The organism is Catellatospora sp. KI3, from assembly GCF_029948125.1.
Taxonomy (GTDB): Bacteria; Actinomycetota; Actinomycetes; order Mycobacteriales; family Micromonosporaceae; genus Catellatospora.
Genome location: NZ_JASAMB010000002.1, coordinates 56,430 through 112,482, shown reverse-complemented (window position 1 = coordinate 112,482; position 56,053 = coordinate 56,430). Strand labels below are relative to the sequence as shown.

55 protein-coding genes and 2 pseudogenes (2 of these 57 only partly in view) are annotated in these 56,053 nt (G+C 73.3%); 28 read left to right on the top strand and 29 right to left on the bottom strand.

Translation table 11 applies throughout. The annotated features are described in order from the left end of the window. A protein-coding gene (locus QEZ54_RS04310; RefSeq protein WP_281303153.1) for a hypothetical protein crosses the window boundary here: on the bottom strand, nt 1-1,354 show its 5' portion. It extends 911 nt beyond the left edge of the window; 1,354 of the gene's 2,265 nt are visible here — the first part of the coding sequence; the start codon lies at nt 1,352-1,354; the stop codon falls past the left edge of the window. Between the two features lie 118 nt (nt 1,355-1,472). Here QEZ54_RS04310 and QEZ54_RS04305 point away from each other — a divergent pair, with 118 nt between their 5' ends. From QEZ54_RS04305 to QEZ54_RS04280, 6 genes are all read left to right on the top strand, one after another. Beyond that, nucleotides 1,473-2,120, top strand: coding sequence for a TetR/AcrR family transcriptional regulator (locus tag QEZ54_RS04305; protein ID WP_281303152.1), 648 nt, complete (start codon nt 1,473-1,475; stop codon nt 2,118-2,120). A 98-nt stretch (nt 2,121-2,218) separates the two neighbouring features. Then, nucleotides 2,219-2,443: a DUF3107 domain-containing protein gene (locus QEZ54_RS04300; RefSeq protein ID WP_281303151.1), complete on the top strand. Its 225-nt coding sequence runs from the start codon at nt 2,219-2,221 to the stop codon at nt 2,441-2,443. Between the two features lie 94 nt (nt 2,444-2,537). Beyond that, nucleotides 2,538-3,194 (top strand): ferritin-like fold-containing protein, encoded by a 657-nt coding sequence (locus QEZ54_RS04295; RefSeq protein WP_281303150.1) that lies wholly within the window; start codon nt 2,538-2,540, stop codon nt 3,192-3,194. Nucleotides 3,195-3,495: 301 nt separating this feature from the next. After that, entirely contained in the window at nt 3,496-5,232 is a 1,737-nt protein-coding gene (locus tag QEZ54_RS04290; RefSeq protein ID WP_281303149.1) for a DEAD/DEAH box helicase, read from the top strand. Between the two features lie 142 nt (nt 5,233-5,374). Beyond that, nucleotides 5,375-6,310, top strand: a complete 936-nt coding sequence (locus tag QEZ54_RS04285; protein WP_281303148.1) for a biliverdin-producing heme oxygenase — start codon at nt 5,375-5,377, stop codon at nt 6,308-6,310. Nucleotides 6,311-6,363: 53 nt separating this feature from the next. After that, nucleotides 6,364-7,440, top strand: coding sequence for a hypothetical protein (locus tag QEZ54_RS04280; RefSeq protein ID WP_281303147.1), 1,077 nt, complete (start codon nt 6,364-6,366; stop codon nt 7,438-7,440). Between the two features lie 98 nt (nt 7,441-7,538). Here the strand turns inward: QEZ54_RS04280 and QEZ54_RS04275 are convergent, their stop codons facing one another. Continuing rightward, a complete protein-coding gene (locus tag QEZ54_RS04275) occupies nt 7,539-8,708 on the bottom strand; it encodes a methyltransferase (RefSeq protein ID WP_281303146.1) in 1,170 nt (389 codons plus the stop codon). Nucleotides 8,709-8,788: 80 nt separating this feature from the next. Continuing rightward, a complete protein-coding gene (locus QEZ54_RS04270) occupies nt 8,789-9,439 on the bottom strand; it encodes a DUF4190 domain-containing protein (RefSeq protein WP_281303145.1) in 651 nt (216 codons plus the stop codon). Between the two features lie 87 nt (nt 9,440-9,526). Here QEZ54_RS04270 and QEZ54_RS04265 point away from each other — a divergent pair, with 87 nt between their 5' ends. Further along, a complete protein-coding gene (locus tag QEZ54_RS04265) occupies nt 9,527-10,294 on the top strand; it encodes an SDR family NAD(P)-dependent oxidoreductase (protein ID WP_281303144.1) in 768 nt (255 codons plus the stop codon). On the opposite strand, the gene QEZ54_RS04260 is transcribed toward QEZ54_RS04265, so the two are convergent. Then, entirely contained in the window at nt 10,242-11,225 is a 984-nt protein-coding gene (locus QEZ54_RS04260; RefSeq protein ID WP_281303143.1) for a DMT family transporter, read from the bottom strand. The two genes, QEZ54_RS04265 and QEZ54_RS04260, sit on opposite strands and share 53 nt — an antisense overlap. A 97-nt stretch (nt 11,226-11,322) precedes the next feature. Between QEZ54_RS04260 and QEZ54_RS04255 the strand changes: the two genes are divergently transcribed. The 5 genes from QEZ54_RS04255 (at nt 11,323) to QEZ54_RS04235 (ending at nt 15,845) form a co-directional block, all read left to right on the top strand. Further along, entirely contained in the window at nt 11,323-12,048 is a 726-nt protein-coding gene (locus QEZ54_RS04255) for an HAD-IA family hydrolase (RefSeq protein ID WP_281303142.1), read from the top strand. 110 nt (nt 12,049-12,158) lie between these two features. Beyond that, on the top strand, nt 12,159-12,638 hold the full coding sequence (locus QEZ54_RS04250; protein ID WP_281303141.1) for a hypothetical protein: 480 nt from the start codon (nt 12,159-12,161) through the stop codon (nt 12,636-12,638). Between the two features lie 86 nt (nt 12,639-12,724). Further along, nucleotides 12,725-13,975 carry a CBS domain-containing protein gene (locus QEZ54_RS04245; protein ID WP_281303140.1) on the top strand — a complete coding sequence of 417 codons (1,251 nt, stop codon included), beginning with the start codon at nt 12,725-12,727 and terminating at the stop codon, nt 13,973-13,975. A gap of 10 nt (nt 13,976-13,985) precedes the next feature. Then, nucleotides 13,986-14,498 (top strand): DUF1003 domain-containing protein, encoded by a 513-nt coding sequence (locus QEZ54_RS04240; RefSeq protein ID WP_281303139.1) that lies wholly within the window; start codon nt 13,986-13,988, stop codon nt 14,496-14,498. Between the two features lie 201 nt (nt 14,499-14,699). After that, the gene (locus QEZ54_RS04235) at nt 14,700-15,845 is read left to right on the top strand and encodes an Mrp/NBP35 family ATP-binding protein (protein ID WP_281303138.1); all 1,146 of its coding nucleotides are present in this window, start codon (nt 14,700-14,702) and stop codon (nt 15,843-15,845) included. A gap of 52 nt (nt 15,846-15,897) precedes the next feature. On the opposite strand, the gene QEZ54_RS04230 is transcribed toward QEZ54_RS04235, so the two are convergent. After that, nucleotides 15,898-16,326 (bottom strand): preprotein translocase subunit TatB, encoded by a 429-nt coding sequence (locus QEZ54_RS04230; protein ID WP_281303137.1) that lies wholly within the window; start codon nt 16,324-16,326, stop codon nt 15,898-15,900. Nucleotides 16,327-16,390: 64 nt separating this feature from the next. Beyond that, entirely contained in the window at nt 16,391-17,665 is a 1,275-nt protein-coding gene (locus QEZ54_RS04225; RefSeq protein ID WP_281303136.1) for a trypsin-like peptidase domain-containing protein, read from the bottom strand. An 81-nt stretch (nt 17,666-17,746) separates the two neighbouring features. Between QEZ54_RS04225 and QEZ54_RS04220 the strand changes: the two genes are divergently transcribed. Continuing rightward, nucleotides 17,747-18,361, top strand: coding sequence for an O-methyltransferase (locus QEZ54_RS04220; protein WP_281303135.1), 615 nt, complete (start codon nt 17,747-17,749; stop codon nt 18,359-18,361). Nucleotides 18,362-18,374: 13 nt separating this feature from the next. On the opposite strand, the gene QEZ54_RS04215 is transcribed toward QEZ54_RS04220, so the two are convergent. Both QEZ54_RS04215 and QEZ54_RS04210 read right to left on the bottom strand, forming a co-directional pair. After that, nucleotides 18,375-19,835: a leucyl aminopeptidase family protein gene (locus QEZ54_RS04215; RefSeq protein ID WP_281303134.1), complete on the bottom strand. Its 1,461-nt coding sequence runs from the start codon at nt 19,833-19,835 to the stop codon at nt 18,375-18,377. A 298-nt stretch (nt 19,836-20,133) separates the two neighbouring features. Further along, nucleotides 20,134-20,301 (bottom strand): DUF3117 domain-containing protein, encoded by a 168-nt coding sequence (locus QEZ54_RS04210; RefSeq protein WP_120317235.1) that lies wholly within the window; start codon nt 20,299-20,301, stop codon nt 20,134-20,136. 289 nt (nt 20,302-20,590) lie between these two features. Here QEZ54_RS04210 and QEZ54_RS04205 point away from each other — a divergent pair, with 289 nt between their 5' ends. Next, on the top strand, nt 20,591-21,388 hold the full coding sequence (locus QEZ54_RS04205) for a PaaX family transcriptional regulator C-terminal domain-containing protein (RefSeq protein WP_281303133.1): 798 nt from the start codon (nt 20,591-20,593) through the stop codon (nt 21,386-21,388). After that, on the top strand, nt 21,388-22,173 hold the full coding sequence (locus tag QEZ54_RS04200; RefSeq protein WP_281303132.1) for an enoyl-CoA hydratase-related protein: 786 nt from the start codon (nt 21,388-21,390) through the stop codon (nt 22,171-22,173). Before QEZ54_RS04205 ends, QEZ54_RS04200 begins: the two co-directional genes overlap by 1 nt. A gap of 70 nt (nt 22,174-22,243) precedes the next feature. Here QEZ54_RS04200 and QEZ54_RS04195 read toward each other — a convergent pair. Next, nucleotides 22,244-22,438: pseudogene (locus tag QEZ54_RS04195) on the bottom strand (hypothetical protein); the annotation flags it as partial. Between the two features lie 18 nt (nt 22,439-22,456). After that, entirely contained in the window at nt 22,457-23,029 is a 573-nt protein-coding gene (locus QEZ54_RS04190) for a DNA-3-methyladenine glycosylase I (RefSeq protein WP_281303131.1), read from the bottom strand. Nucleotides 23,030-23,071: 42 nt separating this feature from the next. Here QEZ54_RS04190 and QEZ54_RS04185 point away from each other — a divergent pair, with 42 nt between their 5' ends. Beyond that, on the top strand, nt 23,072-23,908 hold the full coding sequence (locus QEZ54_RS04185; RefSeq protein ID WP_281303130.1) for a sterol desaturase family protein: 837 nt from the start codon (nt 23,072-23,074) through the stop codon (nt 23,906-23,908). On the opposite strand, the gene QEZ54_RS04180 is transcribed toward QEZ54_RS04185, so the two are convergent. The 3 genes from QEZ54_RS04180 to QEZ54_RS04170 all read right to left on the bottom strand — a co-directional run bounded on the left by QEZ54_RS04180 (nt 23,909) and on the right by QEZ54_RS04170 (nt 25,402). Beyond that, complete coding sequence (locus tag QEZ54_RS04180; protein ID WP_281303129.1) at nt 23,909-24,385, bottom strand: SRPBCC family protein; 477 nt, start codon at nt 24,383-24,385, stop codon at nt 23,909-23,911. It abuts the gene before it with no gap. Next, complete coding sequence (locus QEZ54_RS04175) at nt 24,382-24,918, bottom strand: DivIVA domain-containing protein (RefSeq protein ID WP_281303128.1); 537 nt, start codon at nt 24,916-24,918, stop codon at nt 24,382-24,384. Before QEZ54_RS04175 ends, QEZ54_RS04180 begins: the two co-directional genes overlap by 4 nt. A 112-nt stretch (nt 24,919-25,030) precedes the next feature. Next, entirely contained in the window at nt 25,031-25,402 is a 372-nt protein-coding gene (locus tag QEZ54_RS04170; protein ID WP_281303127.1) for an NADH-quinone oxidoreductase subunit A, read from the bottom strand. Between the two features lie 129 nt (nt 25,403-25,531). On the opposite strand from QEZ54_RS04170, the gene QEZ54_RS04165 reads away from it, so the two are divergent. The 3 genes from QEZ54_RS04165 (at nt 25,532) to QEZ54_RS04155 (ending at nt 30,441) form a co-directional block, all read left to right on the top strand. Beyond that, nucleotides 25,532-27,295, top strand: a complete 1,764-nt coding sequence (locus QEZ54_RS04165) for a SigE family RNA polymerase sigma factor (protein ID WP_281303126.1) — start codon at nt 25,532-25,534, stop codon at nt 27,293-27,295. Between the two features lie 307 nt (nt 27,296-27,602). Next, complete coding sequence (locus QEZ54_RS04160; protein WP_281303541.1) at nt 27,603-29,417, top strand: 2-oxoacid:acceptor oxidoreductase subunit alpha; 1,815 nt, start codon at nt 27,603-27,605, stop codon at nt 29,415-29,417. After that, nucleotides 29,410-30,441 (top strand): 2-oxoacid:ferredoxin oxidoreductase subunit beta, encoded by a 1,032-nt coding sequence (locus tag QEZ54_RS04155; protein ID WP_281303125.1) that lies wholly within the window; start codon nt 29,410-29,412, stop codon nt 30,439-30,441. Before QEZ54_RS04160 ends, QEZ54_RS04155 begins: the two co-directional genes overlap by 8 nt. 384 nt (nt 30,442-30,825) lie before the next feature. On the opposite strand, the gene QEZ54_RS04150 is transcribed toward QEZ54_RS04155, so the two are convergent. Further along, nucleotides 30,826-31,398: a hypothetical protein gene (locus tag QEZ54_RS04150; protein ID WP_281303124.1), complete on the bottom strand. Its 573-nt coding sequence runs from the start codon at nt 31,396-31,398 to the stop codon at nt 30,826-30,828. Between the two features lie 51 nt (nt 31,399-31,449). Here QEZ54_RS04150 and QEZ54_RS04145 point away from each other — a divergent pair, with 51 nt between their 5' ends. Further along, on the top strand, nt 31,450-31,911 hold the full coding sequence (locus QEZ54_RS04145; RefSeq protein ID WP_281303123.1) for a hypothetical protein: 462 nt from the start codon (nt 31,450-31,452) through the stop codon (nt 31,909-31,911). Between the two features lie 421 nt (nt 31,912-32,332). After that, nucleotides 32,333-32,857: a phospholipase gene (locus QEZ54_RS04140; protein WP_281303122.1), complete on the top strand. Its 525-nt coding sequence runs from the start codon at nt 32,333-32,335 to the stop codon at nt 32,855-32,857. A gap of 101 nt (nt 32,858-32,958) precedes the next feature. Here the strand turns inward: QEZ54_RS04140 and QEZ54_RS04135 are convergent, their stop codons facing one another. After that, a complete protein-coding gene (locus QEZ54_RS04135; protein WP_281303121.1) occupies nt 32,959-35,688 on the bottom strand; it encodes an adenylate/guanylate cyclase domain-containing protein in 2,730 nt (909 codons plus the stop codon). A 273-nt stretch (nt 35,689-35,961) separates the two neighbouring features. Between QEZ54_RS04135 and QEZ54_RS04130 the strand changes: the two genes are divergently transcribed. The 3 genes from QEZ54_RS04130 to QEZ54_RS04120 all read left to right on the top strand — a co-directional run bounded on the left by QEZ54_RS04130 (nt 35,962) and on the right by QEZ54_RS04120 (nt 38,451). Then, nucleotides 35,962-37,038 (top strand): lytic murein transglycosylase, encoded by a 1,077-nt coding sequence (locus QEZ54_RS04130; protein ID WP_281303120.1) that lies wholly within the window; start codon nt 35,962-35,964, stop codon nt 37,036-37,038. A 152-nt stretch (nt 37,039-37,190) separates the two neighbouring features. Further along, complete coding sequence (locus QEZ54_RS04125) at nt 37,191-38,228, top strand: GNAT family N-acetyltransferase (RefSeq protein ID WP_281303119.1); 1,038 nt, start codon at nt 37,191-37,193, stop codon at nt 38,226-38,228. A gap of 10 nt (nt 38,229-38,238) precedes the next feature. Beyond that, entirely contained in the window at nt 38,239-38,451 is a 213-nt protein-coding gene (locus QEZ54_RS04120; RefSeq protein WP_281303118.1) for a zinc ribbon domain-containing protein, read from the top strand. Nucleotides 38,452-38,542: 91 nt separating this feature from the next. On the opposite strand, the gene QEZ54_RS04115 is transcribed toward QEZ54_RS04120, so the two are convergent. The 9 genes from QEZ54_RS04115 to QEZ54_RS04075 all read right to left on the bottom strand — a co-directional run bounded on the left by QEZ54_RS04115 (nt 38,543) and on the right by QEZ54_RS04075 (nt 47,528). Further along, complete coding sequence (locus QEZ54_RS04115; RefSeq protein WP_281303117.1) at nt 38,543-38,917, bottom strand: VOC family protein; 375 nt, start codon at nt 38,915-38,917, stop codon at nt 38,543-38,545. 34 nt (nt 38,918-38,951) lie between these two features. Then, nucleotides 38,952-39,935: a porphobilinogen synthase gene (gene hemB / locus QEZ54_RS04110; RefSeq protein WP_281303116.1), complete on the bottom strand. Its 984-nt coding sequence runs from the start codon at nt 39,933-39,935 to the stop codon at nt 38,952-38,954. A 35-nt stretch (nt 39,936-39,970) separates the two neighbouring features. Next, nucleotides 39,971-41,551, bottom strand: coding sequence for a uroporphyrinogen-III synthase (locus tag QEZ54_RS04105; protein ID WP_281303115.1), 1,581 nt, complete (start codon nt 41,549-41,551; stop codon nt 39,971-39,973). Next, the gene (hemC, locus tag QEZ54_RS04100) at nt 41,548-42,468 is read right to left on the bottom strand and encodes a hydroxymethylbilane synthase (RefSeq protein WP_281303114.1); all 921 of its coding nucleotides are present in this window, start codon (nt 42,466-42,468) and stop codon (nt 41,548-41,550) included. Before hemC ends, QEZ54_RS04105 begins: the two co-directional genes overlap by 4 nt. Next, the gene (locus QEZ54_RS04095; RefSeq protein ID WP_281303113.1) at nt 42,465-43,790 is read right to left on the bottom strand and encodes a glutamyl-tRNA reductase; all 1,326 of its coding nucleotides are present in this window, start codon (nt 43,788-43,790) and stop codon (nt 42,465-42,467) included. The genes hemC and QEZ54_RS04095 overlap by 4 nt, the downstream gene beginning before the upstream one ends. Further along, nucleotides 43,787-44,662 carry a redox-sensing transcriptional repressor Rex gene (locus tag QEZ54_RS04090; protein ID WP_281303112.1) on the bottom strand — a complete coding sequence of 292 codons (876 nt, stop codon included), beginning with the start codon at nt 44,660-44,662 and terminating at the stop codon, nt 43,787-43,789. The genes QEZ54_RS04095 and QEZ54_RS04090 overlap by 4 nt, the downstream gene beginning before the upstream one ends. A gap of 433 nt (nt 44,663-45,095) precedes the next feature. Further along, on the bottom strand, nt 45,096-45,749 hold the full coding sequence (locus QEZ54_RS04085; protein WP_281303111.1) for an HAD hydrolase-like protein: 654 nt from the start codon (nt 45,747-45,749) through the stop codon (nt 45,096-45,098). Between the two features lie 20 nt (nt 45,750-45,769). Continuing rightward, a complete protein-coding gene (locus QEZ54_RS04080; RefSeq protein WP_281303110.1) occupies nt 45,770-45,997 on the bottom strand; it encodes a glutaredoxin family protein in 228 nt (75 codons plus the stop codon). A 4-nt stretch (nt 45,998-46,001) separates the two neighbouring features. Beyond that, entirely contained in the window at nt 46,002-47,528 is a 1,527-nt protein-coding gene (locus QEZ54_RS04075) for an AMP-binding protein (RefSeq protein ID WP_281303109.1), read from the bottom strand. A gap of 421 nt (nt 47,529-47,949) precedes the next feature. Between QEZ54_RS04075 and QEZ54_RS04070 the strand changes: the two genes are divergently transcribed. From QEZ54_RS04070 to QEZ54_RS04055, 4 genes and pseudogenes are all read left to right on the top strand, one after another. Beyond that, complete coding sequence (locus tag QEZ54_RS04070; protein WP_281303108.1) at nt 47,950-48,879, top strand: ECF subfamily RNA polymerase sigma factor, BldN family; 930 nt, start codon at nt 47,950-47,952, stop codon at nt 48,877-48,879. 145 nt (nt 48,880-49,024) lie between these two features. Beyond that, nucleotides 49,025-49,864 (top strand): annotated as a pseudogene (locus tag QEZ54_RS04065) (DUF5667 domain-containing protein); the annotation flags it as partial. Nucleotides 49,865-50,236: 372 nt separating this feature from the next. Next, nucleotides 50,237-51,076: an HAD-IB family hydrolase gene (locus QEZ54_RS04060; protein ID WP_281303540.1), complete on the top strand. Its 840-nt coding sequence runs from the start codon at nt 50,237-50,239 to the stop codon at nt 51,074-51,076. After that, entirely contained in the window at nt 51,073-52,233 is a 1,161-nt protein-coding gene (locus QEZ54_RS04055; protein WP_281303106.1) for a hypothetical protein, read from the top strand. Before QEZ54_RS04060 ends, QEZ54_RS04055 begins: the two co-directional genes overlap by 4 nt. 3 nt (nt 52,234-52,236) lie before the next feature. On the opposite strand, the gene QEZ54_RS04050 is transcribed toward QEZ54_RS04055, so the two are convergent. From QEZ54_RS04050 to QEZ54_RS04030, 5 genes are all read right to left on the bottom strand, one after another. Beyond that, a complete protein-coding gene (locus QEZ54_RS04050; RefSeq protein WP_281303105.1) occupies nt 52,237-53,097 on the bottom strand; it encodes a lysophospholipid acyltransferase family protein in 861 nt (286 codons plus the stop codon). Next, entirely contained in the window at nt 53,094-54,173 is a 1,080-nt protein-coding gene (locus tag QEZ54_RS04045; RefSeq protein ID WP_281303104.1) for an NAD-dependent epimerase/dehydratase family protein, read from the bottom strand. The genes QEZ54_RS04050 and QEZ54_RS04045 overlap by 4 nt, the downstream gene beginning before the upstream one ends. A gap of 66 nt (nt 54,174-54,239) precedes the next feature. Next, complete coding sequence (locus QEZ54_RS04040; protein ID WP_007465623.1) at nt 54,240-54,341, bottom strand: AURKAIP1/COX24 domain-containing protein; 102 nt, start codon at nt 54,339-54,341, stop codon at nt 54,240-54,242. 97 nt (nt 54,342-54,438) lie between these two features. Then, nucleotides 54,439-54,639, bottom strand: a complete 201-nt coding sequence (locus QEZ54_RS04035) for a helix-turn-helix domain-containing protein (protein ID WP_212829236.1) — start codon at nt 54,637-54,639, stop codon at nt 54,439-54,441. A gap of 119 nt (nt 54,640-54,758) precedes the next feature. Continuing rightward, nucleotides 54,759-56,053, bottom strand: the 3' portion of a protein-coding gene (locus QEZ54_RS04030) for a hypothetical protein (protein ID WP_281303103.1). It continues 424 nt past the right edge of the window; the window shows 1,295 of its 1,719 coding nt (coding positions 425-1,719); the start codon falls outside the window, past its right edge; the stop codon is at nt 54,759-54,761.

The following is a 56,053-nucleotide window of genomic DNA, read 5'->3' as shown; positions in this document are numbered from 1 at the left end:
CGGTCGGCAGGTCGTCGCGGCGCAGGTGGGAGGCGATCCGGTCCAGCTGCGGCGTGGCCGCGGCCGGGTCGCCCTCGGGCAGCGGGTGCGTGGTCGGCGGCACGTCGGGCACCCCGGGCACGCGCTGCGGCAGGTGCTCGTCGTCCTCGTCGTCGGCGACGGCGTCCGGGGCGGTGGCGGGCGCGCCGTGGCCGTTGGCGGTGCGGCCGAACGGGTCCTGCGCCGGGATGGCGAACCCCGGCCGGGCCTCGGCCCGGGGCGGTGCCGGCCGGAGCGGCTCGGCGGGCGGCTGCTGGGCGGCGGCGGGCAGCGGCGGCGCGGGCGCGGCCGGCTCGGGCACGAGCGGCGGCCGGGTGGGCAGCGGCGCGTCCGCGAACGCCCGGCCGAACCGGGCTCCGAGCGACAACCCGTCCTCGTGCTCGCCCCCGCGCGGGGCGCCCCCGCGCGGCTCAAGCCCGCGTGTCTCAAGCCCGCGTGGCTCCGGTCCGCGCGGATCCGGTCCCCGGAACTCGGCGGCGCGCGGCTGCTCCACCGGCCGCCCCGGCGCCTCGGCCGGGGGCGTGTGCTGCGAGGTCTGCTGCGGATCGGGCTGCATCATCGACGGCTCCGGCTGCGGCGGCTCTGCCGTGGGAACGGCGCGGGTGGCGGCCTCGGCCATGGCCGCCAGCGGCGGCTCCGCCGCGTGGGCCGCGGGCGGGGCGCTGGGCACCGGCCCGGACAGCTCGGCGGGCAGCGACGGGCGCAGGCCGGGCGGCGGGGCCGGGTAGGCGCCGGTGGGCATGGTCAGCGCCGACTGGGTGGCAGCGGCCAGCGGCGGCACCACCGGGATCGGCGTGACCTCGGCCGCGGGGCTGACGGGGGCGGGCTGGTACGGCGTGAAGACCGGCGGGGCGCTCAGGTGGGGCAGCCCGTGCGCCGGAGTGGGCTCGTCGAACGCGGCGAACCGGGCGAACTCCGCCGAGGCCTGGGCCATCTCGTCGGCGTACGGGTCCTCGCTGAGCGGGCTGTCGTCGAAGGCGTGGTGGCTGTGCGCCGGGGGCCGGTGGTGCCCGTTCGGGGCGGCGGGGATCGGCGGCACCGGGCGGGTGATCGTCGCGGCGAAGGGGTCGGCTCCGGTCAGCGCGTCGATGCCGCGCCGGTCGGCCACGGCCGTGTGCCACGGCGTCAGCGGCTCGAAGCCGGGCTCCAGCGCCGCACCCGCACTCGACCACGCCTCGGCCGAGTCGGCCCGGGTAGGCTGCCCCTGCCCGGCGGGCCAGGCTGGCGCGACACCGTCCGTCGCGGACTCGTCTGCTCCGCCGTCGGGGGGCAGACTTGCTCGCCCCGCGTTCTCGGTCTGCCCAGTTACATCCACCGTGCGCTCCTCCGTCGCCCACGCTGAGGCTACCGTGAACGGCGAATGACGATAAGTTGCAACGACGGGCCAGTTTGCAAGATCCGTCAAAGTCCCGTCCGCAGGGTGAGGAGACGCCATGACCGCGGCCACCAGTGGGGGCAACCCCAACGGCTCGACAGCCACGGGCAGGCCGACCCGGCTGCCTCGGTCGGCGCGCCGCAAGCAGCTCCTCGCCGCAGCTCAGGACGTGTTCGTCGCCCAGGGCTACCACTCGGCGGCGATGGACGACATCGCCGAGCGCGCGGGCGTGTCGAAGCCTGTCCTCTACCAGCACTTCCCGGGCAAGCTCGAGCTGTACCTGGCCCTGCTCGACACGCACTGCGACGCGTTCGCCGAGCGGATCCGGTCGGCGATGGCGGCGACCACGGACAACAAGGAGCGGGTCCGGGGCGCGATGCGGGCCTACTTCGACTTCGTCTCGCACGAGAGTGAGGCGTACCGGCTGGTGTTCGAGTCGGACCTGCGCAACGACCCGGCGGTGGCCGAGCGGGTGGACCGGATGGAGCGGGTCAGCGTCGAGGTGATGACCGCGACGATCATGTCCGACACCGGTGTCAGCCGGGCCCGCGCGGAGGTGCTCGCGGCCGGCCTGAGCGGTGCGGCCCAGGTCGCGGCCCGGTGGTGGCTGGCGGCGGGCCGGGTCATCGACCAGGACGAGGCCGAGGCGCTCGTCGCCGCGCTGTCCTGGCGCGGCATCAGCAGTTTCCCGCTCACCGACCACTGACCGGGATGCGGCACCGGCGCGGCGCGCCCCGCCACCCCGACATCGAACCGTCCAGCCGCGACAGCGCGGTAGTCTCGCTGACGAGCCGAGGAGGTTGTGTGGAGGTCAAGGTAGGTGTGCAGTTCGCCCCGCGGGAGCTGGTGGTGGACAGCGCGCAGACGCCCGCTGAGGTCGAGAAGCTGATCGCCGACGCGCTGGCGTCGGACAGCAAGGTGCTGACCCTGGTGGACGAGAAGGGCCGTCGGATCATCGTGCCGACGGACAAGCTGGCATACGTGGAGATCGCCGAGTCGTCAACCCGCAGCGTCGGCTTCACCCGCTGACCTGCTGGCACCGCGCCGCGCCCCGCCTCCCGCGGGGCGCGGCGATCGTTTTCCGCCTCGGGCCGAGGTGTGACGCGCGCCATATACTGCCGCTGTGGCCCCTGATGCTGGTGTGATCGATCTGCTGGGCATGCTCGCGTACGGCGAGCTGCTGGCCTTCGACCGGATGGCCGCCGACGCGCGGCTCGCCCCCGACCTGCGCCGCCAGGCGCTGCTCGCGCAGATGGCGGCCGCCGAGATCGGCAACTACCGGCGGCTGGCCGACCGGCTGAGCGCGCTGGGGGTCGACCCGCAGGACGCGATGGCCCCGTTCACGGCGGCGCTGCGGACGTACCACGACAACACCGAACCGGCCGACTGGCCCGAGGCGCTGACCAAGGCCTACGTCGGCGAGGGGATCAGCGACGACTTCTTCCGCGAGGTGGCCCGGCTGGTGCCGGCCGTCTCGCTCGGCGACGCCGACCGCGCCCTGGTGCTGGACGTGCTGCACCACGACGACTACGCCGTCTTCGCCGCGCGCGAGATCCGGGCGTGCGTCGCCGCCGAGCCCGGCCTGGCCGACCGGCTGTCCATGTGGGCGCGGCGGCTGGTCGGCGAGGCGCTGTCGCAGGCCCAGCAGGTGGCGCAGGAGCGCGCCACGCTGACCGCGCTGCTGCTCGACGGAGGCGCCGGCGAGGGCGCCGACGGCTTGTTCCGGCGGTTGACGAGCGCCCACACGGCCCGGATGACCGCGGTCGGCCTCAACAATTGACCGATTTGCGTGTGATATCCCACTAATCTGCGGTCAATCGGCCCGCACCAGGTGACCAGACGCGAACGTGGTCGTACGATAGGTGAGCTGACATGGGCAGGTGCCCATGTCATCGCGTGTGCGGCGCCGCGATCGACCCGATCGTGCCCCGTGGACCGGATTCATCTCCGTCTCCGCCAGCGCCCCGCGTTTCGAGACTGAATATGCGCCCTTCGATGACAACTGGGCGTACCGACATCCGCAGGCCGACCGGTCAACCGGTCACCGGCCGCGGATCACTGAGAGGGCACCCCAGCACCTGATGACCGACATCACGAACAACGCAACACCGACCCTCGCGCCCACCTTCGCCGAGCTCGGCGTCCGCCCGGAGACCGTGGCGAGCCTGGCCGCGATGGGCATCGAGCGCGCCTTCGCCATCCAGGAGTACGCGCTGCCGATCGCGCTGCGCGGCGGCGACATGATCGGCCAGGCGCCCACCGGCACCGGCAAGACCTTCGGCTTCGGCATCCCGCTGATCGACCGCGTGACCGCCCGCGGCGAGGGCGGCAACGACGGCATGCCGCAGGCGCTGGTCGTCGTACCCACCCGCGAGCTGGGCCTCCAGGTCGCCAAAGATCTCGCCGGAGCGGGCAGGTCCCGCGGCGTCCGCGTGCTCGCCCTCTACGGCGGCGTCGCGTACGAGCCGCAGGTCGAGTCGCTCAAGTCCGGCGTCGAGATCCTGGTCAGCACCCCCGGCCGCCTGCTCGACCTGTGCAAGCAGAAGCACCTGAAGCTCGACAAGGTCCGGGCGCTGGTGCTCGACGAGGCCGACCGCATGCTCGACCTGGGCTTCCTCGACGACGTCGAGAAGATCCTGTCCATGCTGCCGGTCGAGCGGCAGACGATGCTGTTCTCGGCGACCATGCCCGACCCGATCGTGGCGCTGTCGCGCCGCTTCCTGCGTACGCCGGTGACGGTGCACGCCGGGCACACCGCCGAGCCGGGCGTGAGCCCGCAGACCAAGCAGGTCGTCTACCGCACCCACCAGCTCAACCGGCTGGAGCTGCTGGCCCGCGTGCTGCAGGCCCAGGGCCGCGGCCTCACCATGATCTTCACCCGGACCAAGCGCAACGCCGACCGCGTCAGCGAGGATCTGGACTTCCGCGGCTTCGCGGCCGCGGCCGTGCACGGCGACCTCGGCCAGGGCGCGCGCGAGCGGGCGCTGCGGGCGTTCCGGGCCGGCAAGATCGACGTACTGGTCGCCACCGACGTCGCCGCGCGCGGCCTGGACGTCTCCGGCGTCACCCACGTCATCAACTACGACTGCCCGGACGACCCGGAGACGTACGTGCACCGCATCGGCCGCACCGGCCGCGCCGGGGCCTCCGGCGTCGCGGTGACCTTCGTCGACTGGGAGGACATGCCCCGCTGGCGGATCGTCGAGAAGACGCTCAGCCTGGAGCTGACCGGCCCGGACGGCCCGATCGAGACGTACCACACCTCGCCCTGGGTCTACACCGACCTGGACATCCCCACCGACGTCAGCGGCACCCTGCCCAGCGCGCAGCGCTCCCGGGCCGGGCTGTCCGCCGAGGTCGAGGAGGACCTGGGCGGCGGCAGCCGACGGGGTGCGCGCGGCAAGCGCGGCCCGGTCGAGCAGGCGCCGCCGCGCGAGCGCGCCCCGCGGCGCCGCCGCCGCCTCGAAGGCGACGAGGCCCCCGCCGCCGTGGTCGCTCCGGTGGCCGAGGCGGGCGACGGCCCGGCCGAGACCGAGGCCGGTGAGGGCGCCGGTCGCAGCCGACGGCGGCGCCGCCGTCGCGGCAGCGGCACGGCCGCGGCCGGTTCGGTGACGCACGAGGCCGCGAACGAGCCCGCGACGGCGCAGGAGACCCCGCTGGTGGAGGCCGCCCGCGAGCCCGTGAAGCCGCGCGAGGCGTCGCTGGTGATCTCGTTCTCCGACCCGTCCGACCCCTTCGGGCCGGACACCTCGACCCCGGCCGCGCCCGCGCGGACACGCCGCCGGCGCCGCCCGGCGACTCCGGCCGCCGAGGCCTGATCCGCCCCGCACGACTGACGCCTCTCCACCGGGACGACCGGTGGGGAGGCGTTCTCCGTTCCTCTGCGAGGCGGTGACGGCAGCCCGAAGGTCAAACTAAAGTTTGAGGTTAGGGTTACCTAATTCCCGTACGGTGCTCGGCATGAGTGAGCCCTTCTCCGCCCGGCTGCGCGCCGCCACCTGGACCGACCACAAGGCGGCCGAGCAGACGACCTTCCTCGACGACCTCACCCGGGGCCGCCTCACGGTGGCCGCCCACGCGGCCCTCACCGCGCAGTACCACCTGATCTACGAGGTGCTGGAGGAGGCCGCCCGCTCCTGGCAGGGCGACCCGATCGCCGGGGTGTTCCACCACGAAGGGCTCACCCGCCTGCCCGCGCTCGCCGCCGACCTGGAGTTCCTGCTCGGCGCCGACTGGCGCGACGCGCTCAGCCCCGTGCCCGCCGCCGCCGCGTACGTCGCCCGCCTGCGCGAGGCCGCTTTCACCGACCCCGGCGCGTACGTCGCCCACCACTACAACCGCTACCTGGGCGACCTGTCCGGCGGGCAGTACCTCGCCCGCGCCCTGGCCCGCGCGTACGACCTCACCCTCGGCGGCGACGGCCTGCGCTTCTACGCCTTCGACCTCGGCGACCTCGACGCGTTCAAGAACGGCTACCGCGCCGCCCTGGACGCCGCCCCCTGGGACGAGGCGGCACAGGAGTCGGTCGTCGCGGAGGTGAAGCTGGCCTACCAGCTCAACACCGACGTCCTCGCCGACCTGGGCCGGGCCCACCCCAACCCGTTCCCGCCCGAGGTCATCGCCCAGATCATGCGGCACATGAACGACGACCACGCCGACGACTCGCTGCTCATCTGCCGCGCCGCCCTGCCCGAGCCGACCCGGCCGCGGACCTCGTCGGCCGCCATGTCCGGTATGGACGCCGCCGGCATCGAGTTCCGCGCCGTCGTCGACGGGGTCGACACGCCGGTACGCGTCCCGTTCGCCGCGCGGCTCACCGAGCGCGCGCAGGTACGTGTCGAGGTCACGCGGCTCTACCGCGAGGCGTGCCAGATCCTGGGCGTGCCCGCGCGCTGACCGGCGGTGGTCGCTGACCCGCCCGGCGTGCCTGTCCGTGGAAGACTGGGCAGGTGGAGACGGCTCACGAGGTACTCGTCGCGCTGGCCGGGCGGTACGCCTTCGCCGAGGTCGCCGCGCTGGCCTCGACCGGCGGCGCGCTGACCACCCTCGATGTAGCCCGGGTGCAGCAGCTCTGCGCCTTCGGCCAGCGGCTGCTCGACCTCGACGCCGAGGACTTCGGCGAGAGCAACCCGGCCGCCGACGCCAACACCGAGCACGCCGTCGCGGACAGCGTCGACGGCGACTCCGTGCCGGAGCCGCTGCGCGAGCGCGCCCTGGCCTGCCGGATGCCGCAGGCGCCCCGCGAGCCGCACCGGGGCGCCCTGGGCAGCATGCGCCCGGCGTACCGGCTGCTGCTGGAGGTCATCGCGGCCCGCTTCCACCGCGGCGAGACCAACGCCGTGGTCGCCGGGGTCCACATCGCCAGCGAGTACGCGGCGCTGCTGGCCTGGGAGCGGGTGCTCGGGCACGCGGCAGATCCGGCGCGCATGCCCGCCTCCGTCGGCAGCGACGGCAGCGCCTGGGGCGACTTCGACGACCGCGAGTGCCCGCACACCAAGCCGGAGAAGTCCGCCGCGCGCCGGTCGCTGCTGGTGGCGCACGAGAACGCGGCCGGCTGGCGGGCCTACCTGGACCGCCAGCACTCGAACACCGCGCACGCGCTGTCGGTCTGCGCCGTCGGCTGCCACCGCCGCTGCGCCGTGTACAGCCGCCTCAGCGCGCACCAGGCCGAGGTGGTCACGTACGGCTGCCGGCTGGCGGAGGCGCTGAACGGGTCGGCGGTGGTGAAACTGCGGCACAGCGCGCCGGTCGGGCACGGGTTCGGGGTGCCGTCGCGGCGGGAGCTGCTGGAGGCGTGGGGGCGTACCCGGGCGTCGCTGGCGAAGATCGCGCCCGCGATCGGCGAGGAGGACGGGTTCGCGCTGCCCGGCTTCGCGGCACTGGTGTCGGAGCTGGCCGGGGAGCCGATGCGGCCCGACACGCTGCTGGCCGATACCGCGATCGCACTCGCCTCGGCCCTGTCACCGCGCGGCGGATCGGTCACCGGGCCACCGGTCGCGGCCGCGGACACCTCAAGCCTTTCCTGACGGGGACCGGCCCCGACCACCACCCGCCTTCTATTGACGCTGGCCTATCCAGAGGACGAATCTCGGAAATCCGTCCTCTGGATAGGCCAGCGTCGATGCTAAGGCGCGGGCTGCGGGGCCGCCGGGTCGGTGAGCAGTTCGGCCAGGTGGGGGTGGATGTGCCACTGGGCGAGGAGGGTGTCCAGTTCCGGGTCGGCGGGCGTGGCGGCACCGGTGCGGCGGGCGCGGATCATCGCGTTGCGCGGGGTGTGCGCCGAGTCGATGAACTCCACCACCTCCACCGCGTACCCGTGCCGGCGCAGCAGCGCCGCCCGCACCGTGTCGGTCAGCACGTCGGCGAAGCGCTCCCGCAGGATCCCGTGCTCGGTCAGCATCGCGTACGCCCCCTCCGGCGGCCGCCTGCGCAGCTGCCGGGAGATGTCCTTGTGGCAGCACGGCGCGGCCAGGATCCACCGGGCGTCCCAGCTGATCGCCCGCGCCAGCGCGTCGTCGGTGGCGGTGTCGCAGGCGTGCAGCGCCAGCACCACGTCGGCCGACTCGACCGGCGCGTCGGCGATGCTGCCCGCCACGAACGTGACGTGGTCGTCCCAGCCGAGCCGCCGCGCCAGCGCCGTATTGCGCTCGCGCTGGTCGGGCCGGATGTCCACGCCGGTGAGCCGGACGTCGACGCCCTGGCCGGACAGGTAGCGGTACGCCGCGAAGGTCAGGTACGCGTTGCCGCAGCCGAGGTCGACCACGCGCAGCGGGCGGGGCAGCTGCGCCGGGTCGGGCAGGGTGGCGGCGAGCGCGCGCAGGAACGCGTCGACCTGGCGGCGCTTGGCGGCGTCGCCGCCGATCACGTCGTACAGCGGGTCGCCGGGGTCGAGCAGGTGCTCCTTGGCCCGGTCGTGCCCGGTGTCGGCCGGTGCCGCGACGGCGGCGCCCCGGTGCAGCACCGCACCCTTCCTGGTGGCCTGCAGACGCAGCGAGCCGTGCGCCGTCTCCACCACCCAGCCGCCGAACGGCTCGGCCAGCAGCTCGTCGACGCGCGCGGCCGCCTCGGCGCCGGGCGCCAGGTTCACCGTGGTGGGCCGCTGGCCGTCCTCGGTGACCAGCTGCAGCCGGTCCCCCGCCTTCAGCGTCACCGGGCGCAGCGTGGCCCGCAGCACCGCCGGAGTCTGCCCCTTGCGGGCGCCGCTGGCCGTGGCCCGGACCAGGTCCGGTCCGAGCAGCAGCGCGCGTACTTCGGCCAGGCCCTGCGCGAGGGTGTCGGACGGTGGAGTCGCCATACCGTCAAGCATGGCTGATGGGCGGGCGGGGGTGCGGGCGGGCGTGGCGTCGGCCACGTCGCCCGCCCCGCCGACGCCGGTCAGAACATCGTGAACGTCCCGTTCTCCGAGTCGTAGGTCGACGACTGCTGCGAGAGCCAGAAGAAGAAGACCGCGATGACGATGAGCAGCAGCAGCGAGAGGCCGGTGACGATCCAGCCGATGATGACGCCCGCCAGCGCCATGCCGTCCCCCTCCTCGCCGGTGGTGCGGATGCGCCTGCGGGCGACGTGGCCCAGGATCGCGCCGATCGGCCCGAGGATCAGTCCGGGGATGCCGTAGAGCCAGCAGAAGGTGACCGCGCCCACGATCGCGGTCACCATGGCGCCGACGGCCATGCCGTTGGTGCCGCGCGACGGCACGTACGCGTAGCCGTAGGGGTAGGCGGCCGGGTAGCCCGGGTAGCCGGGGTGGGCGTAGCCCTGCGGGTACTGGCCGGGCTGGACCTGGCCGATCACGGTCGCGGGACCCTGCTGCGCGGTGCTCGGCTCGGCGCCGGCCCACGCGCCGTACGGGTTGGCGGGCGCGACCTGGGCCGCACCGTCGGCCGCGGCCGGGGCGGCGGGCGGCTCGGCCGCGGGGGTGCCGAACGAACCGGCCGGGTCGCCGAAGGTGAGCGGCGCGGGCTCGGGGAACACCGGCGCGGCGCCGGGCTCATGATGGGGCGGCGGGGGCGCGGTCGGGTCGCTCATCGCGGAACTCCAGGTCGAGAAGGGTCCCGTCAGAGTAAGCGGTCTTGCCTACTAGCGTCAGCCCGGACAAACCGGCAGGATCGAACCATGAACGAGCGGATGGATCCCTTCCGGCTGGACGGCCGGATCGCCCTGGTAACCGGCGCGGGCAGCCCGCACGGCATCGGCTTCGCCACCGCTCGCCAGCTCGCCGCGCTCGGTGCGAAGGTCGCGGTGGTCTCCACCACCCGGCGCATCCACGAGCGCGCGGGCGAGCTGGGCGTGCTGGGCTTCGTCGCCGACCTCACCCTGGAGGAGGAGGTGGGCGCGCTGGCCGACGCCGTCACCGAGCAGCTCGGCGACGTCGACATCCTGGTCAACAACGCCGGTCTGACCAGCCGGGCCATGCCCGAGGTGATCCGGCCGGTGGCGCAGCTGACCTTCGAGGAGTGGCGGGCCGAGATCGACCGCAACCTCACCACCGCGTTCCTGTCCAGCCGGGCCTTCCTGGGCGGCATGTCAGAGCGCGGCTGGGGCCGCATCGTGAACCTGTCCGCGACCGCGGGGCCGGTCAACGCCCTGCCCGCCGAGGCGGGGTACGCGGCGGCCAAGGCGGGCGTGCTGGGGCTGACCCGGGCGCTGGCGATGGAGCTGGTCGCCGACGGCATCACCGTCAACGCGGTCGCCCCCGGCACCATCCACACCTCGGCGTCGACCCTGGTGGAGCTCAAGCAGGGGTACGAGACGCCGATGGGCCGCCCCGGCACCCCCGACGAGGTGGCCGCGACGATCGCGTTCCTGTGCTCGCCCGCGGCGGGCTACATCACCGGTCAGATGCTCGTGGTGGACGGCGGTCAGAGCGTCCGGCAGGGGTGACCGGCTCCGTGTCGAGGTCGAGGTCGAGGGGGTCCGGGGTGGGCGGGACCGGGGCGCGGCGGGCGCCCAGCACCACCACGGCCACCCCCGAGACCAGCAGCAGGATGCCGGGCCAGGCCGCCGGGCGGGGGGTCTGCCCCAGCCAGGCCCAGCCCAGCAGCGCCGCGCCGGGAACCTCGAGCAGCACCAGCACGCTGATCGTCGTCGCCGAGATCTTGTGCAGTGCGTAGTTGAGCAGCGAGTGCCCCAGCAGCTGCGCCCCGGCGGTGAGCGCCAGCAGCGCCAGCCAGGTCGAGCCGGTGTACCCCGAGAGCTGCACCCCGAAGATCAGGCACACCGCGAGCAGCAGCGCCGCGCAGACGGAGTAGCAGACGGTGGTGTACGTCGTCGTGCTGGTCTGCGACCGGGCCTTCTCGCCCAGTGACGTGTAGACGGCGGCCATCAGGCCGCCCGCCACCGCGAGCACGTCGCCGAGCAGTGCGGTGTGCCCGCCGCTGGTGAAGTCGACGCCCGCGGTGACCGCCGCGCCGACGACCGCGGTCGCGATGCCCAGCCAGGTGAGCCGGCCGAGGCGGCGGCCCTGCCCGACCGCGATCAGCCCGGCCCAGACGGGCTGGGTCGCGACCAGCGCGGTCGCCGTGGCGACGGTGGTCAGCTTCGGGGCGGGCACCCAGGTGGCGAAGTGGACCGCGAGCGCGACCCCGGCCAGCAGGCACCAGCGCAGCGCGCCCTTGGCCCGCAGACCGCGCAGTTCGTCGCGGCGGCGCGCCACCGCCACCGGGGCGAGCACGCCGACGGCCAGGGCGTTGCGCCAGAAGGCGATGGCCAGGGCGGGCGCGGCGGCGTACGCGATGAGCGCGCCGGAGGAGGAGACGGCGATGATCGCGACCGTGACGGCGGCGATGGTGAGTGGGTCGAGCCTGGGGCGCACGTCGCCCGATCTTTCCATACCACTCTGTGCGATCTTGTGAGCACTGTGGGCGATCATCCTATGTCATTCACGTGACCGTATGATTACTCTCAACCGAATGGATCCATACCAATCGGTTTATCCTGTTTCCCCCCGCGCGCTGCTGCTCGACTTCTACGGCACGCTGACCACCGCCTGCACCCGCGGCCCGGCACACGACCTGGCGCCCCGCCTGCTGGGCGTCCAACCGGAGGAGTACCGGGCGGTGCTCGACAGCTCGTTCTACGCCCGCTGCCGCGGTGCCTACGGCGACGCGCTGGAGACCCTGCGCTGGATCGCGGGCGAGCTCGGCGTCGCGCCCAGCGCCTCCCGGCTGCGGGCCGCGCAGGCCGCCCGCCTGATGGCGGTACGGGCCGACACCCGGCTGCGGCCGGAGGCGTTCGCCACGCTGTGGCGGCTGCGGCGGCAGGGCATCCGGCTCGCGGTGGTGAGCGACTGCGCCTGGGAGCTGCCCGAGATCATGCGCGGCCTGCCGATCACCCACCTGATCGACGCGAAGGTCTACTCGGTGCACGTCGGACACTGCAAACCGCGGCCGGAGATGTACCTGGCCGCGTGCGCGCGGCTCGGCGTCGAACCGCGGGACTGCGCCTTCGTCGGCGACGGCGGTTCCCGGGAGCTCACCGGCGCGCAGGCGCTGGGCATCCCGGCGGTGAAGCTGTCCGCCCCCGACCTGTTCGACCACCTGGTCTTCGTCACCGACGACGCCTTCACCGGCCCGTCGGCGCCCACCCTGCCCGAGGCCACCGCCCTCGCCCTGTCGGCCCTGTCCCCCGCCCCCTGAACAAGATCACTCAAGTTGCCGGGCAATCGGGCGTGCACGGGCTCAAGATACGCTCGATCGCCCGGCAACTCGCGCAAGCCGGGGCGGGGTTGGTGGGTGAGAATGGGCGGATGAGCCATCCGTTGGTGGAAGAGGCGGGGAAGAAGGCGGCCATCGCGTGGGTGGCGGTGGGCGACGGTCCCGCGTACGCCCTGTGGTGCCTGCCCCAGGACGGCCGCCTGCACGTGGTCCTCGGCCCCGGTGAGCAGTCCGCGCCCGGCCTGGCCGAGGCGGCGGCGGCCACCGTGACGCTGCGCGGTGACCACGGCGGCGCGGTGGTCGCCTACCCGGCGGCGGTCGAGCGGATCACGCCCGAGGACGAGCGCTGGGCGTCGATCGCCGTCACGCTGGCGGGCAAGCGGCTCAACGCCCCCGGCACAGCCGAGGCCCTGGCGGCCCGGTGGGCGCAGGAGTGCGTGCTGCTCAGCCTGGCTCCGGCGGGCGAACCCGCCGCGCGCGGTGACGGCTCGGAGCGGGCGGAGCCGCGGCCCACCCCGGCCGCCAACGCGACCCGCAAGCCGTTCCGGCTGCACCGGGTTAGGCGCCGCTGAGCCCACCGGGCAGCCGCCCGGCTGCCCGCCCGCGCGGCTGCCCGAAACGCCGTAAACCATGTGAGAAATACGCATAACATGCCAATATGGCCACGGTGACCAGGGTCTTCGTCGCCCGGCTCGCCGGCCTCGCCGTCTTCGACCCGAACGGCGACCAGGTGGGCCGGGTCCGCGACGTGGTCGTGCGGGTGCGCAGCACCAACCCGCCGCAGGTGGTCGGGATCGTCGCCGAGATGCCGATGCGGCGCCAGATCTTCCTGCCCATCGGCCGGGTGACCAGCATCGACACCGACAGCGTCGTGCTCAGCTCGGGCCAGATCAACCTGCGCCGGTTCGCCAAGGGCACCACCGAGCTGCTGGTCCTGGCCGACCTGCTGGACCGGCGGGTGACCACCCCCGGCGGCACCACGGCCATGGTGGTCGACGTGGCGATGGAGTCCGACCGGGCCGGGCAGTGGCAGCTCGGCCGGGTCGCGGTACGCGACGTCAGCAGCCGCCTCGGGCGGCGCGGGCAGCTGCACCAGTTCGAGTGGGAGGAGCTGGCCGGCCTGATCGAGCCGTCGGCGATCCAGGGCACCGCCTCACTGCTCACGGTGCTGGAGAAGCTGCGCCCGGCCGACCTGGCCAGCGCCCTGCAGGACCTGCCGGACCAGCGCCGCCACGCCGTCGCCGCCGCCCTGGACGACGAGCGCCTCGCCGACGTGCTGGAGGAGCTGCCCGAGCACGACCAGGTCGACATCCTGGCCCGGCTGGACCGCGAGCGCGCCGCCGACGTGCTCGAGGAGATGGACGCCGACGACGCCGCCGACCTGCTCGCCGAACTCCCGCCGGTCGAGCGGCAGCTCCTGCTGGACCTGATGGAGCCGGAGGAGTCCGCCCCGGTCCGGGCCCTGATGCACTACCGGCCGAACACCGCCGGCGCGCTGATGACCAGCGAACCGGTGATCCTCACCCCGGACGCCACCGTCGCCGACGGGCTGGCCCGCATCCGCGAGAAGCACCTGTCCCCGGCGCTGGCCTCGCAGGTGTTCGTATGCCGGGCGCCGATCGACACGCCCACCGGCCGCTACCTGGGCACGGTGCACTTCCAGCGGCTGCTGCGCGAGCCGCCCGGCGACCTGCTCGGCGGGGTGCTGGAGCGCGACATCACGCCGCTGCCGCCCGACCTGCCGCTGGCCGAGATCACCCGGCGGATGGCGACGTACAACCTGGTGGCGATCGCGGTGGTGGACGCGGCCGACCGGCTGGTCGGCGCGGTGACCGTGGACGACGTGCTGGACCACCTGCTGCCGCGCGACTGGCGGGAGCGGCACGAGACCAGGCGGACCGCGTCATGAGCGGCCCGCGGTGAGCGACCGGGGGCGGCTGGACCAGCCGCGCGACGCCAGCGGGGTACGGCTGCCGAAGCTCGATCCGGAGGCGTTCGGCGACTTCGCCGAGAAGTTCGCCCGCTTCATGGGTACGGCCAAGTTCATCGTCTACATGACGATCTTCGTGATCGTGTGGATCCTGCTGAACCTGATCGGCGTGTTCGGGATGCGGTGGGACCCGTACCCGTTCATCCTGCTCAACCTGTTCTTCAGCACGCAGGCGTCGTACGCGGCGCCGCTGATCCTGCTCGCGCAGAACCGGCAGGCCGACCGGGACCGGTTGACCCTGGACGAGGACCGCCGCCGCGCCACCGCGCAGAAAGCCGACACCGAGTTCCTCGCCCGGGAGATCGCCTCGCTGCGGATGGCCCTCAACGAGGTCGCGACCCGCGACTACATCCGCTCCGAGCTGAGCAAGCTCGCCGAGGAGCTCGACGATGCCGCGCAACGCCGCTACCAGCTCGAACAGCGCGGCAACCGGCAGGCCTGAGGCGGACACGGGAAAGGCCGCACGCCGCAAGGGGCATGGCGCGCGGCCGACTCCACCGATCCTGCCACGGCAGGCGCCTCCGCTCGACCCGTAGCCGAGAATCGCTCACGCTGAAGCTCATCCCGTACCCCGGAATGTTGCGCATGCCACCGCGCCCACCGGAGAGCCGGTGATGATCAATCCCGCGGGTAGCATGGGCCCATGTCCGCCGCAGCTGTGAACACCGACGAGCAGGCCGTCCTCACGGCCCTCGCCTCCGTGAACGACCCGGAGATCCGCCGTCCCATCACCGAGCTCGGGATGGTGGAGTCGGTCAAGGTCGACTCCGGCACGGCGCACGTCCGCATCCTGCTCACCGTCGCGGGCTGCCCGCTCAAGGACACCCTGCGCACCGACATCACCGCCGCCGCCACCACGGTCCCCGGCATCACCGCCGTCGAGATCGACTTCGGCGTGATGAGCTCCGACCAGCGCCAGGACCTGCAGAAGCGCCTGCGGGGCGGCGCGGCCGCCGAGCCGGTGATCCCGTTCGCGCAGCCCGGCAGCCGCACCCGTGTGTACGCGGTCGCCTCCGGCAAGGGCGGCGTCGGCAAGTCCAGCGTCACCGTCAACCTGGCCGCCGCGCTGGCCGCGCGCGGCCTCTCCGTCGGCGTCGTCGACGCCGACATCTACGGCCACTCCGTCCCGCGCATGCTCGGCGTCGAGGGCCGCCCCACCCAGGTCGAAGACATGATCATGCCGCCGCAGTCCCACGGCGTGAAGGTCATCTCCATCGGTATGTTCACCAGCGGCAACGCCGCCGTCGTCTGGCGCGGGCCGATGCTGCACCGCGCCCTGCAGCAGTTCCTCGCCGACGTGTACTGGGGCGACCTCGACGTCCTGCTGCTCGACCTGCCGCCCGGCACCGGCGACATCGCCATCTCGCTGGCCCAGCTGCTGCCCACCGCCGAGATCCTCGTCGTCACCACCCCGCAGGCCGCCGCGGCCGAGGTCGCCGAGCGCGCGGGCGCCATCTCGCTGCAGACGCACCAGCGCCTCGTCGGCGTCATCGAGAACATGTCCGGGCTGACCCTGCCCGACGGCACCGTGCTGGACGTGTTCGGCTCCGGCGGCGGGCAGACCGTCGCCGACTCGCTGACCCGCCTCACCGGCGCGCAGGTGCCGCTGCTGGGCCAGATCCCGCTGGACACCGGCGTACGCGAGGCCGGCGACGACGGCACGCCCGTGGTGCTCAGCCGCCCCGACTCGCCCGCGGGCAAGGCCCTGAACGCGGTCGCCGACCGCCTCGCCGTCCGCCGCGACTCCCTCCTGGGCAAGTCCCTCGGCCTCTCCCCGGCCCGTAAGTGACGCCAGGGAAGTGACCTCAGGCCGCGGCCTTACCCGCGGAGGCGGGCGCCGTCTACGTGGCGTCGTCGAAGTTGTGGGTGCGGGGAGCGGGAGTGGCGGCGGCGGTAGTGGCTACCGGGGCCGACGGGGTGGCCGTGGTCATCGCGGTGAGGGAGCTGCGGGTCTCCTGCGCGGACTTGGCGACGCCGTCGACCTCCTTGCGCAGGTCGCTGTAGAGGCCGGTGAGCGGGTTGCGCAGGGCGGCCTCGTCCTCCTCGCTGAGCAGGTGCTTGCGCACGAACGCCTTGGGGTTCAGGTCCTCGATGCGGATGTCGGTGCCCAGTTCACGGCTGAGGTCGCCGGTGGCGTTGGTGGCCATGGAGCGCAGGTTGCGCAGCATGCGCAGGCCGTCCTGGATCACCTTGGGCAGCTTCTCGCCGAAGATCAGCAGGGCGAGCAGGAGCAGCCCGATGAACTCCCAGCTGTTCAGGTTCTCTAGCACCGCTGCCTCCCGACTGTGTCCGCATCGGCAAGGGTACGTGCGTCCCGGCCGACCAGGCCACCCCTCAGTCGGCGTCAGCGACGAGGGTCACCGACGTATCGTGCCTGGTAGACCCCCGTTTGTACGTCACTTTGACCACGTCACCCGGTGCAGTTTTCCGCACAAGTGCGACCAGGTCCGTCGGTTCGCCGATCAGGTGGCCGCCGTAGGCGACCACGACGTCGCCGCTGCGCATCCCCGCCTCGGCCGCCGGTCCCAGCGCCACCACCTGCCCCAGCTTCACCCCGCCGCCCGGACCGCGGGACGCGTCGCCGATCTCTGCGCCGATCACGGTGCGGTGCGCCCGGCCTTCGGCGATGATCTCGTCGGCGACCCGCCGGGCGTGGTTGATCGGGATGGCGAAGGCCAGGCCGATGTTGCCCGCCGACTCCTCGCTGCCCGCCATCGACTTGATCACGGCGTTGATCCCGACCACCTGCCCGGCGGCGTCGACGAGCGGGCCGCCCGAGTTGCCGTGGTTGACCGCGGCGTCGGTCTGGATGGCCGCGTAGTAGCGGGTGGTGCCGTCCTCGGCGGCCGTGGCGATGGGCCGGTCGAGCGCGCTGACGATGCCGGCGGTGACGGTGCCGCGCAAGGCCAGCGGAGAGCCGACCGCGACCACCGCGTCGCCGACCGCGACCGAGTCGGAGTCGCCCAGCGCGGCCGGGGTCACCTCGTGCTTGCCCTGGATCTGCAGCACCGCGACGTCGGACTCGGGGTCGGCGCCGACGAGCTTGGCGGGCGACGTGCTGCCGTCGTCGAAGACCACGGTGGCGACGCCGGAGCCGCCGGAGACGACGTGGTCGTTCGTGACGACGTACCCGGTGGAGCTGACGACGAAGCCGGAGCCGAGGGAGACGCTGCCGTCGACGGGCACCCGGACCGTGACCACGCTGGGCAGCACCATCCGGGCGACGGCGGCCAGCGAGTCGGGGGCGCGCTGCACGGCGGAGGTGCTGGGGGCGCCCAGCACGGAGCGTACGGTGACCGGGTCGTCGCTGAACCGTACGCCCAGCGCACCGCCCAGCACCCCGGCGAGCACCCCCGCGAGGACCGCCGCTCCGGCGACTGTCCACAACGTACGACGTCGGGTATGGTCGGGCTCGGCCAGCGGCTCGGGCGAGGGCTGGTGCGGCCGCTGCGCGGCCGGTGACACCGTCGCCGGAGAGTGCGGATCACGCCACGGGTCGTTGAGCGCGTCGGACCACCAATGCGACGCCGGTGCGGCCGCCGGCGGCGTGCTGTGCGCCGCCGCCCGCTCCTCGTCGTCCGGTCGGCGATATACCCAGCCCTCGGTCACTGGCAGACCCCCCGTCCCGTTCCCGGCTCCAGAATGGCACGGTTCCAACGTGAAAAATCACTGTTCGCGGAAGGTGCGTACATGACGACGTCACTGCGTCAACCTGGACCGGCTGCGGACTTTCCGGGCTCGTTCGTCCCCGAAGACCTGATCACGCAGACGGCCCGCGGCCTGGCGGTCGAGGTGGGGCTGCAGCCGGTCTCGCCCGCGGTGGGGGCGGCGCTGCGGATGCTGGCCGGGGCGAGCGGGGCGCGGGCCGTGGTGGAGATCGGCACCGGGACCGGGGTCAGCGGGCTGTGGCTGCTGCGCGGCATGCGCCCCGACGGCGTGCTCACCACGATCGAGTCGGAGCCCGACCACCAGCGCATGGCCCGGCGGCTGTTCGTCGAGGCGGGCTTCCCCGCGTCGCGGACCCGGGTGATCACCGGGCGGGCGCTGGAGGTGCTGCCACGGCTCGCCGACGGCGCGTACGACCTCGTATTCGTCGACGCCGAGCCGACCGAGTACGCCTCCTGCGTGCACGAGGCGCTGCGGCTGCTGCGGCCCGGCGGCCTGGTGGTGCTGCACGGCGTGCTGACCACCGGCCGCGACGTCTTCACCGTGCGGGAGGTGGCCCTGGCGATCCGCGACGACGAGCGCTGGCAGCCCGCCGTCCTGCCGGTCGGCGAGGGCCTGCTCGCGGCGGTGCGGGTCTAGGCTGTCCCGCGCTTCAGTTCAGCGCGGACAGCCAGCGCACCAGGGTACGCACGCCCCAGCCGGTGGCGCCCTTGACCAGCTCGGCGTCGTTGCCGCCGCTCCAGGCCGGGGCGGACATGTCCACGTGCAGCCAGCGGTCGCGCAGCGGCCCGGCGAACTCGCGCAGGTAGAGGGCGGCGGTGATGGCGCCGGGGTTGCCGGCCGCGTTGTTGAGGTCGGCGATCTCGGCGGCGACGTCCTTGACGTACTCGTCGGCCAGCGGCATCCGCCATACCAGCTCGCCCGCCTGCGCGGCGGCGGCGCCGACCCCGGCGAGCAGCTCCTCGTTGTCGCTGAACACCGCGGCGGTCTTCTTGCCCAGGGCGACCCGGGAGGCGCCGGTCAGGGTGGCCAGGTCGAGCAGCAGGTCGGGCTGCAGGTGCGCGACCGCGTACGCCATCGCGTCGGCGAGCACGACCCGCCCCTCGGCGTCGGTGCTGTGCACCTCGGAGGTGAGGCCGCCGTAGTGGGTGACCACGTCGCCGGAGCGCCACGAGCTGCCGGAGACCATGTTCTCGGCGAGCGGGGCCAGGGCGGTGATCCGCACCGGCAGGTCGAGTTCGGCGGCGGCCAGCACGGTGGCGCAGACGGTCGCCGCGGCGCCCATGTCCTTGCGCATCAGCTGCATGGCCTCGGTCGGCTTGATGTCGATGCCGCCGGTGTCGAAGGTGATGCCCTTGCCGACCAGCACCACGTGCCGGGTGGCGCCCTCGGGCGCCCAGCTCAGCTCGAGCAGGCGCGGGGGCTGGGCGGAGCCGCCGCCGACGGCGAGGATGCCGCCGAAGCCCTCGGCGGCGAGCTGGTCCTGCTCGCGCACCCGGGCGGTGACGTCGTCGCCGGTGCGGGCGAGCACCTGCTCGACGAACCAGGCGGGGGTCTTCAGCTGGGACGGGGTGTTGGTGAGGTCGCGGGCGAACCGGGTCAGGTCAGCCACGGTGCGGGCGGCGGCCAGCGCCGTCTCCCGCTCCTGCGAGTCCTCGACCGCCACGACGACCTCGGCCAGCTTCGGCACGGCGTCGGCCTTCGGCTCGGTCATCGAGAACCGGTACGACGCCAGCCACAGCCCTTCGGCCAGCCCGCGCAGGGCGGCCGCGTCGAGGTCCGCCGGGGCGAGGACGGTGAGCCGCGCCTCGCGGGCGGCGGCCCGGGCCAGTGCCGCACCGGCGGTCCGCCAACCGGCCTCGTCACCCGCGCCGACCCCGACCAGCAGCAGCCTCGCGGGCTGCCGCAGCGGCCTGGGCAGCGACTGCACCGAGCCGGCCGAGCCCTTGTGCTCGGTCTCGGCCAGGTACGCCGCCGCCTCGGCGGCGATGTCGTCGGGGAGCAGACCGGAGTCGATCGCGACCGGTGCGTCGCCCTGCGCCGCCGGCACCGGGACCGCCACACAGCCCTGGGCCGATTCCGGACGAGTGCCACCGAGTCGAATCGTGATCATGCTCTGCCCCTCCGCCACCAGGTACCAGCCCGCCTGACCCTACCGCGTTCCACCCGGCCACCGGCCGCGGCCGAGGTGGAACGCGACCGCTGCGTCCTGAGCTGCGGCGCCGCCTGCACCGCAGCCCGGGTCGCGCGGGCCGCTCGTACGTCCTCCGGGCCGCCGGCCCGGAAAGCGCGAGGTGCCGCGCTCGCGCGCGGCACCCGAAGCACAGTCCATGGAGGGATGGGCCGACCGAGGGCGCCGTCCGCATGGCGGCGAACCCGGGCGGGGGTGTGCCTTGCTTGTGTCGGACTCGTCAGCCGACGGCGAGCTTGAGCGCCTCGCCCAGGGCAGTGGCCTCGTCTGGTGTCATCTCCACCACAAGCCGCCCGCCGCCCTCCAGCGGCACGCGCATGACGATTCCCCGGCCCTCTTTGGTGACCTCCAGCGGACCGTCGCCCGTCCGCGGCTTCATCGCCGCCATGTGTGTCTCCCCTCAGACTTGCCAGACCTGCACCCGGGTTGGAATGCAAGACTTCGGCGGGCCTCCCCGCCTTGCCACGTCGGCGGTTTCGCCCGACGGACCTGCCCGAAGGCTGCCCGCCGCGGCTCCGCGCCGTCGTACGCTGTCCGGCACCCGACACGGTTGGGTGAGCCGTGCGTGGGTGCCGACCAATGATTTTCCCTGATGGACCACGCGAAGCCCAAACCGGGCCGGTCACGTTGTGACATCATCTCGCCACCACACTTCACATCTGTCACAATCACCCCTCATGCAGGCCCGTTCGGCACTCTTCGACCTCTACGGTGATCACCTGCGACAACGCGGCGGCCGGGCGCCGATCGCGGCCCTGATCCGGCTGCTCGGGCCGCTCGGCATAGCCGCGCCCGCCGTCCGTACCGCCGTGTCCCGGATGGTGCGACAGGGCTGGCTCGCGCCCGTGCGCCTGCCCTCGGGCGCCGGGTACCAACTCACCCCCCGCGCCATGCGCCGCCTCGACGAGGCCGCCACCCGGATCTACCGCACCGGTCGCGGCGGCTGGGACGGCCGCTTCGACCTGATCGTCGTCGCGCCACCCGATCCGGCCGCGCTGGGGCGCGCCGAACGCGACCGCCTCGCCGCCGACCTCGCCTTCCTCGGGTACGGCCGCCTCGATGCCGCGGTGTGGATCGCCGCCCGGCCCGCGGGCGAGGCGGACCAGCTGCTGCTCGACGCGGGCGTACGGTTCGACCGGTTCTCCGCCGCGTACACCGGTGGCGACGCCGCCGCGATGATCGCCCGCGCCTGGAACATCTCCGCCGTCGGCGCCGCGTACGCCGGGTTCGTCGCCCAGTTGGCCCCTATCGTCGGGTCCGTGACCAGGCTCACCGACGACCGCACCGCGTACGCCGCCCGCTGCGCCCTGGTCCACGCCTGGCGCGCGTTCCTGTTCCGCGACCCCCAGCTGCCCGCCTCCGTGCTCCCGCCGGACTGGCCCGGCACCGCGGCGGCCGCCTTCTTCGACCGGCACGCAGCCCGCCTGCGGCCCGCCGCCGACCGTTTCGTAGACCACTGCCTGAGGGAGAACTGATGTCCGCACCGCTGCTGGTAGACCGCACCGACGGGGTCGCCACGGTGACGATGAACCGCCCCGACTCGCTGAACTCGCTGGACGTGGCGCTGAAGGTGGCCCTGCGCGACACCTTCCTGGAACTCGCCGCCGACCGCGCCTGCCGCGCCGTGGTGCTGGCCGGTGCGGGGCGGGCCTTCTGCGTCGGCCAGGACCTGCGCGAGCACCTGGCGGCCCTGGAGACCAAGGCGCCGCTGGACACCGTCTCCGAGCACTACAACCCGATGGTCGCCGCGCTGGCCGCGCTGCCGGTGCCGGTGGTGGCGGCGGTACGCGGCGCCGCCGCGGGCGCGGGCGCGGGCCTGGCCTTCCTGGCCGACTTCCGCATCGGCGGGCCGTCGACCTCGTACCTGATGGCGTTCGCGCGGGTGGGGCTGGCCGCGGACACGGCGGTGTCGTGGACGCTGCCGCGCCTGATCGGCCACGCCAAGGCCACCGAGCTGCTGCTGCTGGCCGAGCCGGTCAGGAGCGACGAGGCGCACCGCCTCGGCCTGCTGACCCGCCTGCTCGACTCCGACGACGAGGTGCTGCCCGCCGCCCAGGAGCTCGCCGCCCGCCTGGCCGCAGGCCCGACCGTGGCGTACGCCCAGATCAAGCGCGAGCTGTTCGAGGGCGCCACCGGCACCCTGGCCGAGGCCCTGGCGGTCGAGTTGGCCGCCCAGACCGCCGCGGGCGGCACCGCCGACCACCGCGAGGCCACCAACGCCTTCGTCGCGAAGCGCCCCCCGCTCTTCGCGGGCAACTGAGGTAAGGAAGGGTCCCTTCTTATCGCTTTACGTAGAAGAAGGGACCCTTCCCAACCGCCGGAGGCTTGGCTTAGTCGTCTTCGGGGTCCAGGGGGGCGGGGCCGTCGGCGACGTAGGCGGTCATGGCGAGTTCGTCGCCGGACGGGGACACGAAGGCGGGCAGTTCGGCGGGGCCGAGCTCCACCACGTACCGCCAGAACTGGGCCACCGCCTCGGCGGGTGTGGCCGCCTCGATCGGCAGGGACACGCTCACCAGCCACTCTTTCTCCACCGGCTCATCCCATCACAGGGCGGCCCGGTGGCAGCCCGCGACGTGGTCGTCGACCATGCCGGTGGCCTGCATCAGCGCGTACGCGGTGGTCGGGCCGACGAAGCGCAGCCCCCGCTTCTTCAGCCCCTTGGCCAGCGCCACCGACTCCGGCGAGGTCGCGGGCACGTCGCCCAGGCCGGTCGGGCGCGGCCGGGCGGCCGGATCCGGGGCGTACGACCACAGCAGCGCGCTCAGCCCGCCCTCCAGCTCCAGCGCCACCCGCGCGTTGTGCAGCGTCGCCTCGATCTTCAGCCGGTTGCGCACGATCCCCGGGTCGGCCAGCAGCCGTTGCTCGTCGGCGGGCCCGAACGCGGCCACCGACGCGATGTGGAACCCGGCGAACGCCGCCCGGAACGCCGGGCGCTTGCGCAGGATGGTGATCCAGCTCAGCCCGGACTGGAACGCCTCCAGGCTCAGCCGCTCGAACATGGCGTCGTCGCCGCGCAGCGGCCGCCCCCACTCGTCGTCGTGGTACGCGTTGTACTCCGGGGCGCTGCCCGACCAGGCACATCGCGCCAGCCCGTCCGCACCGACAACCACGCTCACCCTATTGCCCCCTCAGCCGTACGCGAATACTCTTCGGAACCCATGGAACTGCCGCACTTCCCGTCCGTGGTGCTCTACTCGGTCCCGATGTTCATTCTGCTCATGGTCCTCGAACGGGTGTCCTACTGGTTCCATCCCGATGAGGACGAGGTCGGTTACGGCGGGAAGGACACCGCGACCAGCCTGAGCATGGGCCTGGGGAGTCTGGGCTGGGACGTGCTGTGGGGCCTGGGCACCGGCCTGGCGACCAGCGCGGTCTTCCTGCTGACCCCGCTGCGCATCGAGTTCCACTGGTGGGCGCTGCCGCTGTTCCTGATCGCGCAGGACTTCTGCTACTACTGGTCGCACCGCGGGCACCACATGATCCGCGTGCTGTGGGCCTCGCACGTGGTGCACCACTCGTCGCAGACGTTCAACCTGTCCACCGCGCTGCGGCAGAGCTGGACCGGCTTCACCGGCTTCCTGTTCTACCTGCCGCTGGCGGCCGCGGGCGTCGACCCCAAGATCACCGCATTCTGCGGCGGCATCAACCTGGTGTACCAGTTCTGGATCCACACCGAGCGCATCGACAAGATGTGGCGGCCGTACGAGTTCCTCTTCAACACGCCGTCGCACCACCGGGTGCACCACGCCTCGCAGGGCGGCTACCTGGACCGCAACTTCGCGGGCATGCTGATCATCTGGGACCGGATGTTCGGCAGCTTCGCCCCCGAGACCGAGCGCCCGATCTACGGCCTGACCACGAACATCCAGACCCACAACCCGCTCCGCGTGGCCTACCACGAGTACGCCGCGATCCTCCGCGACCTGCGCACCCGCCCCCTGCGCCACTGGCCCGCCACCCTCCTGCGCGGCCCCGGCTGGTCGCCGGAGGCCTGATCAGGGGAGGCGGCCGGTCTCGACCAGGCGGGCGAAGCGCTTCAGGGAGTGCTTGAGGCTGACCTTGGAGCCGGGCCACAGCAGCGGCCACGCCACCCGGCCGGCGACCCCGCCGGGCAGGTGGAACCACTCGTGCCAGACGACCTGCGTCCGGTCCCCGGCCATCGGGGTGCAGCGCATGACGCCGGGCCCGCGCAGCACCTTGCCGCAGTGGACGACGCGCACCTCGTACGGCGGGTCGAGCTTCACCACGCGCATCTCGTCGCGCAGGGTCGCCGGACCGGCGGCGGTCACCGCCTCGATCAGGCTGCCCTCGCCGCCGTCGCCCTCGATCACCCGGACCTTGGTCAGCGGGATCCAGTCGCCCTGCCGCTCCCAGGCCGTGAACGCGGCATACACCCGCTCGGCCGGGGCGGCGACGATGATGGTCGCCGTCACCTCGCCGGAGCCGGGTGCGGCCGGGTCGGCCCCCGTCACCGCCGGACCGGCTCGCCGGTGGCCGCCTCGGTGGCGGTCTCGGCGGCCGCATCGCCGTCGGTGTCGGTGTCGTGCTCGGCCTCGACCGGCTGGGCGGTGTCCGCCTCGTCGGTCTCGGGCTCGGTCTCCGCCTCGGCGGCGGGCAGCGCGGTGTCGGACGGCGGCGTGGCCTGGCCCAGCGCGCTGGCGCGGGCCCGGGCGAGCGTGTCGGCGTCCTCGACGCGGCCCTCGCGCAGCGCGGTGACCTCGGCCTCGAGCACCTGGATCAGCTCGCTCTTGTAGCCGATGTCGTAGGCCAGGCGACGCAGGGTCTGGTCGACCTGGGCCATCCGGTATCCACGCCAGCCGACGTCGAAGGTCGCCGAGGAGACATCGCCCTCGACGAGCGGACGGTCGGCGGGCAACGGCGTGGCGCGCTCGTCGGGTTCGGCCGGCGTCAGTCCCGGGTCACCCCCGGTGACCAGCGTCATCACCCCGAACACCACGGCGCCCACGGTGAGCGCGACGACGATCAGAAGCAGCAGGTTGCCCATGCCCACGATCGTGGCACGTGTGGCGCTTCAGCGCGACCCTGCCATGCGACCTGTCCGGGCCGATCCGCCCACCCTGTGGGACGACCCCGGGCGGCTGTCCCACGGTGACGGCTCAGAGCCAGCGCAGAGCCTGCTTGCGCCAGGCGTAGAGCAGCCCGAGCGCGAGCACCGCGACGAAGACTGCCATCTCGGCGATCACCTTGGCGCCGCCCGCCAGGTAGACCACCGCCCACGGGAACAGGAACACCGCCTCGACCGCGAACAGGACGTACAGGTACGCGTAGATGTAGTAGCGGATGTGCACCTGCGCCCAGCCGCCCTCGACGGGGTCCAGGCCGCACTCGTACGTGTCGAACTTGCCGTCGGCGGCGTTGGGCCGCGACGGGCGCAGCAGCCGGTTGGCGGTGAACGCCCCGCCGATGATGAGCACGCCGACCAGCAGCAGCAGCCCCACCGTGGCGTACGGGCCGAGGTAACCGTCCACGCACGCAGCCTAGCGCCCCGGCGCTCACGGCGCCCGCCTCCGCGGGCGCGGCGACCGGCCCCGCAGCCGATCGCGGGTAACAGTTGGGACTCGTGCAACCGGACGCGGGGGCAAGGTGTGTGACCCTGCATGACCATGTCCGTCACCCCGCCGGGCGGCGTCCCCGCCGCTGACCTCGCGTCGGCGCCGACGCGTCGGGCCGAGGCGTCCGCCGCCGACTTCGACGCGTTCTACCAGGCGCACTACGCCGGGACGGTGGCCGCGGCGTACGCGCTGACCGCCGACCGCGCCGAGGCGCACGACCTGGCCCAGGAGGCGTACTGCCGGGCCTGGCAGCGCTGGGCCGAGCTGGCGCGCTACGACAACCCGGCCGCCTGGGTCTACCGGGTGACGGCGAACCTGGCCCACTCCCGCTGGCGGCACCTGAAGGTGGCCGCGGCGCACCTGGTGCGCCAGCGCCCCGACACGGCCGCCCCGCCCGACCCCGAGCACGTCGCGCTGGTGGCCGCGCTGCGCGGGCTGCCCGCCGACCAGCGGCAGGCGATCGTGCTGCACCACCTGGTCGACCTGCCGGTGAGCGACGTGGCCCGGGAGATGGGCGTGCCGGTCGGCACGGTCAAGTCCTGGCTGTCGCGGGGCCGCGCGGAGCTGGCCGTGCAGCTGGCCGACCCCTCGCGCGCGGCCGCGGTCGCGCCCGAGGCGGTGCGCCGGCGCGGCGACACCCGCCGCCGGGCGCGCCGGACCGCGCTGGCCGGGGCCGCGGCGGCGGTGCTGGCCGTGCTGGTCCTGGTCGGTTTCCAGTGGGTACGGCCGTTCGACGGCGCCCCGGTCCCCCCGGCCGAGAGCCCGAGCCCGACCGTCGCCACCCCGGGCCCCGTCGCGAGCGGGCCGGTGGTGCCCGGCCCCAGCCCGGCCCCGGTGCCGAGCCCTGCCGCCGACGACCCGATCACCAAGGTCGACTTCGCGACGGCGACCGTCGCGCTGCCCGCCTGGCCGGGCTGCCCGTCGGGCACGGTGACGTTCCGCCGCTCCGACAGCGGCACGGCGGTCGGCGGCGGCGGCTACCCGAAGGTCACGCTCGACGCCACGCGGGAGGCGTACGGGGATCTGACCGGCGACGGTCAGGCGGAGGCGGTGCTCCACGCCACCTGCCTGCGCACCGCCGAGGACAGCGGGGACGCGCAGGGCCAACTGCTGGTGGTGACCCGCACCCCGGGCGGCGGGCTGCGCGCCCTGGGCTGGACCGGCGAGCGCGGCGCCGTCTACCCCGGTTTCTGGGTCGCCGACGGCGTGCTCTACGCCGAGATGCACCCGTGGCAGACCGGGCCGCGGGACTACCGGCCCGGCATGGCGTACGGGTTCCGCTGGACCGGCACCGCGTTCGCCCCGGTGGACGTGTCCGCGGCGTACCCGCCGGTGCTGCCGAGCGGCCCGGGGCGCTGGCTGGACCTGACCCCGGTCGCCGACCGGCTGCGCTGCAACAGCCTGCCCCCGAAGACGGGGACGCTGCGGCCTCGGTTCAACGCCGAGGGCATCGCCGACGAGGGCGACCGCGAATGGCTGGTGCGGACCGGCGCCCCGTCGAACGGACCGATGATCGCCTGGCTCGATCCGGCCGGGCACCCGTACCTGCTGCTGCTGGTCGAATGCGCGATCGACGACACCCCGTCGGCCACCTTCGACGTGCAGCCCTCGGCCAACCTCGTGGTGTTCGACCTGGCCCCGGACGGCTGGCGGGCGCTGGCCACCGTGCCGCTCGGGCCGCAGGACGCGGTCGGGGGCTGGTCGGTGGCGCCGGACGGGCGGCTCACCGTGGCGGCCGCGCCGCTGGGGGCCGAGATCGATCCGGTGACGTATACGTGGACCGGACTGGCGTTCGCGCGCTCGGACTGAGCCCGTACCCGTCCCCGACGTTCTTCGTTTGTGTCAGCTTTTGGGACGAGCGAGTGATCTGGGCGACTCGGCACCCGGTGCCGTGTCGCCTTTATCACGTTCATCGCCAGTTTGGGCTGGGCACCCTTGTCACCGCGATTCCCTACCGCCGACGTAGGCTGACCTTAATCGAGACGTAACAGCACACCACCCCAGCAGGAGGTCGCGTCCAGTGGCCGAACAACGTGAGGGCGCCGGGCAGCTCAGCGAGCACCCGGACCCCAACGAGCACGGGCACCCCGCCAAGGAGGTTCACCAGCTCGACCGGGTGGTGATCCGGTTCGCGGGTGACTCCGGCGACGGCATGCAGCTCACCGGTGACAGGTTCACCTCGGAGACGGCACAGCTCGGCAACGACATCTCGACGCTGCCGAACTTCCCGGCCGAGATCCGGGCACCTGCCGGCACCCTGCCGGGCGTGTCCAGCTTCCAGGTCGCGTTCGCCGATTACGACATCCTGACCCCGGGTGACGCGCCGAACGTACTGGTCGCGATGAACCCGGCGGCGCTGAAGGCGAACATCGCCGACCTGCCCAAGGGCGGCACGATCATCGCCAACACCGACGAGTTCACCAAGCGCAACCTGCAGAAGGTCGGCTACGACAGCAACCCGCTGGAGGACGACTCGCTGGCCGGCTGGCAGGTGCACAAGGTGGGTCTGACCAGCATGACCGTCGGGGCGCTGGCCGAGCACCCGGTGAGCAAGAAGGACGCCGAGCGCGCCAAGAACATGTTCGCCCTCGGCCTGCTGAGCTGGCTGTACTCGCGCCCGCACGAGTCGACGATGGCGTTCCTGGAGAAGAAGTTCGCCGCCCGGCCCGAGCTGGTCGCCGCGAACAAGGCCGCGTTCGCCGCCGGCTGGAACTTCGGCGAGACCACCGAGGGCTTCGCGGTGCGGTACGAGGTGCCGCCCGCGCAGATGGCCCCCGGCAACTACCGCAACATCACCGGCAACACCGCGCTGGCGCTGGGCCTGGTGGCCGCGGGCGTGCGGGCGCAGCTGCCGATCGTGCTGGGCGCGTACCCGATCACCCCGGCCAGCGACATCCTGCATGAGCTGAGCAAGCACAAGAAGTTCGGCGTGACCACGGTCCAGGCCGAGGACGAGATCGCGGCGGTCGGCGTGGCGCTGGGCGCCTCGTACGGCGGCTCGCTGGGCATCACCTCGACCAGCGGTCCGGGCGTGGCGCTCAAGAGCGAGACCATCTCGCTGGCCGTGGCGCTGGAGCTGCCGCTGGTCGTCGTGGATGTGCAGCGGGCCGGCCCGTCGACGGGCCTGCCGACCAAGACCGAGCAGGCCGACCTGAGCATGGCCCTGTTCGGCCGGCACGGCGAGGCGCCGGTGGCCGTGGTCGCCGCGCAGTCGCCGACCGACTGCTTCCACGCCGCGATCGAGGCGTGCCGGATCGCGCTGACCTACCGCACCCCGGTCATCCTGCTGTCGGACGGCTACGTGGCCAACGGCTCCGAGCCGTGGCTGCTGCCGGAGATCAGCGACCTGCCCGACCTGCGGGTGGAGTTCGCCACCGGGCCCAACGGCGAGGACGGCAAGTTCTACCCGTACCTGCGCGACCCGCAGACCATGGCGCGGCCGTGGGCGGTGCCGGGCACGCCGGGGCTGGAGCACCGGATCGGCGGTCTGGAAAAGGCCGACAAGACCGGCGACATCTCGTACGACCCGGCCAACCACGACTTCATGGTGCGCACCCGGGCCGCCCGCATCGAGGCGATCGACGTGCCGGACGTGGCCGTCGAGGACCCCTCCGGCGAGGCGAAGGTGCTGGTCCTGGGCTGGGGCTCGACGTACGGGCCGATCGGCGCGGCGGCGCGGGCCCTGCGCCAGCGCGGGATCAACGTCGCGCAGGCGCACCTGCGGCACCTCAATCCGCTGCCGAAGAACCTGGGCGAGGTGCTCGCCGCGTACGACAAGGTGGTCATCCCGGAGATGAACCTGGGCCAGCTGGCGCAGGTGATCCGGGCGCGCTTCCTGATCGACGTGGTCGGCTACAACCAGGTCCGCGGGCTTCCCTTCACCTCCACCCAGCTGGAGACCATGCTCGAGGAAGTGATCAAGAATGTCTAACGCGGTGCCGGTCCAGCTGACCATGAAGGACTTCAAGTCCGACCAGGAGGTGCGCTGGTGCCCGGGCTGCGGTGACTACGCGATCCTGGCCGCGATGCAGAGCTTCCTGCCGGAGCTGGGCATCCCGCGCGAGCGGACCGTGTTCGTCTCGGGCATCGGCTGCTCCTCGCGCTTCCCGTACTACCTGAACACCTACGGCATGCACTCGATCCACGGGCGCGCCCCGGCGATCGCGACCGGCCTGTCGGTGTCGCGGCCGGACCTGACGGTGTGGGTGGTGACCGGTGACGGCGACGCGCTGTCCATCGGCGGCAACCACCTGATCCACGCGCTGCGCCGCAACGTCAACCTGAAGATCCTGCTGTTCAACAACAAGATCTACGGCCTGACCAAGGGGCAGTACTCGCCGACCAGCGAGCTTGGCAAGATCACCAAGTCGACGCCGTCCGGCTCCTCGGACGCGCCGTTCAACCCGATCTCGCTGGCGCTGGGCGCCGAGGCCTCGTTCGTGGCCCGGACCATCGACTCCGACCGCAAGCACCTGCAGTCGGTGCTGCGGCAGGCCGCCGACCACCAGGGCTCGGCGTTCGTCGAGATCTACCAGAACTGCAACATCTTCAACGACGGCGCCTTCGACGTGCTCAAGGAGCCGGAGACCCGCGACGACTACCTGATCCGGCTGGAGCACGGGCAGCCGCTCACGTTCGGGGCCGACGGGTCGCACGTGGTCACCCACCCGGCGGGCAGCTTCGGGCTGGCCGTCGGCGAGGCCGCCGCCACCGACCCGGCCGACGTGCTGGTGCACGACGCCCACGCCGAGGACCCGGCGTACGCGTTCGCGCTGTCCCGGCTGGCCGGGCCGGACCTGCGGCACACCCCGGTGGGCGTGTTCCGCTCGGTGCGCCGCCCGTCCTACGACGAGCTGGTGCGCAACCAGCTCGACGCGGCGAAGGCCAAGGCGGGCGAGCCCGAGCAGGACCTGGCCGCCCTGCTCAACTCCGGCGACACCTGGACCATCCTGTAGTTCCGCGCCTCGCGGCTGCCCCGATCGGATCCCCGGTCGGGGCAGCCGCGTTTCAGCCGCCTCCCGCGCCAGCGCCGCGCGATGATCGGCGCTTGAGGTCACAAGCCGCGCTCTCACGCGACATCTCGACCGGCGACAGCGATCTTCGATGGATCAGCGCGTGAAGATCGCGGTGTGCGGTCGCCTCAGCGCGCGGACCGGCGCCGGCGCCGACTCCCGCGCCGCCGACTGACCACAGACGTCGACCTTGTTGCGCAGCGGCAGCCTTGATCACTCTCGCCGGTCGAAAAGTGCGCGAGGGGCGCGCTTTTCGACCGGAGAAGGCGATCATGGCCGGGCGGCGGGCGCGGGACCCGGCCGCCCAGCCGAGACGCCGCGCCTGGATCAGGCGGTGGCCTTCTTCTCGACCTCGCCGCGCTCGGCGGCGAACTTGGTCTTGATCGAGGCGAAGTTCTGCGCGAAGTACATGATCATGCCCACGCTGCCGTTGTCCGCCCACACGCAGATCGCGACCGGCACCCCGCTGACCGCGCCCTGGCCGCACTGGGCCAGCCCGCCCAGCGGGCCCGGCTCCACCTTCTCGAACGTGACCTTGCCGAGCTGGGAGGTCGCCGCCGAGGTGAACGCGTCCAGCGCGGCCTGCGGCGCGGGGTTCAGCACCGACACCGCGAACGCCATGGTCAGGTTCTTCTTCTCCGCCGAGCCGTAGTACGCCGCCACCGACGAGGTCGCGCCGGGCAGGTCGGCGGCCATGCCGGACTTCAGCTCGTTGACCGTCTTGGCCAGCCCCGGGTCGGTGCTCCTGGCCCGCCCGCCCAGCGTCTTCGGCTCGACCACCGAGATCCGGTCGGCGTCGTTGACCTTGTCGGCGACGTCCTCGACCGTGTCCTTGGCCTTGTTGAAGATCCAGTATCCGCCGGCCGCGCCGCCGCCGCACAGCACCAGGAAGACCACCATGGTTATCCACAGGCCCTTGCGGGACTTCTTCCGGCGCTTCTCGATGATCGGATGGCGGCGGCCGCGTTCGGGCTGCGGCGCGACGTCGCCCCAGCCGGGGTAGTCGTCCTCCTGCCGCGGGGCGGGAGCGTAGGCCGGCTGCGGGTGCGCCTGCTGGCCGTAGCCCTGCTGCTGGTAACCCTGCTGTGGATAACCGCCCTGCTGGCCGTAGCCGTCCTGCTGGCCGTAGCCCTGCTGCTGGTAACCCTGCTGCGGGTGACCCGGCTGGCCGTAGCCGGGCTGCTGCTGGCCGTAGCCGGGCTCCTGCTGGCCATAGGCTTGTTGCTGCTGGCCATAGGCCTGCTGGCCGCCGTAGCCGGGCTGCTGCTGGCCGTAGCCGGGCTGGGCCTGGCCAGGCTGTGGATAACCGGGCTGGCCGTAGCCGGGCTGCTGGCCGTACTGCGGCTGCTGGCCGTAGCCCTGCGCGGGGCCGCCCTGGGGATATCCACCGCGTTGCTGTGGGTAATCGCCTGATTGCTGTGGATAACCCGCCTGCGGATGGCCGCCCTGCTGTGGATAACCCCCGGGCTGTGGATAGCCGTTCGGCGGCGGGTCGGACGGCTGCCGCTCCTGGCGGGAGGGGTCCTGATCGCGCCGGTCACGCCGGTCGCCCCAGGGGTCGAAGTCACGGTCGGAGTGGGACATCGGCTCGGCTCCCGGCAACGTGAGTGCGGCACGGGTTCGCACCGGCGAGGGGATCCTAACGGCACCGCGCGAACAACGGGGGGCGCGGCGGCCGGACGGGTCCGAAGGGGCAGCCGTCCAGTACCGACAAGTCAACACTTCCGAAACATCGGCGCAACAGCTAGATTCACCCCAACCGATGCACGCCCCCGCATCGGCCCCGAGTTGCTCGTCATCCCCGTGCCGACTCGAAAACCCGAGGTGACCCCCCGTGAAGCGCCTCCTGCTCGTCCCGCTCACCACCCTCACGGCCGTACTGGCGCTGGCCACCCCTGCCGCCGCGGTCACCGCCGAGGAGAAGCTGTCCGTGCTCTCCGGCTGGACGCAGACCAGCTCCGCCAGCTACAACGCCTGGAACTCGGCCCGGCAGAACCAGGGCTCGTGGTCGGCGTACGCGTTCAGCTGGGGCACGGACTACTGCTCGTCCAGCCCGGACAACCCGATCGGGTTCGACTTCAAGCTCTCCTGCTACCGCCACGACTTCGGCTACCGCAACTACAAGGAGATGGGGCAGTTCCCGGCGAACAAGTCCCGCCTGGACAGCGCCTTCTACGAGGACCTCAAGCGCAAGTGCGCGACCTACAACGTGGTCGTGCGCCCGGCCTGCACCAGCCTGGCCTGGACCTACTACCAGGCGGTGAAGGCGTTCGGCGGTGTCGTCGTCAGCGACGCCGAGCTGGCCCGCGCGCAGCGGATGAAGCGCGACGCGATCCGGGCCAACGGCGGTCTGGACTGACCCGACCGCACCCCTGACAGCCTGCGCGTGCTTCCCGATCCGTCTCCGGGAAGCCCGCGCAGGAACGGCCGCCCGGCGCCGCTACGCCGGGATGGTCCGTTTCAGGAGGCGGGCAGCTCGGCGAAGCGGCCGGAGTCGACGGACAGGTCCGGGTGCTCCACGGCCAGCGCCAGCGACGCCGACTCGCCGAGCGACAGCCCGGCCCCCTCGGCGTACGCCTCGTCGAAGGCGGCGTCGCCCAGGGCGGCCCGCGCCGCCTCCTGCTGCGCCGTCCAGTACGCCGCGAAGATGCCCGGACCGCAGTGCAGCTTCACCGTGGTGGACTCGGCCGCCCCGAACAGCACCGCCGCGGTACGCGGGTCGCCGCCCTGCACGCACCGGGCCGCCATCGCCTTGACCGCCACGCAGGCCCGCCCGTGGAAGCCGTACGCCATCCGCGAGCGCAGCGCCACCGTCAGGTGCTCGTGCGCGGCCACCAGGTCACCGCGGCGCAGCGCCACCATGCCCAGCAGCAGGTCCAGCGTGCGGCGGCCGCGCTCGGCCGGGCGCAGCTGCTCCAGCTGCCGCGACGCGGCGAGCAGGTCGGCCGCCTCGTCCAGCGCGCCGCGCAGCCACAGCAGCTCGGCCAGGTTGCACACGGAGAACAGCGCGTCGGCGGCGACGTCGTGCCGCTCGGCCCACTCCATCACCTCGCGGCAGGCCTTCTCGGCGTCGGCCGGCTGGCCCGCGTCGCGCAGCGCCCCCGACCGCCCGGCCAGCACCCGGGCCAGCAGGCGCGGGTCGCCCGCGCGCCGGGCCGAGGCCTCGGCGCGGTGGCTGAACCGAAGCTCCTCGGCGAACTCCCCGTCGACCGCGGCGTGGCCGGAGTGGGCGTGGTAGACCCGGGCCAGCTCCGCGTCGGGCACCGGCTCGCCGGTCTCGGACAGCCGGGCGTACAGCCGGAACAGCCACAGCCGGCCCTCGCGGGCCAGGCCGCGCTCGCGCCACCACTGGTCCAGCCCGCAGGACAGGCGCAGGCCGTCGCGGGCGCTGCCGCCGGTGCCGCACCAGCGCAGCGCGGCGCGCACCTCGGCGGCGAGCGGGTCGATCGAGTACAGCGACAGCGTCACCGGCTGCCCGTCCGGGCCGTGGTGCACCTCGCGCAGCTCGGTCAGCGCCCACGCCACGTGCCTGTTCCGGGCGGCCGCCTCCTCACCGTGCTCGCTCAGCCGCCGGATCGCGTACGAGCGAATGGGGTCGAGCATCCGGTACGTCGTGCCGTGCGGCCCCGGCTCGGCCTGCACCAGCGACTTGTCCACCAGCACCGTCAGGGGCCCCAGCGGGTCGGCGTCCAGCAGCGCCTCCACCCCGGACAGCCGCACCGGCCCGGCGAACACCGACAGCCAGCGCAGCAGCCGCGCCGCGTCCTCCGGCAGCGTCCGGTACGACCAGGTCACCGTCGCCTGCATGGTGGCGTGCCGGGGGTGCGCGGCGGCCGTGCCGCCCCCGGCGTCCAGGGCCAGCAGCGGGTCGGCCTCGTCGGCGGTCAGCTCGGCGTGCAGGCGCCCGGCCAGCTCCCCCGCGGACAGCACCCGCAGCCGCGCCGCGGCCAGCTCGATCGCCAGCGGCAGCCCGTCCAGCCGGGCGGCGACCCGGGCCAGCCCGGCCAGCTCGGCCGGTTCGATCGGCCGTCCGCCGCGCGCGGCGACCGTACGCTGCGCGAGCAGGGCGACCGCGTCGCTGGTGCCGTCCTCGCCACCGGCGGTCAGCGACAGCGGCGGGATGCGCCACACCAGCTCGCCGGGCAGGCCCAGCGGCTCGCGGCTGGTGGCCAGCACGGTGACCTCGGCGGCTCCGGCCAGCAGCCGGGCCAGCAGCGGCACCACCGCCGACAGGTGCGTCTCGCACGTGTCGAGCAGCAGCAGCAGCCGGCGGGTGCTCAGGAAGTCGGCCAGCGTCTCGGTGACCGGCCGCCCCGGCTCGGGGCGCAGGCCCAGCACGGTGGCGACGGTGAACGCGACCAGCCCCGGATCGGTGACGGTGGCCAGATCGAGCGACCACACGCCGTCCGGATAGGACTCGACGAGATCGCCGGCGACCGCGACGGCGAGCCGGGTCTTGCCCGCCCCGCCCGCGCCGACCACCGTGACCAGGCGGTGCGCGGCCAGCAGCGAGCCGAGTTCGGCTCGCTCCTCGCGGCGTCCCACGAACGAGGTCAGGTGATTGGGCAGATTGTGCGGGGCGGCCTGCTCGGTGCGCGGTCGCGGGAAGTGCTGCTCCAGGCCCGGCGCGACCAGCTGGTGCAGCCGCTCGCGGCCGTCGAAGCCGCGCAGCCGGTGCAGCCCCAGGTCCAGCAGCCAGGCCTGGTCGGGCAGGGCGCAGGCAGCCTCGGCGGTCGAGGCGGAGAGCAGGATCTGCCCGCCGTGGGCCGCCGCGGCGACCCGCGCGGCGCGGTGCACCTCGGGGCTGGCGTACTCGCCGCCGTGCGGGTGGGCGATGCCGGTGTGCAGGCCCATCCGTACCCGGGGCTGTGCTTTCGGGTCGTCCCAGGGGTGCTGCGCCAGGGCGCGCTGGGCCTGCGCGCAGGCCTGCAGCGCGTGCGCCGCCTCGGCGAAGACGAAGAAGTACGAGTCACCCTCGGTGAACAGCTCCACCCCGCCCGCCGTGGCGAGCGCAGCACGCAGCACCCGCCGGTGCTCGTGCAGCACCGGCCGGTAGCCCTCGCCGAGCATCTGGGCCAGTCGTGTCGAGCCCTCGATGTCGGTGAACAGAAACGTCACCTGCCCACGCGGCAGGTCTGAACGCTGCGGCACGCGTGGAGAACCTCCGCCCCCCTGGAAGTCGCGGTTCATGCTGCCGTACCCCCACCTGCACTTGACATCGTGAGAACGGGTTGATCGAGCCGCCCGAACTGCGGGCCGGTCCCGCGGCATCGCTCCGGGCCGATACGGTCCCCGGAGATCAGCGCTGCCAACCGTCGTAACGACGACACCGCTGGGCGGATGTGGGCCGTCAGGGCACAGCTGGATCATCCGGTGCGCCCGGTTGCGGCGAAACCAGTCCGAACCGGCGGCGTGACCTGCGCGGTGCGACAGGGCGCCGCGATGTGAGACATACTCGACGGCGTGCGCGACGGGGAGGAAGCCAAGCAGGCGTCGGTGGACGCGGAGCCGGCGGCGACGTCCGGCGCTCGGTCGACCCCCGACAGTGATGCCACTGCCGCGGCGGCGGCGGACGCGACGGCCGAGCCGGTCGGCGCGCCCGACGCGGGCGAGCACGTCGGCGCCCACCGCGCCGCCGCGCAGGCAGTGCGTGCGAGCCGGGTCGTGTCGGCGGTGCGGACCGGGCTGCCCAGGCTGCGGGACGGTGCCATGCACGGCAGCCGCGTCGCCTGGGACGGCGTGCGGCGCGGCGCCCGCAAGCCGTACGGGCGGCTGACCACCGCCGGGCTGACCATCATCGCCCTCGTCGCGGCCACCGCCACCGCGGGCGCGCTGCTGATCCCGGCGCTGGTCTCGGCGAAGGCCGCGCCCGCGCCGACCCCGTCGGCGGAGACCGCGCCGACCGCGGCGCCGACCGCGAGCGAGCTGCCGCTGCCGACGCTGTCGCCGCCGCCGACCGGCGTGCCGCGCCCGGCCGCGGCGTTCCACCGCTGGGCCGAACAGCAGTCGGTCAAGGTGCAGGTGCCGGTGCCCGCCCTGGAGGCGTACGCGTACGCCGAGTACGTGCTGGGGACCACCCGGCCCGCCTGCCACCTCAACTGGACCACGCTGGCCGCGATCGGGCAGATCGAATCCGACCACGGCCGCACCAAGGGTGCCCGGCTCGACGAGCAGGGCCGGGCGCTGCCGCCGATCATCGGCCCGGCGCTGAACGGCTCCGGCAACCTCGGGCGGGTCAAGGACACCGACGCCGGGGCGCTCGACAACGACAAGACCTGGGACCACGCGGTGGGGCCGATGCAGTTCATCCCGGCGACCTGGCGGTCGTACGCGGTGGACGCCGACTCCGACCAGCTCGCCGACCCGCACGACCTCGACGACGCCGCGCTGGCCGCCGCGTACTACCTGTGCGCGCCCGGCAAGGACCTGCGGGTGGTGGCGAACTGGAAGGCCGTCGTGCTGTCGTACAACAACATCGGTGTCTACCTGCAGAAGGTCTACGACACCGCCCAGGCGTACGGAGCGAAGAGCCGGGCGTGACCGCCGCCCCGCGGGCGGGACAATGGGCAGGTGACGCGCCAGGCTACCGACAGCGACCCGGCCGCACGACAGTCAACACTCAGAGTAATGGTTTGCATACGATGACAGGTAGGACCCTTCCTTTTACCGGCCGCAGTGTGCAAGCTGGACGGGTGAAGGTGCGCGAATGGGATCCCCGTACCGCGTCCGCCACTGAGATCACCTCTCTGGTCGCCCTCCTCAACGAGGTCAGCGCGGTCGACCTGCCGGATGATCCGCTGTGGCACGACGGTCGGATGCGCGACTACCTGTCGGTCACCATGCCCGGCGAACGAAAGACCATGTGGCTCGTCGAGGAGACGGCCGGCGACGCCGCCCGCGGCGTGGCCCCGCTCGGCGCGGGCAGCATCCTCCTACTGGGTGACATCGGCGTGGTCGAGATCCTGGTCCACCCCAAGGCCCGGCGCCAGCAGATCGGCCGGGCGCTGCTCACCGAGCAGGTCAGGCTGGCCCACTCCGAGGGCTTCGACCTGCTCGGCGTCGAGGTCGCCGGCGGCACCTGCGCCGTCGACTTCTACCAGGCGTACGGCTTCACGCTGGCGTTCACCGAGATCCGCAGCCTGCTCAGCCTGAACACGGTCGACTGGTTCACCCTCGGCGACCTCGCCGCCGGGGTGGGCGCGGGCTACCAGATCGAGTTCTACCCGGGCGGGCCGCCGGACCACCTGATCGCGGCGTACGCGGCCGCCAAGGCGGAGGTGCGCGACGACTACGAGCTCGGCGACCTGGAGCTGCGGCCCAGCTCGTACGAGCCGCAGCGGCTGCAGGCCAGCCTGAACACGCTCGACGCCCGCGGGCTGAAGCTCTACGTCGTGGTCGCCGTGGTGGAGAAGACCGGCGAGATCGCCGGGCTCACCGAGGTCGTGGTGCCCGCCCAGCGCCCCGGCCGCGCCGACCAGTACGACACGGTCGTCGTCCCCCGGCACCGCGGCTACGGCGTGGGCCGGGCGATCAAGGCCCGGATGCTGTTCGAGCTGCGCTCGGCCGAGCCGAAGCTGACCGAGGTGCAGACCTGGAACGCCGCCGTCAACGAGCCCCTCATCAAGGTGAACCAGGAGCTGGGCTTCATCGCCGACCGCGCCTGGCTGGAGTACGAGGGCGACGTCGCGGCACTGGCCCAGCGGCTCGGCATCGTCGGCTCCCCGGCCTAGAATTCAGCCCATGCCCCGCTACGACTTCCGCTGCCGCGCCTGCGGCGACACGTTCGAGATCGACCGCCCGATGGCCGCCGCGAGCGACCCCGCCGCCTGCCCCGCCGGGCACGAGGACACGGTCAAACTCCTCACCACCGTCGGCCTGGCCGCCCGCGGCGCCGCCCCCGCCCCCTCGGGCGGCGGTGGCGGTGGCTGCTGCGGCGGTGGCTGCTGCGCCTGACCCGCCCCACCCTCGGGGGTGCACGCTGCAGTTTCGGGGAAAGTGCTGGAATCTTGGCCCCGAATCGTGCAGTTTCCCGGAAACTGCACCCCTAGTGGCGCACCAGGCAGAACGGGTGGCCGGCGGGGTCGGCGTAGATGCGCCAGCTGCGGCCGGGTGCGCCGTCGAGGAGGCGGGCCCCCTGGGTGAGCACCTCGGCCTCGGCGCGGTCCAGGTCGGGGACGCCGAAGTCCAGGTGGAACTGCTGCGGGCGGGTCGGGTCGGGCCACTGCGGCGGCTGGTACGCCACGACCCGCTGGAAGCACAGGACCAGCCCGGACGGCAGGTGCAGCGTCGACCAGTCCGCATCGCGCGACCAGCGCCGGTCCGGCCGGTCGACCTCGCCGCCGAGTACGGCCTGGTAGAAGGCCGCGAGCCGGGCCGGCTCCGGGCAGTCGAGCACGATGCACTGCAGCTCAGCGATCATGAGCAGATCCTAGAGCCGGGCCTGGGAGCCGCGGTCAGTACTCCGCGCGCAGGCGGCGGGCGGCCTCGGCGGCCCAGTAGGTCAGGATGACCTGCGCCCCGGCGCGGCGGATGGAGTGCAGCGTCTCCATCATGATCCGTTCGCGGTCGATCCAGCCGTTGGCGGCGGCCGCCTCGACCATGGCGTACTCGCCGCTGACCTGGTAGGCCGCGACCGGCACGTCGAACGAGGCGCGCACCGCGCTGATCACGTCGAGGTAGGCCAGGGCGGGCTTGACCATGACCATGTCAGCGCCCTCGGCCACGTCCAGCGCCACCTCGCGCAGCGACTCGCGCACGTTGGCCGGGTCCTGCTGGTAGCTGCGCCGGTCGCCGTCCAGCGACGACTCGACCGCCTCGCGGAACGGGCCGTAGAAGGCGGAGGCGTACTTCGCGGCGTACGCGAGGATGGTGACGTCGGTGTAGCCCGCCTCGTCCAGCGCCTGGCGCACCACGCCGACCTGGCCGTCCATCATCCCGGACGGGCCGACCACGTGCACTCCGGCCGCGGCCTGGGCCACCGCCATGCGGGCGTACGCGGCCAGCGTGGCGTCGTTGTCGACCACCCCGTCCTCGCGCAGCAGCCCGCAGTGCCCGTGCGAGGTGAACTCGTCCAGGCACAGGTCGCTCATCACCACGAGCGAATCGCCGACCTCGCCGACCACGTCGCGGATCGCGACGTTGAGGATGCCGGCCGGGTCGGTGCCGCCGGAGCCGGTCGCGTCCTTGCGCTCGGGGATGCCGAACAGCATGACGCCGCCGACCCCGGCCTGGGCCGCCTCGGCGACCGCCTTGCGCAGCGACTCGCGGGAGTGCTGCACCACGCCCGGAAGGGAGCTGACCGGCCGGGGTTCGGCCAGCCCTTCCTTGACGAACAGGGGCAGCACCAGTTCGGCCGGGTGCAGCCGGGTCTCGCTGACCATGCGCCGCATGGCCGCGCTGGTGCGCAGCCGCCGCGGGCGGATGTTCGGGAAGGACATGACTACCCCCAAGCCGGTACCGGCAGGTCAGACGGTCAGCGGAACCTCAGTGCGGTCGGGCCCTGCACCTTCGAGCCGCGACGCTGCTTGGCGGGCATCGCCGCCAGGCGCTCGCGCAGCTCGACGGCGTACATCGCCAGCGCCTCGACCAGGTCGGGCACGGAGGCGTGCTCGGGCTGGACGTCGACGCGCAGGCCGAACTCGACCGCGGTCTCGGCCGTCTTCGGGCCGATCACCGACACGACGGTGCGGGTGTGCGGCTTGCCGGCGATGCCGACCAGGTTGCGTACGGTCGAGGACGACGTGAACAGCACCGCGTCGAACCCGCCCGACTTGATGGCGTTGCGGATCTCCTCCGGCGGCGGTGCCGCGCGGACGGTCCGGTACGCCGTCACGTCGTCGACCTCCCAGCCGCGCTCGGTCAGGCCCGCGGCCAGCGTCTCGGTCGCGATGTCGGCGCGGGGCAGCAGCACCCGGCCCACCGGGTCGAAGATCTCGTCGTACGGCGCGAACTCCGCGAGCAGGCCCTCGCTGGACTGGTCGCCGCCGGGCACCAGCTCGGGCTGGATGCCGAACGAGCGGACCGCCTCCGCGGTCGCCTCGCCGATGCACGCGATCTTGACGCCGCCGAAGTGGCGGGCGTCGAGCCCGTGCTCGCCGAACTTCTCCCACACCGCGCGCACGGCGTTGGCGCTGGTGAAGATGACCCACGCGTACCGGCCGTCGACCAGGCCCTTGATCGCCCGCTCCATCTGGGCCGGGGTCCGGGGCGGCTCGACCGCGATGGTCGGCACCTCGCACGGGATCGCCCCGTACGCCCGCAGCCGCGCGCTCATCACGCCCGCCTGCTCCTTGGTGCGCGGCACCAGCACCCGCCAGCCGTACAGCGGGCGCGCCTCCCACCAGCCGAGCCGGTCCAGGTTCGCCACGCCGGAGCCGACGGTCACCACGACGCGGCCGGAGAAGCCCAGCGCGGCGGCGACGAAGCTGTCGACCGTGGAGATCGTCGTGTACTGCGTCTCGCCGGTGCCGTCGCCGGTGATCGCCACCTGGGCGGTGCCCTCGACGCCGGCCGCGAGCAGTCCGTCGCGTACCGAGGCCAGGTCGCCCGCGTCGACGGCGAGCGCGACCGAGCCGTGCTTGAGCGCCGCGGCGAGCCCGTCGAAGTCGACCGCGCTGATGTCGTCGACGTCGGTCGCGGTGCGCACGCCGGTCAGCGGCACCCCCGCGTACGTCGCGACGCCCGCGGCCTGCCCGATGCCGGGCACCACGGCGAACCGCACGTTGGTGCGCGCGACCGCCTGGACCTCCTTGACCACGGCGTCGTGGCCGAACGGGTCACCGGCGACCAGGTGCACCGCGTTGCGGCCCGAGCGGGCCTCCGACAGCAGCACCTTGGCCACGTCGCCGGGGACGCCCTCGGCGGGGCTGTATTCGGTCTGCTCGCCGAACTCGGCGCGTAGCGACTCCAGCATCGCGTCGGGGACGCTGCGGTCGTACACGATGTGGTCGGCTTCGCGCAGCGTCTCGTAGGCGCGGCGGGTGAGCAGGCCAGGGTCGCCGGGTCCAGCCCCGACGAACGCGACGTGCCCGGCGGGCTTACGGGTGCGGGTCATTCAGCACTCCCAAGTACATTCTCGGCACCGTCTTCGAGCAGGTCAGCGGCGAGCAGCCGGCCGACCTGCTCAGCGTCGGCGAGCGTTCCGGTGCGTGACAGCCGCAGGGCGAACCGCCCATCCGGACTGATCACGGCACCGCGCAGGTAGATCTCGTCGTCTTCGGTGACTTCGGCCAGCGCCGCGACGGGCGCGCTGCACCCGGCCTCGAGCGTGGCCAGCAGGGCCCGCTCGGCGATGACCGCCGCGCGGGTGGCCCGGTGGTCGAGCGCGGACAGCGCCTCGACCAGAGCGGTATCGGCGGACCGGCACTCCACCGCCAGCGCGCCCTGGGCGGGCGCGGGCAGCATGAGCATCGGGTCCAGAATCTCGGTGACCTCACCGGCGCGGCCCAGCCGGGCCAGCCCGGCGCGGGCCAGCACCACCGCGTCGAGCTCGCCGTCGGCGACCTTGCGCAGGCGGGTGTCGACGTTGCCGCGGATCGGCACGGTCGTGACGGGCAGCCCCAGCGCGGCGATCTGCGCGATGCGGCGCAGCGCGCCCGTGCCGATGACCGCCCCGGTGGGCAGCTCGGCCAGGGTGAGCCCGTCGCGGGCGATCAGCGCGTCGCGGGGGTCGGCCCGCTCGGGCACGGCCGCGATGGCCAGCCCGTCGGCGGGCGCGGTGGGCAGGTCCTTGTACGAGTGCACAGCGAAGTCGATCTCCTTGGCGCCGAGCGCGTCGCGCAGCGCGGAGACGAACACGCCCACGCCGAGCTGCTGCACCGGCGCGGAGGAGCGGTCACCGGGGGTCACGATCTCGACCAGTTCGACGGCCATGCCCGTCTTGGTGAGCGCGTCGGCGACCATCTGCGACTGCGCGAGGGCGAGGGCACTGCCCCGGGTGCCCAGGCGCAGCACACCAGCGGGAGAACTCATCGGGCACCCTCTTCCGTCACCGGCCGCCCGGAAACGTCCGGCACGTCGGCCACTGTGGTCTTCTGGTCCGGCGATCCGGGGATCACCGACAGGTCGAACAGGTCGCGCAGCAGCTGCGCGTACGCCTCACCGCCGGGTTCGGCGGCGAGCTGGCGCACCCGCACCGTCGGCTGGTGCAGCAGCCGCTGCACGATGCGGTGCACCGTGTGAGCGACCTCGGCGCGCTGCTCGTCGGTCAGGTCCGCGCGGCGCTGGGTCAGCCGCCGCAGCTCGGCGGTGACCACGTCGTCGGCGCGGGCGCGCAGCGCGGCCACGGTCGGCGCCACCTCGGCCCCGCGGAGCCACCCGGCGTACGCCTCGACCTCGGCGTCGACGATCTGCTCGACCGCCATGACCTCGAGGTCGGCGGGCTGCGCGACGACGGCACCCAGCCGGGCGACGTCGACCAGCCGTACGCCGTCGAGTCCGCCCACCTCCGGCTCGACGTCGCGCGGCAGCGCCAGATCGATGATAGTGAGGATCTTGGTGGCGCCGGTGCGCGCCGCGCGCACGTTCTCGACCGTGAGCACGTGCTCCACCGAGGCGGTGGCCGTGATGACGACGTCGGCGGCGGCCAGCAGCTCGGGCAGCCGCTCGATCGGGGCGGCGTGCGCGCCGTACGCCTGGGCCAGCCGCAGCGCCCGGTCGGCGCCCCGGTTGACGACGGTGACGGTGCCCGCTGCCCGGCGCGACAGCTCCGCCACCGACAGCGCGCCCATCGCGCCCGCGCCCACGACCAGCCAGTTGCGCGGCTGCGCAGACTCGGCCACCGCGTGGTCCAGGGCGGCGCTGACCATGCTGCGCGGCGCGTGGTCGATGCCGGTCTCGGCGTGCGCGCGCTTGCCCACCCGCAGCGCCTGCTGGAGCAGCTCGTGCAGCATCCGGCCGGTGGCGTCGGCGTCGGTCGCCGCCTGGTACGCCTCGCGCAGCTGGCCGAGGATCTGCGCCTCGCCGGCCACCATCGAGTCCAGCCCGGCCGCGACCCGGAACACGTGCCGGACCGCGTCCTGCCCGTGGTGCACGTAGAGCGAGGAGGCGAGCCGGTCGGCGGGCAGGCCGGTGAGCTCGCCGAGCACGTCGCCGAGGTGGCTCAGGCCGGCGTGGAACGCGGGCGCGGCCGCGTAGACCTCGACCCGGTTGCAGGTGGACACGACCACGGCCTCGCCGACGCGGCCGTCGGCCAGCAGCCGGGGCAGCGCGGTGGCGCCGTCGACCAGCGACAGCCGCTCCAGCAGCTCGACCGGCGCGGTGCGGTACGACGCACCGACCACGATGAGGTTCATGCGGCGACCTCCCCGCGCGCGGTCCGGCCGGTGCCGGTGCCGGTCTCGGCGGCCAGGAAGCGCGCCACCGCAGGGGCGCGGCGGGCGGCGCCGGGGCGCAGCCGCGGTCCGCCGGGCTCGCCGCCGCCGTCGCGGGCGGCGCCCTCGCGGCTGTCGGCCACGCCGCTGCGCGCGGACTTGCGGTGCTCGTGGAACGACAGGATCTGCAGCTCGACCGCGAGGTCGACCTTGCGCACGTCCACCTGGTCGGGCAGGTTCAGCACGACCGGGGCGAAGTTCAGGATGCTGGTGACGCCGGCGGCCACCAGCTGGTCGGCGACCGTCTGCGCGGCGCCGGCGGGCGTGGCGAGCACGGCGATGGAGATGCCCTCGACGGCGACGACCTCGGGGATGTCGTCGATGTGCCGGACCGCGATGCCGTTGATCAGCTCGCCGACGCGGGTGGTGTCGGCGTCGAACAGGGCCGCGATGCGGAAGCCGCGGCTGGCGAACCCGGCGTAGCCGGCCAGCGCGTGGCCGAGGTTGCCGACGCCGACCAGGGCGACGGCGCGCCGCTTGTTCAGGCCGAGGATGTACTCGATCTGGGTGACCAGCGGCTCGATGTCGTAGCCGACGCCGCGGGTGCCGTACGAGCCGAGGTGCGACAGGTCCTTGCGGAGCTTGGCCGAGTTGACCCCGGCGGCGCTGGCCAGACCCTCACTGGAGACGGTGTCGTGCCCGGTCTCGGCGAGGTGGTGCAGGGCGCGCAGGTACTCGGGCAGCCGGGCCACCGTCGCTTCGGGCAGATCCGGAAAATCCGGGCCTGACCCTCCGGCGACCGCGCCGACACGGCCGGTTATCCCGGCTTCGTGACCGGTGCGCTGCTGACTCATGAGACTCCGTGCCGAATGAGGCTTAGACCCCCGATCACATGGCCGATTGGCTCTGTGCTAGCGGGGAACGTCGAGGTAACAGAGTAGGCGCTTGTGAACGGGTGCACAAATCGCGATCTTGAAGAGCGCGCCCATCCGGTCCTCGCGCAACAGCCAGAATGCCCCCGCGGCACAGTGCCCCCACTCTGGCTCGTCACACGCCACCGGGCTCGGCGGACGCGCTCTCGCGCGGCTCGTCGCGGCTGTCCGGATGGGCGCTGCTCCGCGATTATGTCGCATCTATGACAAAGGGCAGCAAAACACGCCCGTTCCCAGCAGCCACACTGATCGACTACAGCCCCGAATCGCGCACGGAAAACGAAACCGGGCAGTGATCGATCTCACTGCCCGGGATGGCGACGCGGCACGGGGATGCGACGAAGGTCACCGATGCTCAGGACAGCGTCGTGGCGATGGCGACGGCGTCCACGAGGCTGTCGGCGACCGGCACGCCGTAGGCGCGCAGCCGGTCCGGGTCGGTGAGGCCGCCCGCGTACAGGACGCAGCGCGCGCCGACCGAGGCCGCCGCGTCCGCGTCGTCGATCGAGTCGCCGATCATGACCGTGTTCGCCCCGTCGATGCGCAGCTCGGCCAGGTGCCGCTTGAGGTGGATCGCCTTGAAGCCGCCGTCGGTGTCGTCGCGCAGGCCGTCCACCCGCAGGAAGTGCGGGGTCAGCTCGTACCGCTCGACCAGCGGGACCAGCTCCCGGTGGAACCACATGGACAGCAGCGACTGGGTGCCCTGCCAGGCCGCGAGCGCCGCCAGCGCGTCGGCGGCCAGCTCGACCGTGGTCAGCCGGGTGCGGTAGCTGTCGTGGAACACCCGGTCGAGCACGGCGAACTCGGCCAGCCCGACCTCCCGGCCCAGCACCTGCCCGTAGTACTCGTGGATGGGGCGCCGGAAGTCGCGGCGGTGCTCGTGCACCGTCACCGAGACCGCGCCCGCGGGACCCGGGACCGTCGCGAACGCCGCGTTGGTCGAGGCGACGACCAGCTGGAGGTCGTCGAGCAGTGTGCCGTTCCAGTCCCAGACGAGATGCCTACCCATCGGGCCAGAGTACCGGGTGATCACTGCTTGGCCAGGTCGCGGCGCAGCCGCTCCTCCTCCACCCGCCAGTACCCGTGCTCCCGGCCGTCCAGCATCAGCACCGGGATGCGGTCGCCGTAATCGGCCTCCAGCTCGCGGTCGCCCGAGATGTCTATCTCCTCGTACGGCTCGCCGATGCGGTCGAGCACCTCGGCGGCCACCTCGCACAGGTGGCAGCCGGACCGGGTGTACAGCGTCAGTCGGGTCACCGGGTCATTCTCGCAGCAGCGACTTGCGCACCTTGCCGATGACCGACAGCGGCAGCTGCCCGGCGAACTCGATCCGCGCCGGGCACTTGAACCGGGCCAGGTTGCGCGCGCAGTGCGCCGCCAGCTCCGCCTCGGTCAGCTCCGCCTCGCCGGCGCGCTGCCGGGGCACCACGATCGCGCGCACCTGCTGGCCGGTGAGCGGGTGCGGGGCGGCCAGCACCGCCGCCTGCGCCACGCCCGGGTGTGCCAGCAGCACCTGCTCGACCTCGGCCGGGTACACGTTGAAGCCGCTGACCAGGATCAGCTCGCCGAGCCGGTCGACCAGGAACAGGTCGCCGTCGCCGTCGGCGTACGCCACGTCGCGGGTGGGCCACCAGCCGTCGGCGTCCGGGCCGCCCCGCCCGTCGGGCCAGTAGCCCAGGAACAGGTTGTCGCCGCGGACCACCACCTCGCCCGGGTCGGTGCCCGGCGAGTCCGGCACGGCCAGGTCCGGGTCGTCGTCATCGTCGTCGTCCAGCAGCGCCGAGCCGCCCCGCCACACGTCCTCGCCCGCCCCGTTGACCAGCCGCAGCTCCACGCCGGGCAGCGGGCGGCCGATCGAACCGGGCTTGGCCGCGGGCGCCGCCACCGTCGCGGCGAGCACCGGCGCGGTCTCGGTCAGGCCGTAGCCGACCTGCACGGTGACCCCCGTGAGCTGGGTGAAGCGGGCCGCGTGGGCGGGCTCCAGGGCGGCCGCGCCGCACACCGCCAGCCGCACCGTCGCCAGCCGCTCGCGCAGGTCCGGCAGGGCGCTCCAGGCCAGGAACATCTGCGGGACGCCGACGACCACGGTCACCCGGTGCGCCTGGATGGCCGCGGCGGTGCCGGCCGCGTCGAAGTCGGGCACCAGCACGCCCGTCGCCCCGTGCCAGAGCACCGAGCCCAGGCCGGTGTTGAGCCCGTACGCGTGGAACAGCGGCAGCGCCAGCAGCACCGTGTCGTCGGCGCCGAGCACCGGCGGCTCCACCGCGGCGAGCTGCCGGTGGTTGGCCAGCAGCGCCCGGTGCGGCAGCATCGCGCCCTTCGGGGCGCCCTCGGTGCCGGAGGTGTAGAGCAGCAGCGCGATCTCGTCGTCGGCGGGCTCCGGCAGCTCACCGGCGGCCGCCGCCGGCAGCTCGGTCAGCGCGTGCGGCACCGCCCCGGCGACCCCCGCCAGCAGCTCTGACCGCGCCAGCAGCACCTGCGCGCTGCTGTCCGACAGCACATGGCCCAGCTCGCGCGGGGTGAACCCCGGGTTGCACGGCACCGCGACCAGTCCGGCACGCAGCACCGCGGTCAACGCCACCGCGAACTCGAACGTGTTCGGCAGCGCGATGGCGACCCGCGCCGGCCGGCCGTCGGACTCGGGCAGGTTCAGGCCGCGCAGCCCGTACGCCGCCGCGTCGGTGCGCGCGTCCCACTCGGCCCAGGTGAGCGCCTCGCCGCCCGCCCGCAGCGCGATGCGGTCCGGCTGGGCGGCGGCCTGGTTGCGCAGCAGTGTGGCGAGGTTCACGGTGGCTGAGTTTTCCACAGCGGAGGGTCCTCCGCCCACCCCCTACCGACGCCGGCGAACCAGGACACAGGGGGTGATCTTCACTCGGGCGGGTGAGGTGCCCGCACATTGGCACACCCAGTGCGCCAAGCCGCACACGGTGTGCGACGAGGTCCCTCGGTAGGCGGCAACATTTCGGTCCAGCGTTGGCTCCACACCGCTGCATGGCGTCGGCCCTTATCATCACCAGGGTCGACTCGCCCGTTTTGCCATGAGTCGACACCCCTCAGCCAGAGGAGGCCTTTGTGCCGGTTATCGCACTGAACACGTGCCCTGGGAGTGTTCAGCGGCTTATGGTGGAGATTGCCCGGTATGCCGGTAGCCGCTCGCGGCCGCCCGCAGCCCGGGGCGTATCGGACTGGGGGCACGCGGAGGTGGCGGGATGAGTTCTCTGTTCTACGGCGACGAGCTGATCACCAGCGAGGTGGCGGCGGCCCGCCGAGCCCTGACCGATGGCCTGTCGGCGCTCCGTACCTCGCTCAACGAGATGCTCGCCACCGCGGTACGTGGCGACGGCGGGACCCAGCGCATCCGTACCCGGCAGACCAACGACGCCGCGACCCGGCACCAGCCGCCGGGCACCAAGCCGGTCGGCGGCCGCGTCGGCGGCCGGGCCGGCATGCCCACGCAGAGCGGCCCGCACGGGGCCGGCGCGTCCGACGGCGACACCGCGCTGCTGCCCTCGGTCGAGGAGCAGGGCACCGGTGGCGGCGGCCCGGTCTACCCGGACCGGCCCGACCCCAGCGACGCCGCGCACGAGGTGTGGACGCTGGTCGAGCGGGCCCAGCAGGGCGACGCGGAGGCCTTCGGCCTCATCTACGACCGGTACGTCGACACCGTCTTCCGGTTCATCTACTTCCGTGTCGGCAACCGGCCGCTGGCCGAGGACCTGACCTCCGACACGTTCCTGCGCGCGCTCAAGCGCATCAGCAGCTTCACCTGGCAGGGCCGCGACCTGGGCGCGTGGCTGGTGACCATCGCGCGCAACCTGGTCGCCGACCACTTCAAGTCCGGCCGGTACCGGCTGGAGGTCACCACCGGCGACGTGCTCGACGCCGACCGCGAGGACCGCGGCCCGGAGGGCAGCCCCGAGACGGCGGTGGTGGACCACATCACCAACGTGGCGCTGCTGACGGCGGTCAAGCAGCTCAACCCCGAGCAGCAGGAGTGCATCGTGCTGCGGTTCCTGCAGGGCTTCTCGGTCGCCGAGACCGCGCAGGCGATGGGCAAGAACGAGGGCGCGATCAAGGCGCTGCAGTACCGCGCGGTGCGCGCCCTGGCCCGACTGCTCCCGGAGGGTTTCCAGCCGTGAACGTGATTCACATCACTCTCTGCGGTGGCTCGGCCGCGGTGGGCGTAACTGATCGTGCCCTGATCGCGTTTGACCGGGTGCGAGCGGCATTCTCCACCGCCCTCGCCGTTTCAGTCACCGCGACCAGCGAAGGGGGGTGCCCGCGGTGAACACCTCCCTGTTCGATCGCCGGCGCGCCGAGCGCTTCGCCCAGCTACTCGACGAGGCCAACGGCGGTCGCCGTCACCACACTCGTTCCCGCGTCGACGACCAGCTCACCGAGCTGGTGGCGGTCGGTCAGCAGCTGCAGACAGTCACGCTGCCCGGCACGCCCGACGCCTCGTTCAAGCGCGATCTCCGCGCTCAGCTGATCGCCACCGCGCAGCGGGAGGGCATCGGCGTCACCGCCCGACCCGAGACGGAGGACCGGCGCTCCACGGCCGGTTGGCCGGCGCGCACCACTGGGCGGGCCCGCGCCCGGGGCGCGATCGTGGTCGGTATCGCCGCCGGCACGCTGGCCCTGTCCGGCGTGTCGGTGGCGAGCGGTGACGCGATGCCCGGCGACACGCTGTACGGGGTGAAGCGCTCGACGGAGAAGGCACAGCTGGCCCTGGCCGGCTCCGACCTCAGCCGCGGCCGCCTCTACCTCGAGTTCGCCCGCACCCGTCTGCAGGAGGCGCACGCCGTACGCCGGGCCACCGGCTTCGTCGACGCGCTGCGGGACATGGACGGCGACACCCGGCAGGGCATCAAGATGCTGCTCACCTCCGCGATCGAGCGCCGGGACACCGGCTCGCTGGACGCGGTGGACCGGTTCGTCACCGACCAGCGGATGCTCGTGGCGCAGCTGCTCGACGACGCCACCGGCGCCGGCCGCGACAAGGTCACCGACTCGCTGCGCCTGCTCGACCAGATCGAGCAGCGCTCGGCCGACGCCCGTACGGCGATGGCCTGCGGCGCGGCCTCGGTCGGCAGCGACAAGCTGGGGGCGGTGCCCGGCACCTGCGCCAACGTCAGCACGCAGCCGCAGCAGCCGAGCCGGCAGGAGCAGCCGCAGCAGCCGGTCGAGGAGAACAAGGGCAAGCCCGCCGGCAACGGGCCGAACCCGTCGACCTCCCCGGCCCCGTCGGCGAGCGCGTCCCCGGCCCCGACCGGGGAGCAGACGCCGGCACCGCAGGAGGAGGGCCTGCTCGACGAGCTGGGCCGCATCCTCGGGGGCCTGCTCGGCTGATCGGGCGTCACCGCACGGAACTGGGGCGCGATGCCGAACGGGCATCGCGCCCCTAGGCTGTGAGAAGGCTCGCAGGAAGTTGCGGGCAACGGCAGAGGAGATCCGATGGCGCGCAGGCAGAGGTCAGCCCCGCTCGATGAGGCGGTGATGGTGGCCCAGCCGCCGCTGGCCGCCGCCGAGCTGGCGCCGACCGCGCAGCCCGCCGCCGACCGCACCGGCGCCGCGTTCTTCGACGTCGACAACACGATGATGCAGGGCGCCTCGCTGTACTACTTCGCCCGCGGCCTGGCCGCCCGGCGCTACTTCACCACCATCGACCTGGCCCGGTTCGCCATCAGCCAGGCCCGCTTCCGGCTGCTGGCCGCCGAGCACGCCGGGGACATGGACCGGGCCCGCGAGGCGGCGCTGTCGTTCGTCAAGGGCTGGCAGGTCGAGGAGATGCAGCGGCTCAGCGAGGAGATCTTCGACGAGCTGATGGCCGACCGGATCTGGTCGGGCACCCGGGCGCTGGCCGACGCGCACCTGGCCGCGGGTCAGCGGGTATGGCTGGTCACCGCCGCCCCGGTCGAGCTGGGGCGGGTCATCGCGACCCGGCTGGGGCTGACCGGCGCGCTGGGCACGGTCGCCGAGATCCGCGACGGCGCCTACACCGGGCGGCTGGTGGGCGAGATGATGCACGGGCCGAACAAGGCCAACGCGGTCGAGGCGCTGGCCGCGGCCGAAGGACTGGACCTTTCCCGCTGTACGGCGTACAGCGACTCGATCAACGACGTGCCGATGCTGACCACGGTCGGCCGGGCGGTGGCCGTGAACCCGGACAGCGCGCTGCGCCGGATGGCCCGCAGCCAGGGCTGGGAGGTGCGCGACTTCCGCAGCGGCCGCAACGCCGCCAAGGTGGCCGTGCCGGTGGTGCTGGGCGCGGGCATGGTGGCCGGCGCCGTGGTCGGCGGCATGGCTCTGAGCAGGCGGAGGAAGAAGGCACTGTGACCGGCGACAGCGGGGGGCTGCGGCAGGCGGGCACGGGCGCCGCCGACGGGGAGTCGACGAAGGGCCGGTCCGGGCCGTCCAGGCGGGCGGTCCTCGGGGCCGTCGCGCTGGTGGCGGCGCTGGGCGCCGCCGGGGCGCTGCTGCTGCTCGACCCGGGCTCCGGTGATCCGGACCGGGCCAGGGACGGCGCCGCCGAGCTGGTGGCGGGCGGGGCGCTGACGGGGCTGCCGGGCACGCTGCCCGACGGTGCGCCGTACACGCCGGTGTACTTCCTGGACGCGCAGCGGTCGGTGGGCACCGCGCCCACGCCCGACGAGGCCGCCGTCCGGTTGCTGCTGCTCAACGCCGGTCAGCAGCGGGTGCTGGCGACGGTCCCGCGCGAGCGGGCCCCCGAGTTCGCCGGGTTCACCACCGACGGCACCACCCTGGCCTGGCTGGAGCTGACCTCCGACTCCGACGGCGCCGCGCACACCCGGGTGATGGCGGCGGCGGTGGCCGCCGGGGCGGCCCGCGAGCTGACCGCCGACACCGGCAACGTGGTCCTGTTCGACAAGCAGGGCGACCTGAGCCTGCACGACGGGCAGCTGAGCTGGATCTCCGACATCGGCAAGCCCGACGTGTCCGCGGTGTTCACCATGCCGCTGGCGGGCGGCAAGCCGCAGCACCGCGAGGTGCCCGGCGCCTGGTCGATCAGCGCCTGGCCCTGGCTGGTCAGCGAGGACACCGCCGACGGCACCCCCGTGCGGCTGCGCGACCTGGTCGGCGGGGCCGAGACCACGGTGGCCGCGCGCAGCGGCGAGATGCTGTCCTGCTCGCCCGCCTGGTGCCGCTCGAGCACCATCGGCAGCGACGACGCGACCACCACGATCGAGCTGCGGCGGCCGGACGGCACCGGCGCGGTGCGCACCGCCGCGGGCAGCGTCGCCGCCGCGGTCACCGACATCGCCATGCTGGACCGGTACGAGGTCTACTCCCGCGCCGCCAGCGACTACTCCGCCACCGAGCTGCTGCTGTACGACCTGAAGACGGCCAAGCTGTCCCGGGTCGCCCCGGTCGCCAACCAGGTGGTGGCGCGCGACGGCATCCTGTGGTGGTCCACCGGCGACAACGAGACCCTCGCCTGGCACGTGCTGGACCTGCGCGCGCTGGCGCTGTAGCGGCTACGGCCCGAACGCGTCGGGCCGCAGCTCCAGCAGCTCGTGCAGCATGCCCTGGATCGTCTCGCGCACGTGGTCGGCGAGGTTGAACACGGCGGCGGGGTCGTCGGCGCGGTCGGCGTACGGCTCGGTGTCGATCGGCTCGCCGAACCGGATCAGCCACTTGCTCGGCAGCGGCACCAGCCCCAGCGGCCCCAGCCACGGGAACGTCGGCGTGATCGGGAAGTAGGGCGCGCCGATCAGCCGGGCCAGCGGCTTGACGTCGCCGAGCAGCGGGTAGATCTCCTCGGCGCCGACGATCGCGACCGGCACGATCGGCCGGCGGGTGCGCAGCGCCGCCGACACGAACCCGCCCCGGCCGAAGCGCTGCAGCTTGTACCGGTCGGTGAACTTCTTGCCGACGCCCTTGAACCCCTCCGGGAAGACGCCGACCAGCTCGTCGGCCTCCAGCAACCGCTCCACGTCGGGGTTGCAGGCCAGCGTGGCGCCGGACTTGCGGGCCAGCTCCGACACGAACGGCAGCTTGAACACGAAGTCGGCGCCGAGCAGCCGCAGGTGGCGGCGGGCCGGGTGCTCGTCGTGGCAGGCCATGGTCAGCATCAGCGCGTCCAGCGCGATGGTGCCGGAGTGGTTGCCGACGACGAGCGCGCCGCCCTGCGCGGGCAGGTTCTTGACGTCGAGCACCTCGGTGCGGAACCAGTCGCGGTAGAGCAGCCGCAGCACAGGCTGGAACACCTGCTCGGTCAGCTCCGGGTCGAACCCGAACTCGTCCACCCGGTACTGCCCGGACAGGCGGCGGCGCAGGAAGGCCAGGCCGGAGGCGACCTTGTTGTCGAACTCGTCGGCGAGCTCAGGCACGGTCACGACACCCTCCCGGCGCGCACGGTGCGGATCATCTCCAGCATCCGCCGCTCCGTCTCGGCGAGCCGGCCCGGGGTGAGCACGGCGTCGCCGCGCTGGGCGCGGACGAAGTCGTCGAAGGCCTCGGCGGTGGCGCGGGGCGTGAAGCCGTACCGCTCGGTCAGGCGGGCGGTGTCGACCACCCGGCCGTGCACGAACAGGTCGACCTGGTCGAGGCTGCGCAGCCCGTTGACGCCCCGGCCGTAGACGGCGGCGGCCTGCAGGATGCCCTCGGGCACCGGCAGCGCGATCCGGCCGAGCCGGCGGATGGCCTGGGACAGGGTGATGGTGCCCGGCCCGGCGACGTTGAACACGCCCTGGTGGTCCTCGACCACCGAGCGGTAGAGCAGCTCCAGCGCGTCGTCGACGTGGATGAACTGCAGCCTCGGATCACGGCCGAGCACGGTCGGCACCACCGGCTGCGCGAGCAGCTGGAGCAGGCCGGTGTCCGGCTGCGGCCCGACGAACGGGGTGAAGCGCAGGACGGTGGTGGTCACCCGGGGGTTGCGGCGGCGGAAGCCCCGCACGTAGCCCTCGATGTCGAGGATGTCGCGGGCGTAGCCGCCGCGCGGGGTGGCCCTGGGCTCGGTCTCCTCGGTGAACACCGCCGGATCGCGGAACGAGGCGCCGTACGCGGCGGTCGAGGAGCGCAGCACCAGCCGCCGCAGCGACGGCATCTGCTGGCACGCGGCTAGCAGCTGCATGGTGCCGATGACGTTCTGGTCCTTCATGGCCGCCCGGCCGCCCCTGCCGTCGGGCGAGGAGACCACGGCCAGGTGCACCAGCGCCTCGGCGCCCAGCTCGACCAGCTCGTCCGCGCCCTCGGCCAGGTCGATGCGGTGCACCCGGACCCCGCGCAGCAGCGGTCGCAGCTCGCCGGGCGGGTCGGCGCGGTCCACGCCGATGACGCGGACCACCCCGGGGGTGGCGGCCAGCCGCGCGGCGATGGTCGCCCCGAGGAACCGGCTGATGCCGGTGACGATGACGACCCGGGGTGCGCGCACACGGTCTCCGGCGGTGCCGGTGTCTACCGCGGTCATGACGCGCCTCCCCGGGACGGCGAAGTTCGATGCCCAGCCGGATCGGTCACAGCCCGGGCAGACGCACTACTTGCCGAGACGACGACGCTGAACGCGGGTCTTGCGCAGCAGCTTGCGGTGCTTCTTCTTCGCCATGCGCTTGCGGCGCTTCTTGACCACGGAGCCCATACGGCATCCCTCTCGACGTTGACGGTGGTGGAACCCGTTCAGGGTAGCCGAGCAGCCGCAGTTGCACGTCCAGGGGGTTGTGCCTGAGCGCGGACGATCACAGCGCCGCGCGCAGATACTCCTGAACCGCCTGCTCCGGCACCCGGAACGACCTGCCCACGCGGACCGCCGACAGCTCGCCGGAGTGCACCAGCCGGTAGACGGTCATCTTCGACACCCGCATGAGCGTGGCCACCTCGGCGACGGTGAGGAACCTGACTTCCGCCAGCCGAGCGTCCTGTCGCGCTGATCCGATCATGACCAGCCCCACCTCCTCTGGCACAGGGCGGCCGCTGCTGGATGTGTCGCGGCCGTGGCTTCCTGTGTATTGAGTACGGTACCGGGACGGTTGTTACCGATGCGAGGCTTTCGTCAAGATCAGCGTGCATTGCGCTTGATGTACGCCGTGCACTCCTTCTCCAGCACCGACCAGGACGTGCCCAGCACGCTCTTCGCGGCCGCGTCGAACGACTCCCCGTCGTGCACGACGGTGTGGAAGAACTCGACCAGCTTCTTCTCGCCGTACTTCTCGCTGACGTGGCGCAGGGCCAGGAAGCCGATGCCGTAGCGGGCGCCGACGATCCACTCGGCGGTGCTGTCGCCCGGCGGGTCCACCTCGACGTTGCCGTCCCAGGTCTTGATGTACCGCTTGACCTCGGACAGGCCGCCGTACTGCTTGATCGGCAGCCCGGACATCTCGGCCACCTCGGCGATGCCCTCGATCATCCACCACAGGTCGTCGCGGTCGCTGTACTCGCCCGGCAGGGTCGAGGCGTGGGTCAGCTCGTGGCGCAGGATGTTGTCCAGGTAGCTCGGCTGCAGGGTGTCCGCGTTGAGCACCAGCTCATAGCGGACCGGGCTCACGTCGATCGCCACGCCGCCGGCCCAGTCCGGCGGGTTCCAGTCGAACCAGCTCTTCCACTCGCGCTTGCCCGCGTAGTAGACGATGTAGCGGCCCGGCTTGATGTCGGGCTGGGTGAACCGGTCGGCGACCAGCGCCGCCTTCTCCGCCTCGCGCAGCAGCACCGGCAGCTTCGACGCGTACGCCTTGGTGGTCGCCACCACGGTGCGCTCACCGGAGCGGGACACCAGCTCGCTGACCTGCCACGGGAACGGCGAGGGGTTGCTGGCGCGCGGCTCCCAGCCCACGATCACGGCCTGGTCGTTCTCGATCCGCCAGCGGGTCTCCGACTTTGCCTTGGCCTCCGCGCAGTGCCCGGTCCCGAAGCAGGTCTGGGTGGTGACCTCGGCCCGCCACTCGCCGTCGGTCGACCCCGCCGGGTACACCGTGCCCGCTTCGTCGATCATGCCGGAGACCTGCATCGCCTGCAGCGAGCGGTACTGCCGCCGCAGGTTCTCGTAGGCGTCGGTCGCGGCCGGGTCGATGACGCTCAGGTAGCCCGCCTCGTCGCCCTTGAGCAGGGCGGCGTCCTGCTTGCCCAGCGCCTTGCGGATCTTGTCGGTCGCCCAGGCCCGGGCCACGCTCGACGGATCGCCCGGCTTCGGGCTGCGCACCCCGCTCGGACTCGCGCTCGGCTCGCCCCCGGCCTGCTTGACCAGCCACGGCACGCCGATGACGACCAGCGTGCCCGCGCCGAGGCAGACCAGCGCCAGCACCACCGCGACGATCGCGATCAGCTTGCCGCGCTTCTTGCGCGGCGGCGGCACCGGCG

Coding starts and splice junctions, on each gene's coding strand:
- QEZ54_RS04305 (WP_281303152.1), top strand. CDS start 1,473: ATGACCGCGGCCACCAGTGGGGGCAACCCCAACGGCTCGACAGCCACG.
- QEZ54_RS04290 (WP_281303149.1), top strand. CDS start 3,496: ATGACCGACATCACGAACAACGCAACACCGACCCTCGCGCCCACCTTC.
- QEZ54_RS04285 (WP_281303148.1), top strand. CDS start 5,375: ATGAGTGAGCCCTTCTCCGCCCGGCTGCGCGCCGCCACCTGGACCGAC.
- QEZ54_RS04275 (WP_281303146.1), bottom strand. CDS start 8,708: ATGGCGACTCCACCGTCCGACACCCTCGCGCAGGGCCTGGCCGAAGTA.
- QEZ54_RS04270 (WP_281303145.1), bottom strand. CDS start 9,439: ATGAGCGACCCGACCGCGCCCCCGCCGCCCCATCATGAGCCCGGCGCC.
- QEZ54_RS04265 (WP_281303144.1), top strand. CDS start 9,527: ATGAACGAGCGGATGGATCCCTTCCGGCTGGACGGCCGGATCGCCCTG.
- QEZ54_RS04255 (WP_281303142.1), top strand. CDS start 11,323: ATGGATCCATACCAATCGGTTTATCCTGTTTCCCCCCGCGCGCTGCTG.
- QEZ54_RS04250 (WP_281303141.1), top strand. CDS start 12,159: ATGAGCCATCCGTTGGTGGAAGAGGCGGGGAAGAAGGCGGCCATCGCG.
- QEZ54_RS04245 (WP_281303140.1), top strand. CDS start 12,725: ATGGCCACGGTGACCAGGGTCTTCGTCGCCCGGCTCGCCGGCCTCGCC.
- QEZ54_RS04235 (WP_281303138.1), top strand. CDS start 14,700: ATGTCCGCCGCAGCTGTGAACACCGACGAGCAGGCCGTCCTCACGGCC.
- QEZ54_RS04220 (WP_281303135.1), top strand. CDS start 17,747: ATGACGACGTCACTGCGTCAACCTGGACCGGCTGCGGACTTTCCGGGC.
- QEZ54_RS04215 (WP_281303134.1), bottom strand. CDS start 19,835: ATGATCACGATTCGACTCGGTGGCACTCGTCCGGAATCGGCCCAGGGC.
- QEZ54_RS04210 (WP_120317235.1), bottom strand. CDS start 20,301: ATGGCGGCGATGAAGCCGCGGACGGGCGACGGTCCGCTGGAGGTCACC.
- QEZ54_RS04205 (WP_281303133.1), top strand. CDS start 20,591: ATGCAGGCCCGTTCGGCACTCTTCGACCTCTACGGTGATCACCTGCGA.
- QEZ54_RS04200 (WP_281303132.1), top strand. CDS start 21,388: ATGTCCGCACCGCTGCTGGTAGACCGCACCGACGGGGTCGCCACGGTG.
- QEZ54_RS04185 (WP_281303130.1), top strand. CDS start 23,072: ATGGAACTGCCGCACTTCCCGTCCGTGGTGCTCTACTCGGTCCCGATG.
- QEZ54_RS04175 (WP_281303128.1), bottom strand. CDS start 24,918: ATGGGCAACCTGCTGCTTCTGATCGTCGTCGCGCTCACCGTGGGCGCC.
- QEZ54_RS04165 (WP_281303126.1), top strand. CDS start 25,532: ATGACCATGTCCGTCACCCCGCCGGGCGGCGTCCCCGCCGCTGACCTC.
- QEZ54_RS04155 (WP_281303125.1), top strand. CDS start 29,410: ATGTCTAACGCGGTGCCGGTCCAGCTGACCATGAAGGACTTCAAGTCC.
- QEZ54_RS04150 (WP_281303124.1), bottom strand. CDS start 31,398: ATGGTGGTCTTCCTGGTGCTGTGCGGCGGCGGCGCGGCCGGCGGATAC.
- QEZ54_RS04145 (WP_281303123.1), top strand. CDS start 31,450: ATGGCGGCGGCCGCGTTCGGGCTGCGGCGCGACGTCGCCCCAGCCGGG.
- QEZ54_RS04135 (WP_281303121.1), bottom strand. CDS start 35,688: ATGAACCGCGACTTCCAGGGGGGCGGAGGTTCTCCACGCGTGCCGCAG.
- QEZ54_RS04120 (WP_281303118.1), top strand. CDS start 38,239: ATGCCCCGCTACGACTTCCGCTGCCGCGCCTGCGGCGACACGTTCGAG.
- QEZ54_RS04115 (WP_281303117.1), bottom strand. CDS start 38,917: ATGATCGCTGAGCTGCAGTGCATCGTGCTCGACTGCCCGGAGCCGGCC.
- hemB (WP_281303116.1), bottom strand. CDS start 39,935: ATGTCCTTCCCGAACATCCGCCCGCGGCGGCTGCGCACCAGCGCGGCC.
- QEZ54_RS04105 (WP_281303115.1), bottom strand. CDS start 41,551: ATGACCCGCACCCGTAAGCCCGCCGGGCACGTCGCGTTCGTCGGGGCT.
- hemC (WP_281303114.1), bottom strand. CDS start 42,468: ATGAGTTCTCCCGCTGGTGTGCTGCGCCTGGGCACCCGGGGCAGTGCC.
- QEZ54_RS04095 (WP_281303113.1), bottom strand. CDS start 43,790: ATGAACCTCATCGTGGTCGGTGCGTCGTACCGCACCGCGCCGGTCGAG.
- QEZ54_RS04090 (WP_281303112.1), bottom strand. CDS start 44,662: ATGAGTCAGCAGCGCACCGGTCACGAAGCCGGGATAACCGGCCGTGTC.
- QEZ54_RS04085 (WP_281303111.1), bottom strand. CDS start 45,749: ATGGGTAGGCATCTCGTCTGGGACTGGAACGGCACACTGCTCGACGAC.
- QEZ54_RS04070 (WP_281303108.1), top strand. CDS start 47,950: ATGAGTTCTCTGTTCTACGGCGACGAGCTGATCACCAGCGAGGTGGCG.
- QEZ54_RS04060 (WP_281303540.1), top strand. CDS start 50,237: ATGGTGGCCCAGCCGCCGCTGGCCGCCGCCGAGCTGGCGCCGACCGCG.
- QEZ54_RS04045 (WP_281303104.1), bottom strand. CDS start 54,173: ATGACCGCGGTAGACACCGGCACCGCCGGAGACCGTGTGCGCGCACCC.
- QEZ54_RS04040 (WP_007465623.1), bottom strand. CDS start 54,341: ATGGGCTCCGTGGTCAAGAAGCGCCGCAAGCGCATGGCGAAGAAGAAG.
- QEZ54_RS04035 (WP_212829236.1), bottom strand. CDS start 54,639: ATGATCGGATCAGCGCGACAGGACGCTCGGCTGGCGGAAGTCAGGTTC.